46 protein-coding genes, 1 pseudogene and 1 riboswitch are annotated in these 54,043 nt (G+C 62.4%); of the genes and pseudogenes, 23 read left to right on the forward strand and 24 right to left on the reverse strand.

Annotated features, from left to right (window positions below):
- The first annotated feature begins 496 nt into the window (after positions 1-496).
- Positions 497-1,033: a hypothetical protein gene (locus CQ017_RS03295; RefSeq protein ID WP_105552519.1), complete on the forward strand. Its 537-nt coding sequence runs from the start codon at positions 497-499 to the stop codon at positions 1,031-1,033.
- Positions 1,034-1,040: 7 nt separating this feature from the next.
- Here the strand turns inward: CQ017_RS03295 and map are convergent, their stop codons facing one another.
- Positions 1,041-1,817: a type I methionyl aminopeptidase gene (gene map / locus CQ017_RS03300; RefSeq protein ID WP_105552520.1), complete on the reverse strand. Its 777-nt coding sequence runs from the start codon at positions 1,815-1,817 to the stop codon at positions 1,041-1,043.
- A 64-nt stretch (positions 1,818-1,881) separates the two neighbouring features.
- On the opposite strand from map, the gene CQ017_RS03305 reads away from it, so the two are divergent.
- From CQ017_RS03305 to CQ017_RS03335, 7 genes and pseudogenes are all read left to right on the forward strand, one after another.
- Complete coding sequence (locus CQ017_RS03305; protein WP_096257488.1) at positions 1,882-2,184, forward strand: helix-turn-helix domain-containing protein; 303 nt, start codon at positions 1,882-1,884, stop codon at positions 2,182-2,184.
- A gap of 509 nt (positions 2,185-2,693) precedes the next feature.
- Positions 2,694-2,996 (forward strand): annotated as a pseudogene (locus CQ017_RS03310) (aldehyde dehydrogenase family protein); the annotation flags it as partial.
- A complete protein-coding gene (locus tag CQ017_RS03315; RefSeq protein WP_105552522.1) occupies positions 2,993-4,054 on the forward strand; it encodes a sugar diacid recognition domain-containing protein in 1,062 nt (353 codons plus the stop codon). The pseudogene CQ017_RS03310 and the gene CQ017_RS03315, both read left to right, overlap by 4 nt.
- 262 nt (positions 4,055-4,316) lie before the next feature.
- The gene (locus CQ017_RS03320) at positions 4,317-5,678 is read left to right on the forward strand and encodes a GntP family permease (RefSeq protein WP_105552523.1); all 1,362 of its coding nucleotides are present in this window, start codon (positions 4,317-4,319) and stop codon (positions 5,676-5,678) included.
- A gap of 485 nt (positions 5,679-6,163) precedes the next feature.
- Positions 6,164-6,254: riboswitch (SAM riboswitch) on the forward strand.
- A gap of 54 nt (positions 6,255-6,308) precedes the next feature.
- Positions 6,309-7,535 (forward strand): acyl-CoA dehydrogenase family protein, encoded by a 1,227-nt coding sequence (locus tag CQ017_RS03325; protein WP_096257495.1) that lies wholly within the window; start codon positions 6,309-6,311, stop codon positions 7,533-7,535.
- A 33-nt stretch (positions 7,536-7,568) separates the two neighbouring features.
- Positions 7,569-8,798 (forward strand): acyl-CoA dehydrogenase family protein, encoded by a 1,230-nt coding sequence (locus tag CQ017_RS03330; RefSeq protein ID WP_105552524.1) that lies wholly within the window; start codon positions 7,569-7,571, stop codon positions 8,796-8,798.
- Between the two features lie 653 nt (positions 8,799-9,451).
- Entirely contained in the window at positions 9,452-10,369 is a 918-nt protein-coding gene (locus tag CQ017_RS03335) for a LysR substrate-binding domain-containing protein (protein WP_105552525.1), read from the forward strand.
- Positions 10,370-10,411: 42 nt separating this feature from the next.
- Here CQ017_RS03335 and CQ017_RS03340 read toward each other — a convergent pair whose 3' ends face one another.
- Positions 10,412-11,761 (reverse strand): MFS transporter, encoded by a 1,350-nt coding sequence (locus CQ017_RS03340; RefSeq protein ID WP_105552526.1) that lies wholly within the window; start codon positions 11,759-11,761, stop codon positions 10,412-10,414.
- Positions 11,758-12,804, reverse strand: coding sequence for an MBL fold metallo-hydrolase (locus tag CQ017_RS03345; protein WP_105552527.1), 1,047 nt, complete (start codon positions 12,802-12,804; stop codon positions 11,758-11,760). The genes CQ017_RS03340 and CQ017_RS03345 overlap by 4 nt, the downstream gene beginning before the upstream one ends.
- A 208-nt stretch (positions 12,805-13,012) precedes the next feature.
- Here CQ017_RS03345 and CQ017_RS03350 point away from each other — a divergent pair, with 208 nt between their 5' ends.
- From CQ017_RS03350 to CQ017_RS03360, 3 genes are all read left to right on the forward strand, one after another.
- Positions 13,013-13,393, forward strand: a complete 381-nt coding sequence (locus tag CQ017_RS03350) for a YidH family protein (protein WP_105552528.1) — start codon at positions 13,013-13,015, stop codon at positions 13,391-13,393.
- Entirely contained in the window at positions 13,393-13,722 is a 330-nt protein-coding gene (locus tag CQ017_RS03355; protein ID WP_105552529.1) for a DUF202 domain-containing protein, read from the forward strand. Before CQ017_RS03350 ends, CQ017_RS03355 begins: the two co-directional genes overlap by 1 nt.
- 147 nt (positions 13,723-13,869) lie before the next feature.
- The gene (locus CQ017_RS03360; protein ID WP_105552530.1) at positions 13,870-14,286 is read left to right on the forward strand and encodes a DUF6069 family protein; all 417 of its coding nucleotides are present in this window, start codon (positions 13,870-13,872) and stop codon (positions 14,284-14,286) included.
- A gap of 178 nt (positions 14,287-14,464) precedes the next feature.
- Here the strand turns inward: CQ017_RS03360 and CQ017_RS03365 are convergent, their stop codons facing one another.
- From CQ017_RS03365 to CQ017_RS03375, 3 genes are read right to left on the reverse strand one after another with little or no spacing between them, the layout of a single operon-like run.
- On the reverse strand, positions 14,465-15,997 hold the full coding sequence (locus CQ017_RS03365; RefSeq protein WP_105552531.1) for a tripartite tricarboxylate transporter permease: 1,533 nt from the start codon (positions 15,995-15,997) through the stop codon (positions 14,465-14,467).
- Positions 15,998-16,624 carry a tripartite tricarboxylate transporter TctB family protein gene (locus CQ017_RS03370; RefSeq protein ID WP_105552532.1) on the reverse strand — a complete coding sequence of 209 codons (627 nt, stop codon included), beginning with the start codon at positions 16,622-16,624 and terminating at the stop codon, positions 15,998-16,000.
- Entirely contained in the window at positions 16,621-17,604 is a 984-nt protein-coding gene (locus CQ017_RS03375) for a tripartite tricarboxylate transporter substrate binding protein (protein ID WP_105552533.1), read from the reverse strand. The genes CQ017_RS03370 and CQ017_RS03375 overlap by 4 nt, the downstream gene beginning before the upstream one ends.
- A 152-nt stretch (positions 17,605-17,756) precedes the next feature.
- Here CQ017_RS03375 and CQ017_RS03380 point away from each other — a divergent pair, with 152 nt between their 5' ends.
- Both CQ017_RS03380 and CQ017_RS03385 read left to right on the forward strand, forming a co-directional pair.
- Positions 17,757-19,334, forward strand: a complete 1,578-nt coding sequence (locus tag CQ017_RS03380) for an ATP-binding protein (protein ID WP_105552534.1) — start codon at positions 17,757-17,759, stop codon at positions 19,332-19,334.
- A 3-nt stretch (positions 19,335-19,337) separates the two neighbouring features.
- Positions 19,338-20,039: a response regulator gene (locus tag CQ017_RS03385; RefSeq protein ID WP_105552535.1), complete on the forward strand. Its 702-nt coding sequence runs from the start codon at positions 19,338-19,340 to the stop codon at positions 20,037-20,039.
- Between the two features lie 22 nt (positions 20,040-20,061).
- On the opposite strand, the gene CQ017_RS03390 is transcribed toward CQ017_RS03385, so the two are convergent.
- From CQ017_RS03390 to CQ017_RS03435, 10 genes are all read right to left on the reverse strand, one after another.
- Positions 20,062-20,640 (reverse strand): hypothetical protein, encoded by a 579-nt coding sequence (locus CQ017_RS03390; protein ID WP_096255398.1) that lies wholly within the window; start codon positions 20,638-20,640, stop codon positions 20,062-20,064.
- A 765-nt stretch (positions 20,641-21,405) separates the two neighbouring features.
- Positions 21,406-22,227 (reverse strand): CoA ester lyase, encoded by an 822-nt coding sequence (locus CQ017_RS03395; RefSeq protein WP_096255400.1) that lies wholly within the window; start codon positions 22,225-22,227, stop codon positions 21,406-21,408.
- Positions 22,220-22,744, reverse strand: coding sequence for a MaoC family dehydratase (locus CQ017_RS03400; RefSeq protein ID WP_105552536.1), 525 nt, complete (start codon positions 22,742-22,744; stop codon positions 22,220-22,222). Before CQ017_RS03400 ends, CQ017_RS03395 begins: the two co-directional genes overlap by 8 nt.
- On the reverse strand, positions 22,741-24,777 hold the full coding sequence (locus CQ017_RS03405) for a biotin carboxylase N-terminal domain-containing protein (protein ID WP_105552537.1): 2,037 nt from the start codon (positions 24,775-24,777) through the stop codon (positions 22,741-22,743). The genes CQ017_RS03400 and CQ017_RS03405 overlap by 4 nt, the downstream gene beginning before the upstream one ends.
- A 15-nt stretch (positions 24,778-24,792) precedes the next feature.
- On the reverse strand, positions 24,793-26,403 hold the full coding sequence (locus CQ017_RS03410; protein WP_105552538.1) for a carboxyl transferase domain-containing protein: 1,611 nt from the start codon (positions 26,401-26,403) through the stop codon (positions 24,793-24,795).
- A gap of 8 nt (positions 26,404-26,411) precedes the next feature.
- Positions 26,412-27,065, reverse strand: a complete 654-nt coding sequence (locus CQ017_RS03415; protein ID WP_096288754.1) for a TetR/AcrR family transcriptional regulator — start codon at positions 27,063-27,065, stop codon at positions 26,412-26,414.
- Positions 27,066-27,246: 181 nt separating this feature from the next.
- Positions 27,247-28,908 (reverse strand): glycoside hydrolase family 13 protein, encoded by a 1,662-nt coding sequence (locus tag CQ017_RS03420; RefSeq protein ID WP_105552539.1) that lies wholly within the window; start codon positions 28,906-28,908, stop codon positions 27,247-27,249.
- 61 nt (positions 28,909-28,969) lie between these two features.
- Positions 28,970-29,845, reverse strand: coding sequence for a carbohydrate ABC transporter permease (locus CQ017_RS03425; protein ID WP_105552540.1), 876 nt, complete (start codon positions 29,843-29,845; stop codon positions 28,970-28,972).
- Positions 29,842-30,768 (reverse strand): carbohydrate ABC transporter permease, encoded by a 927-nt coding sequence (locus tag CQ017_RS03430; RefSeq protein ID WP_096288758.1) that lies wholly within the window; start codon positions 30,766-30,768, stop codon positions 29,842-29,844. Before CQ017_RS03430 ends, CQ017_RS03425 begins: the two co-directional genes overlap by 4 nt.
- Positions 30,769-30,785: 17 nt before the next feature.
- Complete coding sequence (locus CQ017_RS03435) at positions 30,786-32,060, reverse strand: ABC transporter substrate-binding protein (protein ID WP_105552541.1); 1,275 nt, start codon at positions 32,058-32,060, stop codon at positions 30,786-30,788.
- Positions 32,061-32,156: 96 nt separating this feature from the next.
- Between CQ017_RS03435 and CQ017_RS03440 the strand changes: the two genes are divergently transcribed.
- The 3 genes from CQ017_RS03440 (at position 32,157) to CQ017_RS03450 (ending at position 35,604) form a co-directional block, all read left to right on the forward strand.
- Positions 32,157-33,356 carry an ROK family protein gene (locus tag CQ017_RS03440; RefSeq protein ID WP_176484294.1) on the forward strand — a complete coding sequence of 400 codons (1,200 nt, stop codon included), beginning with the start codon at positions 32,157-32,159 and terminating at the stop codon, positions 33,354-33,356.
- 6 nt (positions 33,357-33,362) lie between these two features.
- Positions 33,363-34,580, forward strand: coding sequence for an MFS transporter (locus tag CQ017_RS03445; protein WP_308729551.1), 1,218 nt, complete (start codon positions 33,363-33,365; stop codon positions 34,578-34,580).
- Between the two features lie 208 nt (positions 34,581-34,788).
- The gene (locus tag CQ017_RS03450; RefSeq protein ID WP_105552543.1) at positions 34,789-35,604 is read left to right on the forward strand and encodes a carbonic anhydrase; all 816 of its coding nucleotides are present in this window, start codon (positions 34,789-34,791) and stop codon (positions 35,602-35,604) included.
- Positions 35,605-35,772: 168 nt separating this feature from the next.
- Here CQ017_RS03450 and CQ017_RS03455 read toward each other — a convergent pair whose 3' ends face one another.
- The 4 genes from CQ017_RS03455 to CQ017_RS03470 all read right to left on the reverse strand — a co-directional run bounded on the left by CQ017_RS03455 (position 35,773) and on the right by CQ017_RS03470 (position 39,634).
- A complete protein-coding gene (locus CQ017_RS03455; protein ID WP_096287987.1) occupies positions 35,773-36,528 on the reverse strand; it encodes an ABC transporter ATP-binding protein in 756 nt (251 codons plus the stop codon).
- Positions 36,525-37,574, reverse strand: coding sequence for an iron chelate uptake ABC transporter family permease subunit (locus CQ017_RS03460; RefSeq protein WP_105552544.1), 1,050 nt, complete (start codon positions 37,572-37,574; stop codon positions 36,525-36,527). Before CQ017_RS03460 ends, CQ017_RS03455 begins: the two co-directional genes overlap by 4 nt.
- Positions 37,575-37,578: 4 nt before the next feature.
- Positions 37,579-38,559 carry an ABC transporter permease gene (locus CQ017_RS03465; RefSeq protein ID WP_105552545.1) on the reverse strand — a complete coding sequence of 327 codons (981 nt, stop codon included), beginning with the start codon at positions 38,557-38,559 and terminating at the stop codon, positions 37,579-37,581.
- Positions 38,560-38,650: 91 nt separating this feature from the next.
- The gene (locus tag CQ017_RS03470; protein ID WP_105552546.1) at positions 38,651-39,634 is read right to left on the reverse strand and encodes a siderophore ABC transporter substrate-binding protein; all 984 of its coding nucleotides are present in this window, start codon (positions 39,632-39,634) and stop codon (positions 38,651-38,653) included.
- A gap of 330 nt (positions 39,635-39,964) precedes the next feature.
- Between CQ017_RS03470 and CQ017_RS03475 the strand changes: the two genes are divergently transcribed.
- Positions 39,965-40,561 (forward strand): GNAT family N-acetyltransferase, encoded by a 597-nt coding sequence (locus CQ017_RS03475; RefSeq protein ID WP_105552547.1) that lies wholly within the window; start codon positions 39,965-39,967, stop codon positions 40,559-40,561.
- A 157-nt stretch (positions 40,562-40,718) separates the two neighbouring features.
- Here the strand turns inward: CQ017_RS03475 and CQ017_RS03480 are convergent, their stop codons facing one another.
- From CQ017_RS03480 to CQ017_RS03490, 4 genes are all read right to left on the reverse strand, one after another.
- Positions 40,719-41,462 (reverse strand): aspartate/glutamate racemase family protein, encoded by a 744-nt coding sequence (locus CQ017_RS03480; RefSeq protein WP_105552548.1) that lies wholly within the window; start codon positions 41,460-41,462, stop codon positions 40,719-40,721.
- 17 nt (positions 41,463-41,479) lie between these two features.
- Positions 41,480-43,009: an NCS1 family nucleobase:cation symporter-1 gene (locus tag CQ017_RS03485; protein WP_105552549.1), complete on the reverse strand. Its 1,530-nt coding sequence runs from the start codon at positions 43,007-43,009 to the stop codon at positions 41,480-41,482.
- 164 nt (positions 43,010-43,173) lie between these two features.
- On the reverse strand, positions 43,174-43,299 hold the full coding sequence (locus CQ017_RS18310; protein ID WP_258133479.1) for a hypothetical protein: 126 nt from the start codon (positions 43,297-43,299) through the stop codon (positions 43,174-43,176).
- Between the two features lie 316 nt (positions 43,300-43,615).
- Positions 43,616-45,067, reverse strand: a complete 1,452-nt coding sequence (locus tag CQ017_RS03490; protein ID WP_105552550.1) for a cation:dicarboxylate symporter family transporter — start codon at positions 45,065-45,067, stop codon at positions 43,616-43,618.
- A gap of 354 nt (positions 45,068-45,421) precedes the next feature.
- Here CQ017_RS03490 and CQ017_RS03495 point away from each other — a divergent pair, with 354 nt between their 5' ends.
- The 6 genes from CQ017_RS03495 to CQ017_RS03525 all read left to right on the forward strand — a co-directional run.
- Positions 45,422-46,222 (forward strand): hydroxypyruvate isomerase family protein, encoded by an 801-nt coding sequence (locus CQ017_RS03495; RefSeq protein ID WP_105552551.1) that lies wholly within the window; start codon positions 45,422-45,424, stop codon positions 46,220-46,222.
- 49 nt (positions 46,223-46,271) lie between these two features.
- The gene (locus CQ017_RS03500; RefSeq protein ID WP_105552552.1) at positions 46,272-47,156 is read left to right on the forward strand and encodes a 2-hydroxy-3-oxopropionate reductase; all 885 of its coding nucleotides are present in this window, start codon (positions 46,272-46,274) and stop codon (positions 47,154-47,156) included.
- A 261-nt stretch (positions 47,157-47,417) separates the two neighbouring features.
- The gene (gene gcl, locus CQ017_RS03505) at positions 47,418-49,211 is read left to right on the forward strand and encodes a glyoxylate carboligase (protein WP_105552553.1); all 1,794 of its coding nucleotides are present in this window, start codon (positions 47,418-47,420) and stop codon (positions 49,209-49,211) included.
- Between the two features lie 139 nt (positions 49,212-49,350).
- The gene (gene allB / locus CQ017_RS03510; RefSeq protein WP_105552554.1) at positions 49,351-50,730 is read left to right on the forward strand and encodes an allantoinase AllB; all 1,380 of its coding nucleotides are present in this window, start codon (positions 49,351-49,353) and stop codon (positions 50,728-50,730) included.
- Between the two features lie 281 nt (positions 50,731-51,011).
- Entirely contained in the window at positions 51,012-51,329 is a 318-nt protein-coding gene (locus CQ017_RS03515) for a hypothetical protein (RefSeq protein ID WP_146112418.1), read from the forward strand.
- A 1,196-nt stretch (positions 51,330-52,525) separates the two neighbouring features.
- The coding region (locus tag CQ017_RS03525; RefSeq protein ID WP_181150485.1) for a sigma-70 family RNA polymerase sigma factor at positions 52,526-54,043 on the forward strand (1,518 nt) is incomplete at its 3' end.

Consider the following 54,043-nt stretch of genomic DNA (forward strand, 5'->3'; position numbering starts at 1 on the left):
CTTTATTTTCGCAGTTCAGGATCACTTTTTCTTTGTTAATGACGCTTAATTACTGGCCTCTCGATGAAATACCTGGGCTAGCTTGCCCGAGGGGGAATGGCTGTAGGATCCAGGGCATCCTTGATCTTTGGCCGTAGTCGGTGCGCAGTGTTGCGTTGAAAACAAATCCACCGAAACTGCGATCCACGTGCCTGCAGCATCCAGCAGCTCTGCATGCAGGGGATGGGTGTGGCGCACGCCGCCGATCGTCAATGCGCTGGGAACTCAGGATGCGGCTCTACTTGCGGGGGCCGTGCAGTGAGCGAACCGGCGACTACTCGGTTCCTCGGCCTGGGGCAGGCCTCCATGGTCCTCCGCTACTGGGGGCGTGGTTCGGTCCGAGGCTTATCCACCGCCGAGTCCAGAGATCTCATGCCAGGGGTGGACTTGGAGTACGCACAGTTACACCCGTCCGCTGAGGACGTGGCGCCACAGGCTTTCATAGGCTTGTGTTGTGATGAAGAAAAACCTTGTTCCCTTGATAGCACTAGCCATTCCGACCACTTTGCTGCTGACCGGATGTGACGTCAGTCAGCTAACCGAAGACAAATATGAGCAGTCGGCCTCCAAAACCGCAAAGACTTCCGCAGAAGGCGTAGCTTCCGGGTTGCTTCCCAGCTGGGCTCCCAATGGTGGAACCGACGTCCGCCTGGAGCAACGCAGCACCGGGCACGAACGAATTTTCACCATGGACTACTCAGGTGAACTTCCAAGCGGCAAATGCGAGCCGCTGGCTAACACCGGCGTTCCCAGCGCCAAGGAACTGGAAAATGGCTACGCCGCCGATTCGCGGACCAAGGACATGGCACCAGAGGATTTCGTGACCTACCGAACCCTCGAAGCCGACTGGTGGCCGGCGGACGCTGAATTGCAGAGCACCGCGCTCTGTGGACGTTGGTGGGTGCACCAGGATGCAGGCAAGCTGTACGCTTTCGCGCCAGATGTTGCCAGCGTGGCCGAGGCAATCGTCAAGGAGCGCGCCGAGGCCGAGTAAGCCCGGCCTAGGAGGAGGGCGGCAGGGTCAATACTTGAGGCGCCCCCTCGGTGATCAGTACCGTGTGTTCGGTATGCGCGGTACGGCAACCCGTTGCGCTTCGCAAGGTCCAGCCATCGGGATCGGTGATGAGCTTCGCGGTGTTTGTCATAACCCATGGTTCCAGCGCGAGCATTAATCCGGGAACCAACTTATAGCCTCGGTTGGGCCGTCCGTTGTTCGAAATGTGAGGTTCCTGATGCATTGTCGAGCCGATCCCGTGGCCGCCGTATTCGGTATTGATCGAGTACCCGGCCTCGCGCAAGACTGTGCCGATGGCATAGGAAATATCGCCAATTTTGGCCCCTGGCCGGGCCGCATCAATTCCGGCAGCTAACGCGTGTTCCGTGGCTTGGATCAGCTGGGTGCTTACGGTGTCCTGGGTCGGCCCCACGATAAAGCTGATGGCAGCATCAGCGGCGATGCCTTCCTTGGAAATCGCAAGATCCAGGGTCAGTAAATCACCGTCGGCCAGTGCGTAGTCGTGGGGTAATCCGTGCAGCACCGCATCGTTGACCGCGGTGCAGATGTAGTGGCCGAATGGTCCGCGCCCAAAAGCTGGTGCGTAATCGACATAGCAGGATTCTGCGCCTGCTCCGAGGATCATCTCGCGGGCCCAAGCGTTGATGTCCAAAAGGTTGGTGCCCACCACGCTGCGGTCCCGCAGGGTTTGCAGGATCTGCCCCACGAGAGCTCCGGTGACCTTAGCCCGGGCAGCTTCGTGGGAATTCAGGATCTCGATCATGCGAAGCCTTTCATAAAACCAATAACAATACCGTCCATACTATACCGGTACTATAATTGGTTTTATGGTTAGATTGCCCCTCACTTTTGAAGAACTCGAACGCGGCGAGCGCCTCGGCGCCCTCTTGCGCCGGGCAAGAGCCGAGCGGACCATGGTTGACATTGCCTTTGACGCGGGAATTTCCCCGGAGACGCTACGCAAGATCGAGTCCGGGCGAGTGGCCACCCCCGCATTCTCAACTATTGCCGCCATCGCGGGGGTCCTTGGACTCTCGCTGGATGAACTATGGAATTCCGTGCTTGCCCAAGAGCCGGACGCCAGCGGTGCCCGATCCAGCCGAATGGCGCGCGAGCGGCTTGCGAGCTAGTTCGCTGAAATGCTGCGCTTTCGAAGCGGATCACGCCCCTGGCGATCGCTCCGCTCTCCTGTGCCCAGTAGTCCTCATTGATCTTTTCCAGCGGAATCTCCTGCGCGGTCAAATCATCTAAGTTCAGCCGACCTTGTTGATGAAGTTCCGCTTAGTACGGAGCGCCCTGGCGGGCGTTCGAGGGGCCCTTTCAAATCCCGTGCAGGCTGCGTTGGTGCATGGGCATGCCTAGCATGGCGTTGAGTCCTAGTGGCCTGCCCTGTGGCAACCCGATGAGGTGCACGTGCCCGCGGGTTCGATCTAAGCGAGGGCTTCCTTGCCCAGCGGCGGTCTTCATCTACTACCTGGATGCTGAAGCTGCCACCGGTGATAATGAGACGTGCTGAATGTATGCGTGCTCGGGTACATGGCCGCGGGCCTCGCAGAAGGTGCCGAACTGGTTACCTGCGGAGAACCGGTGAGCGCGGAGGGCCCTTCGTTCCGCCAACCGTCCTGAACAATGTGAAGCCGAAATGTCGGTGTCAAAAGAAGAGATCATTGGGCCGGAGCTCTCGGACACAAAATTCAGTGATGAAGATTCCCGCGCGGTCGTACTGCGCCAAGCCTTCGGCAATGGCTGCGGGCTGAATTCGATCATTTTCACCCGAGACATCTCCGAGGCGTTGCTGATTGCGAAGAAAATCCAGGCTGGCAATCTCCGCGTGAATACCGGAGCCGGCATGGACGCGAACATGCCATCTGGCGGTTTCAAGCAGTCCGGCTGGGGTATGGAAAGGGTCCCAGCTACTCGGACGGCTAGGATAAAACCATGAGCGAACAGGAGCAGCCCCGGCTAGGCAGCGCACTGGCGCAAAAGGTCGTCGACACCATCGCGCCGACGATTAACCGCCATGTCAATATCATGAATTCCCACGGGGTGATCATTGCTTCCACCGATGCGGCCCGCATCGGAACGCATCACGAGGGCAGCGCCGAGGCGATCCGCCGCAACCAGATCATCCGCGTCAGCCAGGCCGATGGCAGCGCCGGAACCCAGCCCGGGGTCAACGTTCCGCTCACACTGGATAATCAGCTGTGCGGGGTCGTCGGCGTCACCGGAGCCCCGCATGAGGTCGAGCCGCTAGCCGATCTGATTGCACTGACCGTGCAGTTGCTCTTCACCCAGGAACGCGAGCACTCGCGCAGTACCCGCCGTGAAACAGAAGCCCGGGACATTATCTCCGCGTTGCTGGCCGGATGGGCCGAGCCAGAAGCCATTGACCGGAGCCTGGCAGCGCACGGCCTGCGCGGACCAACGCAACTGGAGGCATGGATCCCGCGCAGCGCGCAGGATCCATTGCTGGATGTGCCGGCCGTTGAGGGCCGGCGCACTTCCTGGATCAACCTCTCCGGTGCGTTCTGGCGGATCCGGCTGGCGAACGAACCGGCCTTCGAGGAAGACCAAGGCGCAACGGAGCGCTATCTTGCCTCCGCCCCGGCAGAAGGCGCCGGACACCTGCTGGCCGAAGCCGAAGCCCTCCGTGCCCTCGTGGCGCTCCCGGCGCTGATACCCCAGCGACGAAACCGGGAGATCTGGAGCCCGGAAATCGCCACCGCTATCGCGCGCACACCGGCGCAGAGCTTGAGCCATATTGCCAGGCCCGCCCGGGACCTGAGCGAAGAGCAAGCGAAGACGTTGCTGGTCGTCACAGCCGCAGCATCGATGACTCAGGCCGCAACCGAACTGCACATACACCGCAATACCCTGGTGCAGCGTCTGGAGCGCATAGCCCTGATCGCCGGGGTGGACATCCGCCACACCGGTCAGGCGGTGCGGCTGCAGCATGCCATCTACGCAGCGGTAGCCCTAGACCAGAAACACATATTCTAGGAATTTCCGGCATAAGAATATGGGCGTGCGCCCATAGGCGATTGAGTCCGCAGTCCCTAGTATTGGCAAGATGCTCGAAGTTGAGCGCCCGCTGAACCGGTCCTCCCGGCCGAAACAGCCTTCGCAGGAAAAGCCTGAGCAGCTTGACCTGGCGGAATAGCGGGCGGCAGCAACGGGCCGGAACTCGCACCCAGAACGACCGCCTGCGCCATTGCAGGTTCGGGCTGGGGGCCACAGATATTGGCAAAGGAGCCAACTCGCCGTGTATGAACTCCTCGTTCTGCTGATCCTCGTGGTGGCCATTGTGCTGGTCACCGCACGCTGGAAAATCAGCCCCTTCCTCGCCCTCATCGGCGCGGCCATCCTCGCGGCCTTCGCCTACAAGATCCCCATCGCCGAGGTCGCCTCCACGGTGACCACCGCCTTTGGCAGCACCATGGGCAATATTGGCCTCGTAATCCTCTTCGGCACGATGATCGGCATCATCCTGGAGCGTTCCGGGGCCGCGATCTCCATGGCCGATGCGCTGATCAAGCTGCTGGGCACCAGATTCCCCAACCTGACGCTGTCGCTCATCGGCTACATCGTTTCCATACCGGTCTTCTGCGACTCGGGCTACGTGGTGCTCAACTCCCTGCGCAAGGCCATCACCCTGCGCACCGGTGTTTCCACGCTGGCCACCTCCATTGCCTTGATGACCGGCCTGTATGCCACCCACACCATGGTCCCGCCGACCCCAGGACCGCTGGCAGCCGCCGAGTCCATCGGCATCGCCGACAACCTCGGATTGATCATCGCCATCGGCCTGCCGGTGGCAGTGGTCTCGGCCATGGCCGGGCTGTTCTATGCCAGCCGCTTCAACAAGTCCACGTGGACTCCGCTGCCATCCGAGGATGAGAACGACATCTCCGAACTAGATTACGAGCAGCTGCGTGCAAGCTTCGGCAAGCTGCCAAGCCCTGGCTTGGCCTTCCTGCCGATCCTCGTTCCGCTGGTCTTGATCTGCGCGGCATCGATCGCCAAGCTTCCATCGCATCCCTTCGGCGAAGGCGCCGCACTGGAAGCACTGTCCTTCATCGGCACCCCGGTGATCGCGCTGATCTTCGGTTTGCTCGCCGCGACCTTGCTGCTGAACGGCAATAAGAAGCTTGCCGACTTCAACGAGCAGATGCACGAAGCCGTGCGCACCGCGGCGCCCATCCTGCTCATTACCGGTGCCGGCGCAGCCTTTGGTGCTGTGCTGGCAGCCTCGGAGCTGACCACGATCCTCTCCGATTCGCTCAGCGGCTTGGGTCTCGGACTGGCTGTGCCATTCCTGATCGCCGCGGCATTGAAGTCGGCGCAGGGCTCATCCACCGTATCGATGGTGACCACCTCGGCGCTGGTCGCCCCGATGCTCGGATCCCTCGGTCTGGACTCCGAACTGGGCATGGTGCTCAGTGTCCTGGCAGTTGGCGCCGGCGCGATGGTCGTCTCGCATGCCAACGATTCCTACTTCTGGGTGGTCTCCCAGCTCAGCCGCATCCCGGTGATCACGGCCTACAAGACCTTGAGCGTGGCCACCGCCATCCAGGGCACCGCCGCATTTGCTACCGTCTGGATCCTCGGGGCATTCCTGCTCTAGTAAATCCAAGAAGCCTGCATCAACCAATAACCGCGCCATCAGAGGATGGCGCGGTTATTGGTTTAACTGGCGGGATGGCCGCAATAGGCAAGGCAAGGCTGCAACTTCGAGCACAGCCCAGCTTTCCCCATTGGCTTGCTGGGCAAGGATTACGGGCATGGGAACAACGACCGGCAATCCGGCCATCCGGGATGCCTGATCGCTGGATCCATGATCCACCCCCGCATTCGCTGACGCTTATCGCTGTCGGCTAATTGAGAAACCGAGATCCCCCTGACAGGTGCCCGGTCGATTGATGCTGGATCCGGATATCAAGCTCTCCGATCGCCGATGACGTAACCTCCAGAAGTATGACGGCGTCCCAGCGCCTTCGGGGCGGTCCAAGTCCGCCGGAAATCTCGCTTTGTGACGACTTCTGACCGACTATTCCGTCGGATGACGTGCTCCTTCCATCCGCTCATGCCGCGGTGTTTCACTCGAAGTACCAACCATCCAGAGCGGCTGAGAGACCTGGCTCGACGACGCCGCAGCAAGCCTGCATTCGGCAGCTAGTGCTAACGCCAGGTTCGATGGATCAGCAGAAAGCAACTTTCTGCTTCCTTCGGAGCAAGACTCTAAGGGAGAACGAAAATGACCGTACTGAGCACGCAACTGCCCCGCGTTCCCTACACCGGGAGCGCAGACGAGGCCGAGCTCGCCCACTGGCGCGAGATCGCCGAGCAGGTCGCGGCCACCCTGGCCGCGGACGCGCTGGAGCGCGACCGCAAAAACGAGCAGCCCTTCGCCGAGGTGCAGCTGCTGCGCGAGGCCGGGCTGCTGAACCTGCTGGTTCCGGCCGAATTCGGGGGAGCCGGAGCGCACTGGGCCACCGCTTTTGAAACCATCCGCATCCTGGCCGCGGCCGACGGGTCCATCTCCCAGCTGCTGGCCTACCACTACATCAACCAGTCCGGCATCGCCTTCTACGCTCCGGCCGAAGCCCAGGCCGAGTGGTGGCAGCGGACCGTGGCCGGAGGCTGGCTCTGGGGCGATTCGGTGAATCCGGTGGACCCGCAGCTGACGCTCACCGCGGAGGACGATGGCTTCCGGCTGAACGGTTTCAAGCGTTTCTCCACCGGCTCCGGAGTCGGCGAGGTGATCGTCGTCAACGCCGAGGTCTCCGGAGGCCCGCGACACGGCGAAGTGTTGGCCTTCGTCCTCCCGCGCAACCGGGAAGGGCTGGAAATCGTCGATGACTGGGACTACCTGGGCCAGCGCTTGAGCGCCTCGAACTCGCTGAAGTACCACAACGTGCGCATCGAGGCCGCCGATCTGCTCGGGGCGGTGACCGACGAGCCGGTCTCCACCCTGCTCACCCCCGGGATCCAGCTGGCCTTCGCGAACTTCTACCTGGGCATCGCCGAGGGCGCGTTGGCCCGCGGCAAGCAAATCCTGCTGGGCCGCAAGAACGCCTGGTTCCTCTCGGCGGCGGAGACCTACTCCCAGGACGTCGTCTTCCAGCGCACCGTGGGCGAGCTGAAGGCGCGCACCGCCGCGGTGGCCGCCCTGGCCGAGAAGCTCGGCCGCAAATTCGATGCGCTGCTGGCCAAGGCGGGGAATGTCACCCAGCCTGAACGCGCGGCGCTGGCGGTGGAAATCGCCGAGGCCAAGGTGGTCTCCACCGAGATCGGCGTGGAGGTCGCCAACCGCATCTTCGAGGTCACCGGTTCCTCCTCTACGCAGAATGATGTGGGCCTGGATCTGTTCTGGCGCAATGTGCGCACCCACTCGCTGCACGACCCGGTGGACTACAAGAAAATCGAGGTCGGCGCGTACTTCCTGCGCGGGGAAACCCAGCCGCTCTCGCTCTACACCTAAACCTCAACCGCACCCACGGATTGGACCGAACTGATGACCGTACTTGCCACCGCCAACCGCCTGGCTGAATTGAAAACCCGCTTCGCCCCGCACTTTGAAAAGATCGCCGCCGGCGCCGCCGAACGCGACCGCAGCGGAGAACTGCCGCACCAGCAGGTGGCCGAGCTGGCCGCCGCCGGCTTCGGCGCATTGCGTGTCCCGGTCTCCCACGGCGGGGCAGGGGCCACCTTGGCCGAGCTCTTCGAATTGCTCGTGGAGCTGGCCGCCGCGGACTCCAGCATCGCCCAGGCCTTGCGCGCCCACTTCGCCTTCGTCGAAGACCGCCTGGTAGCCGCCCCGGGGCCGGGGCGCGACAAGTGGCTGGCCCGCTTTGCCGCCGGGGAGCTGGTGGGGAATTCCTGGACCGAGATCGGCACCGTGAAGGTGGGCGAGGTGATCACCAAGGTCACCCCGGATGGCGAGGGAGGGTTCCTGGTCAACGGCACCAAGTACTATTCCACCGGCTCGATCTTCGCCGACTGGCTGGATACCTACGCCGAGCGCACCGATACCGGCAAGCGCGTGATCGCCGCGGTCAACCGGCACCAGCCCGGCGTGGTGCTGGCCGATGACTGGGACGGCTTCGGACAGCGCACCACCGGCACCGGAACCTCCACCTTCACCGACGCGGTCGTCGCCGAGGAGGACCTGATCGACTTCGACACCCGCTTCAAGTACCAGACCGCCTTCTACCAGCAGGTGCTGCTGGTGGTGCTGGCCGGGTCCGCCAAGGCCGCCGAACGCGACTTCGCCGCCGAGCAGAAGGCCCGCAAGCGCACCTTCAGCCACGGCGCCGCCAACGTGGCCGCCGAAGATCCGCAGCTGCTGCAGGTCATCGGCGAGGTGTCGGCGGCTGCGTTCGCGGCGGCCGGAACCGTGGAACGCGTGTCGCAGTCCCTGCAGGGAGCCTATGAAACCGCGCTGGCGCTGCACGAGGGCGAGGCGACGGCGGAGGAAGACGAGGCGGCCAATGATGCGGCCGAGCTGGCCAGTGCGCAGGCCCAGGTGGTGCTCACCCCGCTGGTGCTCAACGCGATCACCCACGCCTTCGACGCGCTGGCCGCTTCGGCCACCAGCGTTTCGAAGAACCTGGATCGGCACTGGCGCAATGCCCGCACCGCCGGCAACCACAACCCGTGGGTGTTCAAGGCCCGGCTGATCGGCGACCTGGCGGTCAACGGCACCGAGCTGCCGCGGGTTTGGGCCATCGGCGCCTCGAAGTAGCATCCACAGAGCGGGCAGGCCCAGCCCTCATCTTGAGCGCCGGGCCTGCAGCGTGTAGCGCAACAATCACCGAGCAGCTCGCCGGTACCCCCTGGATGCACCTCGCCCACAACAACTCGCTGCAGATAAAGCACTGGTAACTCGCGGTCCGCGGTGTCCTTCCGATAGTAGGCGGCGCTCGGACTCGGCGATTGCATGATTCCGTAGCGCATGTTCCCTGCAGAATCCGTGGCATATGGTGCCAGAAATGAATGCGCGAGGTAGAGGACATCTCCAGCGGCAATCCGATGCTCGCCGCAGTCGAAAACTCCGCGGGTCTCCCAGCTGACCTCGATGCTTGAAAGCTCTTGTTCGAGCTTGTAGCGCTGGCGCTCGTCTGCCACGACCGCGATGATCGGTTCGATGAAGTCCAGCTCGGGATAGGGGCTGGGCTGCTCCCCTCCCGAAGAGGATCCTCAGCGTATTTCTGAAAGTTCTGCATCGCGGCAACTTATATCCTCTTCAATAAGCGGGCATGCCTGAAGATAACGGGCATCTCGATTGTAGGTGTCCGCTCCAAGGCGCCTCCGACCAGGTTGTTCCGAACGGCTGTGCGCAGCATGCTTCATGGAATCCGCTTCGGTGGGTTTTAGGCCGCTGGCTAGACTGAGTGGGTGATCAACTACACCCTGCGTCAAATACAGTATTTTGTCGCCGTCGCCGAAACCGGGTCCATCTCCGCGGCCGCCGGCGCCTGCCATATTTCGCAGGCCGCCATGTCGCAGGCGATGGACGAACTTGAACGGGTGGTGGGATCGCAGCTGCTGGTGCGGCGCCGGGCGCGCGGCGTGGTCCTCACCGCGGTAGGTACGGACTTCCTCCACGATGCCAAGCAGCTGGTGCGCCATGCCGAAGAGGTGCAGGATCAAATCGTGGAACGCCAAACCAAGCTCTCCGGACCGCTGGTCATCGGCTGCTACTCCTCGCTGGCGGCCTTCTGGATTCCGGTGATCTGCGAACGCTTCACCAACGTGCACCCGGACCTGCAGGTGACCCTCCTCGAGGGAGATGGCGCCGAGCTGCAGGAGCGGATGCTGCAGGGGCATCTGGATGCGGTGCTCACGCACACTCGGCATCTCCTGCCGCACGTGGGGTGGCGCCGCGTCATGTCGGGGCGGCCATATGTCCTGGTCGGAGGCAACCACCGTCTGGCCAAGCGAGGCAGTGTGGCGCTGTCGGAATTGGCGGGAGACGATTTCGTGTCCCTGGACATTCCGACGGTGCGCGATAACCAGCTGGTGAATCTGCGGATGTCGGGCCTGGATCCCAAGGTGCGTTGGAGTTCGCAGAGCTTCGAGGCCGTGCGCGGTTTGGTTGCCCGGGGTTTGGGCTACACGGTGCTGGTGCAGCGGCCCCCGGTCAATCTCAGCTATGACGGACTGCCGCTGGCGATCCTGGAAATTGAGGGTCCGGTCGGCGAGAGCGATATTTGTGTCGCCTATACTGCATCAAACCGTCCGAGCCTGCGGCTGCGCGCATTCCTCGACTTCTGTGAAGAGGTTGGAGCCGAAAAAGAAAACAGGGCTGGCTAGAGTCTTTGCGACTCCAGCCAACCCTGGATCTGTTCAGCGAGGCTACAGGTTCTCCGCTTCGAGATCCGCCTCGCGGCCCTCTTTCACCCCACGTATGGCAAGCCCGGCGACAATGAATGCGCCCGCCCAGACGGCGCCGGCGATCCACAGCGTTCCGCCACCGAGTAGCACCAAGCCGGTAACGATCATCGGGGTGAAGCCTGCCCCCACGGTGGAGGAGAGCTGGTACACCAGCGAAGCGCCGGTATAGCGGATCCGGGTGGGGAACAGCTCGGCGGTGAAAGCGCCGAAGGGTCCGAAGATCGTGGCCTGGATGATGCCGTTGGCGATGAACAGGGCGATGGCGAAGAGCCACAGCTCGCCCATTTCCAGCATCCACATGATCGGCAGGGCCATTACCGCGCCGGCGGCGATGCCAACCATCATGACCGGGCGGCGACCGAGCTTGTCGGAGTAGCGGGCGGCGAACCAGATGCCGATAACGGTCAGCGTAGCGCCGATGGCCTTCACATTCAGCACGGCCGTGCGGTCCATGCCGACCTCTTCAACCACATAGGCGACGGCCCAGACGGTCATCAGGCCCTGCACCGTGTAGGAGCTCATGCCGACCAGCGTTCCGCGGATCACCGAACCGGGGTACTTGGTGATGACCTCCAGGAAAGGGGTTTTGCGTTCTTCGGCTTTGCCTTCCAAGGCGAGGAAGAGCGGGGACTCGGCAACCTTGAGCCGGATGATCAGGCCGATGCCTACCAGCGCGATGCTGATCAGGAACGGGATTCGCCAGCCCCAAGCCAGGAACTGGTCATCGGGCAGGATGGAGACCGCGGAAACTGCGAGGGTCGCCAGCACCGCACCGGCCGGTCCACCCATATTCGCGAAGCTCGCGGCGAAGCCGCGGCGTTCCTTCGGGGCGTGCTCCAGCGCCATCAGCATGGCGCCTCCCCATTCGCCGCCCACGGCCAGGCCCTGGACGATGCGCAGCGTGATCAACGCGATCGGCGCGATCATGCCGATTTGAGCGGCCGGAGGCAGCAGGCCGATCAGCGTCGATGCGCCGCCCATCATTGCCATCGAGGTGATCAGCACGCCCTTGCGGCCCACCTTGTCGCCGAAGTGGCCGAAGACGATTCCGCCCAGCGGGCGGGCCAGGTAGCCAACGGCAAGAGTGGAGAAGGAGGCGAAGAGCGCCACGCCGGGGGTGAGCCCGATGAAGAACACCTTGTTGAAGACCAGCGAGGCGGCCGTGGCGTAGAGGATGAAGTCGTAGAACTCGATCGCGCTTCCAATGAAGCTCGAGGCGAGGATGCGACGCATCTGCGGGGAATTGAGCGAGGGAACTTTGAGCTCACCATCGCCCGTCGGCTGGTTTTGTGGCTTCACTGCATTGCTCATCGGGATGCCGCCATTTCACTGTGGATGCGGGAGAAGGATATTTTATCCAGGTCGTCGGGGACCAAGTAGGTACCGGAGAACTTATCGGCGTGCGAATGCCAGACGGATAGCGGGGTCGTGCCCGGCACCAGGTGGTGCAGGGCCAGGGTGCGTGCCCCGGCTTGGGCCGCGATCTCGATGGCCTGTTCGGCCGAGGTGTGGGCCCGTCGGTGATGGTCCATGGAGGCTTGGGATTCCAGCGTTCCAATCGAACCGTAGGTGCGCTGGACCCATTCGAAATCGATGGCTTCATGCAGCAGCAGGTCCGTGTCCCGGGCCAGCGTGACAAGGTTCTGGCAAGGCGAGGTGTCTCCGGAAATGGTGACCGAGCCTTCGCTGGTGTCGAAGCGGAACGCGAAGGCCGGCGCTATCGGCGGATGCTTCACCAGCGTGGCGCTCACCGTCACCAATTCATCTTGGTAGATCACGAATGGCTTGAATGCCTCCGGCGTCGGGTTCTCATTCGGGTGATAACCGGTGCCCGCAGGAATCTGGATGTCTTGGGCCGAGAAGTGATCCAGCGGGGAGGGCCGCAAGGCGTTGATCACCCGGTCGTTGAGGTCCGTTGCGTAGGCCTGCATCAGATGATCGAACATCGAGGCGGTGCCCGGCGTCGGATTCTGCGGGTAGAGCGCCTGCGGCGGAACGCTCGCCCTCGGGGAGGCCGGTGGCAAGGCGCCGCGCTCGCCGGGGCCGACAATGGCGATGGGTTCCTTATCGGCGGGCAGCGTGAACAGCCCGAAGATGGCTAGCGAGGCCAGGTCGATGCTGTGGTCGGAGTGCAGGTGGGTGAGGAAGATGCCGCGCAGGTTCGCCGGGCTGTAGCCCGCCTTCATCAGCTGGTTTCCCACGCCGGTGCCGGCATCTACGAGGTAGACGCTGTCACCGACGACTACCGCGGTGGAGATTCCTGCCCGCTCGCCGGCGTGCTCGCCGGTCCACCAGCGTGGACCGCCTGCGGTGCCGAGGGTGACGACGTGGGGATTCAAATTGGTGGAGGCCATGTCTCTGCGACCTTTCGTTGTTCTAGTATCTACCAACCATTCTTATGCGCTGGCTCACATTCGTAAAACTGTTTTTATCTACCATTAACAATGGTTTTACTTATGAATGGGTCTGTAGACTTCAACGCGACGCGAAGCATCCTCAGGCGATGAGGGAGCATTGCGCATGATGTACTGAGTGGAAGCAACACGTACCTGTAGGAGTGGCATGTCTGATCACGAACGAAGCCGCCTCTCGCGCTGGGTCCTGCCTCATGGCGCGGAGCCGGATCCCCGGTTTACGCTAGCCAACGAACGCACCTTCCTGGCGTGGATCCGCACCTCACTGGCATTCCTTGCCGGTGGTACCGCGCTTGAGGCCTTCGCCGCCGAGGCTTTCCCCTCGCCGCTGCGCACTTGGCTCGCGGTGCTGATCATCGGCGTGGGAATTCTGATTGCCGCAGGTGCCGCGGTCCGCTGGGTCCGCGTGGAGCGCAGCATGCGCACCGGACGCCCGCTGCCGATACCTGCCATCGTTCCGCTCCTGGGCTTCGGCGCAGTGGCCGCTTCCATCGCGGCCGTGGCGATGATTGTCGGTTCGCGAGCCTGATGCGCGAGCCCATCCAGATCGCCGACCCGGGGCTGCAGCCAGAGCGCACGGTATTTGCGTGGAGCCGTACCCTGGTGTCATTCCTTGTGGTCAGTGCCGTCTTCTTGCGCTGGCTGCCGCACTATGGCGTGGGTATCGTGTTGATGATCGCAATTTCCGCGACCATGGCGCTGGGAATCTTTGCCTCGCAGCGCGCTCGCTACCGGCGCATGGCCCTCGGCGTGAAATCCGAGCGGGTCAGGCCGGATATCGTCGCGGTGCTCATGACCACCCTGGTGCTGATCGCCATCGGCGTGTTCGGAATGATCTTGGTGCTCGGCCCGAGCTGAGGGCTGCGCGTAAGGCTGTAGCCCCCTTTGGCTTTTCGCCGGCGCATGGGTGTTGCGGATTTCACTGGCAAGTGAGACGCGCGGAACGCGGGTCAGGTTCTAGACTTAGTTGGATAAAATCAACTATTTAGAGGAGCGCTCCGGCTCATGAACGCTGAGACTCAACCCAAAAGCCCGTTTAACTTCGTTCAGGTCCTGATTGCCGCCGCTGGTACTGGCTTCCTCAACGTCATCACCTACTTCATTGGCAGTTCCGCAGGAGCCACCATGGTGCTCGGTGAGAACACCGGTGAGCACATTGGCTTCGCTCAGGTCTACGGTTTCACCTTGCTGCCGATCCTCGTCCTCGGTGCGGTGGTCTTTGTTATCGGCCGCGCCAAGCCAGCATTCTGCAAGGTCGCCCAGTGGTTGGGTCTGGTCGTTGCGGTTGTTTCGATCATCTTGCCAATCATGGCCGCCGGCGACATCGCTACCGCGCTCACCTTAAGCATCATTCACCTCTTCGTGGGCCTTGGCTTGTTCTTCGCGGTGCACTACGGCAACAAGAGCCTGCACACGAACTAGCAACCGAGCTCCTGCAACTCGACGCAAAATGCCTGCTGCCCACGGATAGAAATCCGTGGGCAGCAGGCATTTGTGAGCTCGTAGTTATTGAGTTGTGCTCTAGAACTGCAAGGCCTCGGGCCGGGACAATCCCAAGATTGTCCCGGCCCGCGGCCCTTAGCTGATGGAGTCAGTCGGTCTACGAATCCTGCAGGACCATCGCCTCGGAGCGCAGCTTGCGACGGCTCGCCGCATGCTTGACCATGGTCAGCGCCACCGCGGCGATCAGCAGAAGATACATGATGATCGTGGTCGGCGAGGAGACCAGGTAGCCCAGGTCGCCCTCGGACACGGTCAGCGCCCGGCGCAGGGAGGTTTCGGCCAGCGGCCCGAGGATCACGGCGATCAGCACCGGGGCTACCGGGAACTGGTAGCGGCGCATGATGAAGCCGAGGATGCCGATGGCCAGCAGGAACCAAAGGTCGATCACCGAGGAGCTCACCGCATAGACGCCCAGCATGGAGAGCACGGTAATTCCTGCATACAGGTAGTGCCGTGGCACCAGCAGCAGCTTGGCCCAAAGCCCGGCAAATTGCATGTTGATGATCAGCAGCATCACCAAGCCCACGAAGAGCGAGGCGAGCAGGGTCCAGACCATGTCGCCCGAGCGTTCGAAGAGCAGCGGGCCTGGCTGCATGCCGTACTGCTGGAACGCGGCGATCATCAGCGCCGCGGTCGCCGAGACCGGAAGCCCCAGGGCCAGCAGGGCGCCCATGGCCATGCCGGCGGTCGCGTTTCCGGCGGCCTCCGGGGCGGCCACGCCGTTGATGGAACCGGTGGTTCCGAACTCCGGATCCTTCCGCTTGGCGGCCAAGCGCTTCTCGGTGCCGTAGGCAAGGAAGGTCGGGATCTCCGCGCCGCCGGCCGGGATGACGCCGAAGGGAACGCCGAAGGCGGTGCCGCGCAGCCAGGCCGGCAGGGCCTTGCGGAAGTCCGCGCCGCTGAGCCTGATCCGGCCGCTGGCCGGGATCCGCAGGGCGCTGGGGTCGCGGTGGATCCGCGAGGCCACATGGATGACTTCACCCAGGGCCAGCAGGCCCACGGTGATGACCACGATGGACAGCCCGTCAAAGAGCTGCGGCAGGCCGCCGGTGAAGCGCACGGAGCCGGAGATTCCATCCACCCCGATCAGCGCCAGGACCAGGCCGATGGACAGCGCGCCCAGGCCCTTGATGATCGATTCGGAGACCACCGAGGAGATGGCGACGAAGGCGAAGACGGCCAAGGCGAAGTATTCGGCCGGGCCGAAGGCGGTCGCCAGTTTCACCAGCGAGGGGGCGAAGAACACCACCAGCGTGGTGGCGATCAGCCCGCCGATGAAGGCGCCCATCGCGGCGGTGGCCAAGGCCCGGGCCGCCTGCCCGCTCTTGGCCATCTTGTGGCCCTCGAAGGTGGTGGCGATGGCCGAGGAGGCCCCGGGCGTATTGAGCAGAATTCCGGCCGTGGAATCGCCGAACATCCCGCCGAAGTAGACTCCGGCGAACATGATGAACGCGGCCGTGGGGTCCAGGCTGAAGGTGACCGGCAGCAGCAGGGCGACGGCCATCGAGGAGCCGAGGCCCGGCAGCACGCCGACCGCGGTGCCCAGCAAGGCGCCGATGAGCACCCACATGAGGTTCACGAGCGTCAACGCGCCGGCGAAACCCGCCATTAAGTGACTGAGCTGATCCATTTAGAGCAAACCTCCCAGGAGCCCGGCGGGCAGGCTGAGGCCCAACCCGAGGCCGAACGCCAAATAGCTGATCGAGGAAACCATGGCGGCGACCCCGATGTCGAAAATCGGGCGGGTGCTGCCCAGCGCCTTGCAGATGGCCCAGAACAATCCGGCCGCGGAAATAATCCAGCCCAGCACCGGAAGCACGAGGATGAAGCAGGCGATGCCGCCGACGATCCAGGCGACCGTGGCCCAATCCGAGTACAGGCGCACCCGGCCGGTGCGGCGCGGACGCTGTGCGCTGGCCCCGAGCACCTCGGTGCGCTGGGTGTCGCCCAATTCGGCCAGCATTTCGGCGGAGAAATCGGGGTTGCCGCTGTCGGTGCCCTGCGGGAAACGCCGGGTGCGCAGCACGGAAAGGCCATGCAGCACCGTCAGCGCATAGAGCACGATGCAGATGATCCAGGGGAAGAACTGCGGACCGGGCACGGTATCGCCCATGACGTTCATGGAGGCCGTGCCGATGGTCAGTGCGACGGCCAGGGCCAGCAGCAGCGCGGTAACCACCAGCTCGCTGCGGCCCGAGAAGAAACCGGTAATGCGTACGGTGTCTTCGGTGGTTTCTCTGCTCTGGGTGGTGCTCATAGTCCGAGTCCTTCCACGAGATCCGTGGTCGTGGCGATCTCCGCGTCGATGAATGCGTCGAGCTCATCGCCGACCATGTAGCTGTCGGTCCAGTTATTCCGGGCCACGGCGTCCTTCCACTGCTCCGTGGCATGGAATTCGGCCACGATCTGCTGCAGTTCGGCCTTCTGCTCGGCGGTTATGCCCGGGGCGGCGACGTAGCCGCGCCAATTGGCCATGGCCGCGTCGACCCCGGCCTCCTTGAAGGTCGGCACATCCACGCCGGGCAGGCGCTCTTCGGAGGAGATCGCCAGGGCGCGCAGGCTTCCGGTCTCGATCTGGTCGGAGAGCTCGTTGTAGCCGGAAACGGCCGCGCTGGTGGTGCCCGAAAGCACCGAGGTGATCGCCTCGCCGCCGCCGGAGTAGGGAATGTAATTGACCAGCTGCGGGTCGATGCCCACCTCGCGGGCGGCCATGCCCATCAGCAGGTGGTCGATGCCGCCGAGCGAACCACCGGCAATGGAGGTTCCGCCCGGGTCTTTCTTCCAGGCTTCAACGAAGTCCGCCAGGGTCTCCAGCTCGGAGTCGCCGGGGACCACGATCACCGCATAGTCATCGGCCAGCCGGGCAATCGGGGTGACGTCTTCCAGCGAGGTGCCCGAATCGGCGAGTTCGATCGCGCCGATCATCACCCCGCCGGTGACCATCAGCATGTCCGAGCGGCCGGTCATCTGCGCGAACTGGCTCAGCCCGATGGTGCCGCCGGCACCGGGGACGTTGACCACCTGCACGTTGTTGCTGATGCCATCGGATTTGATGGCCTGCTGTGCTTCGCGGGCAAAGCCGTCCCAGCCGCCGCCGGGAGAGGCCGGGGCCATGATCACGAGTTTCGCGCGCACCGTGTTCTCGCCGCCCGAGGCGGCCGAGGTCACCAGCGCGAGCGTGGCGATCAGAACGCTGGCGACCAGGAAGGCCACGTTCTTAAAATTGAGTTTGCTCATAGCTATCCGTAGGGTTCGAGTGATGAGGGGGATTCCGGCAGGCCGGAAGCGTCTTAGCTACGATCCCATGCAGTGATCCAAACCACTATCGAAAACGTGGTTTGGGTCATAGGTGCCATAAGAAAAATAAAGTTAACGCCGGAAGGCAGGTAATGAGACCCACCGCGACCCCGCTACCGCGCCGCCGTCGATTGCGCCTGCAGCTGGCCGGGCTGCAGGTGGTCATCGTCCTGGCCGTCGTGCTCGCGGTGGCGGTCGCGGTGATGGTGGTCGAGGACCAGCGGGTGCAGGACCAGGCCTATGCGCGGGTCGGCACGGTGGCCAGCCATGTGGGCAACGAGCCGGCGGTGATCGCCGCGCTGAACACCGAGGACGCCGCACGGGTTATCGCGCCGATCGCCCAGCTGGCCCGCGAGGTGTCCGGGGTGGACTACGTCGTGGTGGTGGGGCTGGATAACATCCGCCTTTCGCACCCGGACCCGGAGCAGATCGGCCGGCCGGTGTCCACCGATCATTCGCTGATGCGCCAGGGGGAGAGCTTTTCCGGGATCGAATCCGGAACGCTGGGCCCCACCCTGCGGGTGAAGGCGCCGATCCGCGCCGACGGCCAGATCATCGGCACGATCTCCGTGGGGATCCTGCAAAGCGAGGTGCGTGCCCAGCTGAACTCCATCGTGGTGGGCTTCGCCCCGTGGATTCTGGGCGCCGCCGGCCTGGGCACGCTGCTCAGCCTGTCCGCGGCGCGAGCCATTCGCCGCCGCATCTTCGGGGTGGAGCCAGATGAGGTCCCGGGCCTGCTCCAGTCGCAGAATGCGCTGCTCTACGCGGTGAGCGACGGGGTGCTCGGCGTGGGACCCGCGGGGCGGATCACCCTGTGCAACGGGGAGGCCGAGACGCTGCTCGGATTGCGCGAATCGGTGGTGGGCCGCATCGCCGAGGAGGTGCTGGACCCGCTGCTCGGCACGATGCCCGAGGAAGGGGCCCGGCAGGTGCTGGTGGGCGAACGGGTGCTGGTGGTCTCGCGGCGCAATGCCGTGGCCGGGGCTGCCCGGGCCGATGCAGGTTATACGCTGACCCTGCGCGACCGCACCGCGCTGGAGGCTTCGCTGCGCGAGCTGGCCGGCCAGCGCGGACTGGCCGATGCCCTGCGCGCGCAGACCCACGAGTTCGCCAACCGGCTGCATGTGCTCTCCGGCTACCTGTCCGTCGGCGCGCACCAGAAAGCGCAGGAATACATAACCCGGATCGCCGGTCCGCAGGAGCGCACCGCGGTGGAACTTCCGGACCCCGGGTTGGCCGGGGTGCTTTCGGCAAATGCCGCGGTGGCCCGGGAACATGGGGTGTCCTTCGAGGTGTCGGCGCAGTCGCTGGTCGCGGCGGGCGCCGGGGCCGACGGCGACCTGCTGACCGTGCTGGGCAATCTGCTCAGCAACGCGATCGAGGCGGCCGGCGACGGGGGCCGGGTCGAGGTCTTTGTCCGGCTGGCCGGGCAGCAGGCCGAACTACGGGTGGAGGACAGCGGCCCCGGGGTGCCCCCGGAGCAAGCCGAACGCATCTTCACTCGCGGAGTCAGCGCCAAGGATCAAAGCACGCAGCCCCATGGGATCGGGCTGGCCCTGGTCCAGCGGATTATCCAGCGCAGAGGTGGGACAATCGAGGTTGGAGACTCCGCGCTGGGTGGCGCGCAATTCGCCGCCCGGTGGCCGGCGGCAACAGGGCAGGGGAACTAAGCTATGCGCCAGATCGAAACGCTGATCGTCGACGACGACCCGGATGTGCTGGCCATGCACGAACTTTTTGTTGCATCCACCGACGGATTCCGTGTCGCGGCCACCGCCACCCGCGCCGCGGAGGCGCTGGCCTGCCTGGAGGCGAATGCGGGAATCGAGCTGATCCTGCTCGACGTGCACCTGCCGGACGGAAATGGCGTCGAGGTCCTCGCCGAGGTGCGCGCCCGGTTCAGCCAGGTGGGGGTCATCATGATCACCGCAGCCGCCGATGCGCCCACGGTGCGCGGAGCCATCGGCCAGGGGATCGACGGGTACCTGGTCAAGCCCTTCGCCGTCGGGGAATTCCGCAGGCGGCTGGACCTGTTCCGCCAGGCGCGGATCGCCGCGCCGGAACGCTTGGCCCAGTCGGATATCGACGTGCTGCTGCGCGAAGAGGCCGAATCGACGGGATCCGTGCCGGCGCCGGCCCCGACCGGCAGCCTGCCCAAGGGCTACGCGCAGGCCACCCTGGATCTCATCGCCGACGCGGTGCGCGGGGTGGACGCGGATATTTCGGCGGCCGAGGTCGCCGAGGCCTGCGGGGTCTCCCGGGTCAGCGCCCGGCGGTATCTGGACCTGCTGGAGCGGCGCGGACAGGTGGAACTGCGCCCGCGCTATGGTTCGGCGGGGCGCCCGGAACACCGCTATCGCTGGGTTCGCCGCTGAGCCGCCGGCGGCTCAGCGGCTGTCAGCTGCCCTCGTTCCCATGTTTCTTTGACTCCCCGCGGGCTTTCTTCTTGTAGTACCGCTCCCGTGCCTTGTGGCCAGCTTGGCGTTTGATCTCCGCGGCATCTTCCGCGAAATATTCACTAGTCATCGCCTTGAAATCCTGGAACTTGGCTCGCTCCTCGTCCGGGGTTGGCCCGGGCTCCCAACTTCGCAGCCAGAGCACTTCGCTGGTGTTGATCACCGCAACGATGACAGTTATCAACACGGCTGCATCCATGGCTCCGGTGACTGCGAACGCAGAAGCGAACGCGATCAACACCGACGCCGACAACGGGAGCAGCACGTAGCCGAGCCCGCCGGGAGCGGCCCGATACTCCCGCACAACTATTGGGCGCTCGATGACGGCGCCGAGCACCTCCGAAACCACGAACGACACGATCAAGGCAATAACGAGTTTGCCGAAGGTCGCGTCCACGCTGATGAACCATGTGCACAGCCAGGCAACGGCCAGGGCCAGTAGTCCTTTCACCGCACCCGTCGTCAGTCGTCCCGCGATGGCGTTCCCGAGCGTCGGAAACCTGATTTCATCTGCACTCATTTTAATCCTGCCTACTACTTTTCTTACGCGGAACAGGCGGTGGCAGCGCCATCTGGGCCAAGAACTGCTTGCTGGCATCTGCAGGTCCTTGGCCCATCTGCGCGGTGAATGAACCACCGCGAATCGCGTCCCAGATTCCTTTGGCCCGCGCGATGGCTCGTGGGGCCGGCTGTTTCTGGATCTTCTGGCAGGGATTCCAATGTCCGGATAAGTGCGCCTAACCCGGCAGCTGGCATTGCAGCAGCTCCTGCTTGCGCATGCCGAAGCAGGGCTGGCAACCGTATCGGCAATCGACGCCTTGGCTTCCTGCAAAAGGTAGATTCCCCGTCAGCGAGTTTTTGCGCTTCAACAAAATGGCAGCGTCCAACTACCGGTGTTCGTGACATGTTGGAGCATTGCGCATTCGAAAGTTTCCTTGTCGATTAGTCTCCTTTAAGACCCTAGCCCTGAGTAATTACCCTAGTCAACGATCCGACCCTCATCCTTTAGTGGGGAGGGAGGCTGAAACTCGCACCGCTGATTCATGGATCCTGCGGAAAAGATGACGCATCCACCGGAGAGGAGGGATTGCAGCAAAAGCGAAAGGACCACCACAATGCGGGCGTATTGCCGGTGCAGTGGGTGGTCCTCATCGGTGACTTGATCCATCCGAGGCGAGGCTTGCCTGGAACCCGCTGGGCTGGAGTGCGTGGATTCGTCCCCTGCGCTGATCGTGATATCGCACTTCTGCGCCTGCTCTGGTGGTTTGCGAGACGCTGAGTTTGCCTAGCCGTCTTCGAGATGCTTGGCAGCGGCCAGCGTTACCCGTGCCTGGCGCAATAGCGGTTCATCGACCATCTGGCCTTCAAAGGCGAAGACCCCCGGATTGGTTTCGGCCGCGGCGAGGATCCGTTTGGCCCGCTCGAGCTCGGCCTCGCCGGGCCGGAAGGCTGCACGGATCACCGGCATCTGATTCGGATGGATGGAGGCCTTGGCGGCGAAGCCCGAGGCCTTGGCATCTCGCGCTTCGGCCAAGAGTCCGGCGGTATCCGGAATATCCAGGTAGACCGAGTCGATCGCTGCCTTGCCCTGGGCTACCGAGTGCAGCAGCACCTGGGAACGGGCGAAGCGTGCCACCTCGCGGTAGTTCCCCTCTTCCGTGCGCGAAGAGGTTCCGCCCAGCGAAGCCATGAGATCTTCGGCCCCCCACATCACCGCGACCACATTGGGAGCCGCCGCGATCTCGGAGACGCTGGTGATGCCCTTCGCTGTTTCGCACAGCGCAACCACCTCGTAGCTTTGCAAGCGCGCCGGATCGGCGGCCGATTCGCTCTTGGGCAGCATCACCGTGCGGTAGGCGGTCTGCCTCAGCGCCGCCAGATCCGCAGCAAAGAACTCGGAGTCCGCCGGATTGACCCGCACGATGGTCCGTGCCGGATCCAGGGCGCTGTCCAGCAGCGCCCGGCGGGCGGATTCCTTGCTTTCCGGCGCCACCGCATCTTCCAAGTCGATGATGACCGCGTCGGCGCGTGCGGCGGCCTTGGCATAGCGCTCGGGGCGGTCCGCCGGGCAGAAGAGAATCGCGGGGCCCATGGCGAAGCTAGTCATTTGCGGCGGCTTTAGTGGAATCCAGGGAGTCCAAGTGCGCTTGCCGGGTCCACATCAGGCAGGTGCGGGTCGCGGTGGCGACGATGTCCCCGTGCTGGTTCCGTCCGGTGTGCGTCATCGAGGCCAGGCCTTGTCCGGGGCGGGATTTCGACTCGCGCAGGGCGGTGACCTCGGTTTCGGTGTAGAGGGTGTCCCCGTGGAACATGGGGTGCGGGAATTTCACATCATTGATTCCCAGTTGCCCCACGATGGTGCCCTCGGTGAGCTGCCCCACCGATTGGCCGATCATGGTGCTCAAGGTCAGCAAGGAATTCACCAGCGGCTTGCCGAACGGCTGGGTTGCGGCCCACGCCGCATCGAGGTGCAAACCTTGATTGTTCATGGTCATGGTGGTGAATTGCACGTTGTCGGCCTCGGTGAGCGTGCGCCCGGGCTTATGCACATATGCGGCCCCGAGCTTCAGCTCATCGAAGTACAGTCCGCGCTGTTCGAAACGTTGTTGCGTAGGCTCGCTCATGCGTTTTGCTCCTGAATTTGTGGTTCCACCGTGGCCACCAGCTGCTTGGCCTTCACCAGATCGCCGACGCTCAGTCCGGTCATGCGCACCGTGCCGGTCGCCGGGGAAAGCAGCTGGTGCTCCATTTTCATTGCCTCTATGCTGACCAGCAGCTGCCCCTCGGACACCTGTTCGCCGTCGGCTACCTGGACCGAGATCACGGTGCCGGGCATCGGGGTCTCGACATGCGGGGAGAACGTGCCCGACGCTTTGGCCAGCGTGGCCAGGTGCCGTTCGAGCACCTCTTCGCGGGGGAGCTTGCGCACCGCTCCGGTCCACCCGTCTTCGCTGAGCCACAAGGTGCCGTCCGCGGCGAACGCGTGGTGAATCCCGGTGCGCTGCCCGTTGATGGAGTAGTTCCCGGAGCCCAGATCCCGCACCGCGTACTCGTCCCCGGCAAGCAGAATGCGGCTTGAGCTCTCCCCGCCGTGCACGGCGAGCGCAACTTGCCGCTCTTGCACTTCATAGTGCTGCGGTGTCCCGTGGTTGTGCTGCGCCCGCCAGCCGTCGCGGCGGGTCCACGGGGTATCCGCGGTGTGCAGCCGGACGTGCTCCAAATGGGCCGCCAGCGCCAGTTCGCGCGCCCCGGGGGACCGGAAGGAGAACTCGTGCATCTTCCGTTCGATCAGGTTCGTGTCCAGCCGCCCGGCCGCCACGTCCGCGTCGGCCAGCAGCAGGCGCAGGTATTCGCTGTTGGTCAGCACGCCGAGCACCACGCATCGGGACAGGGCGCGGTCAAGCCGGGATAAGGCCTCCGTGCGGTTTTCGCCCCAGGCGATGAGCTTGGCCAGCATCGGGTCGTAGTGCGCGCTGATTTCGAGTCCATCGCGCAGCGAGCTGTCCACGCGCAAATGTTCGCCGGCCGGTTCGCTGACCCGCAGGATGGTTCCGACCGAAGGAAGGAACCCTTCCGCGGGGTCCTCGGCGTAGAGCCGTGCCTCGATGGCATGACCGGTGAGCGTGACATCGCGCTGGGCGAAGTCCAGCCGCTGCCCGGCGGCGATGCGCACCTGCCAGTCCACCAGGTCCAGCCGGGTGCCGTTGACCCTGGCTACCTCTTCGGTGACCGGATGCTCCACCTGCAGCCGGGTGTTCATTTCCATGAAGAAGAACTCGTCCGGGTTCTCGTCGCTGACCAGGAATTCGACGGTTCCCGCGCCCACGTAACCCACCGACTCTGCGGCGGCCACGGCCGCCGCCCCGATGCGTGCGCGGATTTGCGCGCCCTGTTCGAGGTTCTCGAACAGCGGCGCCGGAGCTTCTTCGATCACCTTCTGATGCCGGCGCTGCAGCGAGCATTCACGTTCGCCCAGGTGCACGGTATTGCCGTGCGCATCGGCCAGGATCTGCACCTCGATATGGCGCGGGTTGCGCACCAGGCGTTCGAGGAACAAGGTTTCGTCTCCGAAGGCGTTGCGCGCGGTTCGCCGCGCGCTGGCCAGTGCTTCGGGAAGCTGGTCCGGGGATTCGACGGCGAACATTCCCTTGCCGCCGCCGCCCGCGGAGGGTTTGATCAGCAGCGGGAAGCCTACCTGTTCGGCGGCCTCGCGCAGCTGGGCATCGCTCAGCCCGGGCTCGGCGATGCCCGGCACGACGGGCACCTGGTGGGAGAGCACGTGATTCTTCGAGCGGATCTTGTCGCCCATGAGGTTGATCGAGTTCACCGGAGGCCCGATAAAGGTGATTCCGACGTCCTGAAGGGCGCGGGCGAACTCCACGTTTTCGGAGAGGAAACCGTATCCGGGGTGGACCGCCTGAGCGCCGGTGTTCTTGCAGGCTTGGAGCACCGCGGGGATGCTGAGGTAGCTCTCATTGGCAGGGGATGCCCCGATGCGCACGGCGGTATCGGCCTCGCGCACGTGCAGCGCCCCGGCATCCGCGTCCGAGTACACCGCCACCGAACGGATCCCCAAGGTGCGCAGGGTGCGGATGATGCGTACGGCGATTTCGCCGCGGTTGGCGATGAGGACCGTGTCAAATAGTTTTGTATCCATGATTGTCTCCTCGCGCTACATCCGGAATAGGCCGAAGGAGGTCTCCGGCAATGGTTGACGGGCGCAGACGTCCAGGGCCAGGCCCAGGACCCGGCGGGTATCGGCCGGATCGATGACTCCGTCGTCCCACAGGCGTGCGGTGGAGTAGTAGGGGTTTCCCTGGCTCTCGTACTGCTCACGGATGGGCGCCTTGAAGGCCTCTTCGTCCTCGGCGCTCCAGCTTCCGCCCGAGGCTTCGATGCCGTCGCGCTTGACCGTGGAGAGCACGGAAGAGGCCTGGTTTCCGCCCATCACCGAGATGCGCGCCGCCGGCCACATCCACAGGAAGCGCGGTGAGTAGGCGCGGCCGCACATCGAGTAGTTTCCGGCGCCGAAGGATCCGCCGATCACCACGGTCAGCTTGGGCACGCGTGCGGTGGCTACGGCGGTGACCATCTTGGCTCCGTGCTTGGCGATGCCATCTGCCTCGTAGTCGCGGCCCACCATGAACCCGGCGAGGTTCTGCAGGAAGAGCAGTGGAATGCCGCGCTGGTCGCAGAGCTCGATGAAGTGCGCGCCCTTCAGCGCGGACTCGGAGAACAGCACGCCGTTGTTCGCGATGATGCCGACCTGGTGGCCGTGGATACGGGCGAAACCGGTGACCAGGGTGGTGCCGTATTCTGCTTTGAATTCATGGAATTCACTGCCGTCTACCAACCGCGTGATGACTTCGCGGACGTCGTAGGGGGCATTGACGTCTACCGGCACGCAGCCGGCCAATTCGCTGGCCGGGTAGCGCGGTTCGGCGACCTGCTCGGCGATTCTCCAGGCCGGGGCGGGATTCTCCGGGAGCGTGGAGAGGATGTCGCGGACGATCATGAGCGCATGTTCGTCGGTTTCGGCCAGGTGGTCCACCACTCCGGAGGTTTTGGCGTGAAGATCTCCGCCGCCCAGTTCTTCGGCGGTGACGATTTCGCCGATGGCGGCCTTCACCAGGGGAGGGCCGCCGAGGAAGATGGTTCCCTGGTTGCGCACGATCACCGTTTCATCGCTCATCGCCGGGACGTAGGCGCCGCCGGCGGTGCAGGATCCGAGCACCGCGGCGATCTGCGGGATCTTCTTGGCCGAAAGGTTCGCCTGGTTGAAGAAGATCCGGCCAAAATGCTCGCGGTCCGGGAAGACCTCGTCCTGCATGGGCAGGAACGCGCCGCCGGAGTCGACCAGATAGACGCAGGGCAGGACGTTTTCCAGCGCGATCTCCTGGGCGCGCAAATGCTTCTTGACGGTGATCGGGAAGTAGGTGCCGCCCTTGACCGTGGCGTCATTGGCGATGACCAGCACATGCCGGCCGTGCACCAGCCCAACGCCGGCGATCATGCCGGCGCCCGGGCTCGCCCCGTCGTACATGTCCTCGGCGGCCAGCGGGGCGATTTCCAAGAAGGGGGAGCCGTCGTCCAGGAGCTGGTTGACGCGGTCCCGGGGCAGCAGCTTGCCGCGGTCCACATGGCGCTGGCGGGATTTCTCGGATCCGCCGCGGGCGGCGCGCTCCAGGCGGCGGTGGAGCTCATCGGTGAGCGCCGTGTATTCGGCCGCGTTGCGCTGGTAGGCAGCGGAGCTGGTGTCGAGCTGTGAGTGCAGGGTCTTCACTGGGTTCCTTAGCTGACGGTCTGCTGGGCTTGGATGGTGGCCGGTTCGCTCGCGAGCCGGCGTGGAATGGCCAATAGGTCGCCGAGTTGCTGCGGCGCTTCGGTGACCGCAAGAATTCTGTAGGCCATGGCAACGAAGTTTTGCTGGACCTGGCTGAGGCTGAGCCTGCCGTCCGGGCGGTACCAGTGGGCCACGCCGGTGCCCATTTCCATCACCGCAAGTCGTGCCATGGTCAGGTCATCGGTGGCGAATTCGCCGGCCGCCTGGCCGGCAGCCAGCACCTTGGAGAAGAGCGATTCGTAGTGGTCCCGGAGTGCTTGCATTTGTTCCTGCGCCGGACCGGTCAGGGCGCGCATCTCGTATTCGGCGACACGCGCGGTGAGCGGATTGGTGGCGGTGAATGCCACATGGAAAGCGATCAGCCTCGCGAGCTGCCGGGTGGGTTGTTGCTCGCCGGCGATTGCTGCGCGGCCGCCGGCGATCATGGCGTTCAGGCAGTCGGAGATGATCCGCATGAGCAGGTCCTGCTTGCTGCCGACATAGTGATAGAGGGTGGCCGAGTTGATGCCGGCCGCGGTGCCCAGTTCCCTGATTCCCGTGGCGGCGAAGCCCTGCTGGGCGAAGCGTGCGACGGCCGCTCGCTGCACCTGGTCGATGTCCATGCTCTTGAATCGCTTTCGCCCAAAGACTGAGAGTCAATCAATCGATTGATTGACTCTCAGTCAAGTCGGAAATGCGAGCTGTGTCAAGGGTCACTTTAGTCAGTGCGGGGAGAAGGCTGCGGGCCGGGCCAAATGCTTGCGCATTCGGCCCGGCCCGCGGATTTGCCGGAAAGCTCCTCGTTTAGCGCTGGCGCAACCACACGGTGGTTGCCGCGGGAAGCTGGCCTGCTGCATCCAGCGGACCGCTCGCCAGCAGGACTTCACCGGCCGGCAGCTGCTGAGCCTGCGCGGTGAAGTTGGTGAAGCTCACCCAACCATTCGGCCGGGAAAAGCCGAGCGTGCCGGACTCGGTAGCCAGCCAGGAGAGCGATTCGTCGCTTTGCAGCTCGCGGCGCAGCTTCAGTGCCTCGCGGTAGAGTTCCAGCGTCGAGCCCTCGACCCCGGACTGTGCCGCTACCGCGTACCGGCCAAAATCCTTTGGCTGCGGCAGATGCGCTTCGCCGGAGCCGAACCCGAAGGAGGAACCGCTCGTTTCCCAGGGCAGCGGGACGCGGCACCCGTCACGGCCGACTTCCACTGCCTTATTCCTGAAGAATGCGGGATCCTGGCGCTGTTCATCCGGAATGCCTGTCACCTCCGGAAGTCCCAATTCCTCGCCCTGGTACAGGTAAGCGCTGCCAGGCAGCGCCAGCTCCAGCAGGGTCGCCGCGCGAGCGCGGCGCAGCCCCAGCTCCACATCCACCCGGGCCGGATCCGCACCCTGCAGCAGCCAAGTCTTCGCTGCGTCCGGATCGCCGGTTGCTTCCAGCCCATAGCGGGTGGCGTGGCGAACCACATCGTGGTTCGAGTACACCCACGTGGTCGACGATCCGGCGGCGGAAGCCTGAGCGAGGTTGAAGGAGATGATCTTCTTGAACGCCTCGGCTTCGAAGTCCGCCTGCAGCAGATCGAAGTTGAACGCTTGGCCCAACCCGGTGGCCCGGGCGTAGGCAGGGCGGCGGTCGGCATTGGTCCACGCTTCGGCGACCGCAATGCGCGGTGGCTCGTATTCGTTGAAGACCTCACGCCATTCGGCATAGACCTCATGCACCTCGTCGCGATCCCAGATCGGATGGGTGCCGTCCCATGGGTGGGCGTCGAGTTGTGCCTTATCCGGCAGCTCGGTCAACGGGATGTCCTTGGTCAGCGCGTGGGCCACATCCACGCGGAAGCCATCCACCCCGCGGTCGGACCAGAATCTCAAGGTCTTGCGGAAGTCTGCGCGGACTTCTTCATTGGACCAATTGAAGTCCGGCTGTTCCTTGGCGAAAAGATGCAGGTACCACTGGCCGTCGCCCACGGCGGTCCAACCCGGTCCGCCGAACAAGGATTCCCAATCGGCCGGCGGCAGCTCGCCATCCTGGCCCAGGCCGTCACGGAAAATATAGCGCTCGCGCTCGGCCGATCCCTTCGGTGCGGCGAGCGCCGCCTTGAACCACTCGTGGCGGTCCGAGGAATGGTTCGGCACGATATCCACGATGACCCGGATGCCTGCAGCGTGCAGCGCTGCGGCCATCCGGTCAAAATCCTCCAGCGTGCCCAGGCGGGGATCAACATCGCGGTAGTTGTCCACGTCGTAGCCGCCGTCGGCGAGGGCCGAGGGGTAGAACGGGGAGAGCCAGACGGCATCGATTCCGAGCTCCTTCAGGTAGGGGACCTTGGAGGTGATGCCGGGCAGGTCGCCCAGGCCGTCGCCGTTTGCGTCGGCGAAGCTGCGCGGGTAAATCTGATAGACGGCGGCCTGGCGCCACCAGTTGGCATCCGGCGAAAGGCCGGCGGAGTTCTGAGTATCTTGCAAGGTCATCTTGCTTCCTTCCGGAAAAGTTGTCTGCTTCTAAATGTAGATGGTTCAGGGGAGGGGCGGCTTAGGATTTCACCGCCCCTTGGGTGAGCCCGGACATGACCCAGCGTTGGGTGAACAGGTAGGCCACGATGCTTGGCGCCATCGCCATCAGGTAGGAGGCGAAGGAGACGTTGTAGTTATTTGAGAACTGGGTCTGGAAAAGCTGCTGGACTACCGGCAGGGTCTGGTCGGCCTGTTCGGCAATGATCAGCGAAGGCATCATGAAGTCATTCCATGAGGCCAGAAACGCGAAGATCGCCACGGTGGCACTCATCGGCGCCATCAGTGGGAAAATGATCCGCCAGTAGGTGGTCCAGGTGCCTGCACCATCGATGCGGGCGCTTTCCTCCAGCTCTCCGGGCAGGCCGCGCAGGAAGGCGGTGAAGAGCAGGACGTTGAAAGACAGCCCGAACATCACGTGCAGAATGGCTACGCCTACCGGGTTATCCAGCCCGAAGAGTCCGGTGAGCTTCACCTGGGAGAGCGCGAGCACCGGAAACGGGAGGAACATCGCGGCCAGCAGGTAGTAGAAACTGAGCCGGTAGAGGCGCTTATGCCAGTTGCGGTGAATCGCATAGGAAGCCATGGAAGCGAGCATCACTCCGCCGAGCACCGTGGCCAGGGTGATCAGCAGCGAGATGGTGAAGGCGCGGGGGAAATTGACCAGCTCCCAGGCCGCGGTGAAACCCTCGATGGAGAATGGGCGCGGGAGCGAGAAGGCTTTCCCGTCAACCGCTTGAGCGGCCGACTTGAACGCCATGGAAACGGTCACGAACAAGGGGGTGAGCACCGTGAGGGCGCAGGCCATCAGCGCTCCGGTGGCCCACCAATTGATGCGTTCGCGTCCAATCCGTGCGCGGGAACGCTTGTTCAGCCGTTGCTGGAGGGTAACGCTCATTTGGCCACTCCCTTACTTGTCAGGCGCAGCTGGAGCAGCGCGATCATCAGCGAAATGAGGAAAAAGACGGTGGCGTTGGCCATCTGGTAGGCGTAATCGCCGCGTTCAAATCCGGTGAAGATGGTCATGGCGATGGAGCGTGTGGCTACTCCCGGTCCGCCATTGGTCAGGCCGACGATGATGTCATAGGCACCGAGGAAGTTCTTGAAGCCAATGATCATGTTGATTCCGATGTACCCCACCATGAGCGGCAAGGTCACCGCCTTGAGCTGCCCGAAGGCGCTGGCTCCATCGAGCGAGGAAGCCTCGTAGAGGTCATAGGGAATCGCCATCAGCCCGGCTATGTAGATCAGCATGGCCGACGGGATCGCCTGCCAGGCGGTGACGATCACGATGGAGATCCAGGCGTAGTCGGGGTTGGCCAGAATTGAGGACTTCAAGAAGTCCAGTCCGATGGTTTCTCCGAAGGCCGGCAAGGTGTTGGAGAAGACGAAATTGAAAACGTAGGCGATCACGATGCCCGAAATGACCATGGGCATCACGAAGATGGCCCGTAGCGCGACCCGCGCACGGATCTGCGCGGTCAGCCCGATGGCGAGCAGAAAGGCGATGAGGTTGGTGATGATCACGGTGATGAATGCGAAACCAAGGGTGAAGCCGTAGGCGCCGATGATGGCCGGGTCGGTGAACAGGGCCAGGTAGTTGGTCAGGCCGATGATCTGGTAGTCGCCGAAGCCGACCGAGTCGGTGAAGCTGAAGAATATGCCCATCAATGCGGGAACCGTAATGGCGATGGTGAAGCAGATCAGCGCGGGGAGCAGGAATGCCAGATAGGTCCATTCGATGCGCCGGCGCCGTGGCGGGCGCGCAGGCGCGGCGGGTTGAGCTTCGGGCGTGGGTTTGATTGAGGTCGTCAGAGCCATGATTCGTCCTTAGCTGACTAGCCGCGCTGGGCTAGTCGAGCCCAGTCCGCGTCGAGGGTGGCCAACGTCTGTTCTACGCTGCTTCCGGTCACGAGGCCCTGCATGTAGTTCTCGAAGGGGATGGTGCGCGGGATGGCGGTGGAAACTCCCTGGAAGACCTTGCCGCGATCGATATAGGGCTGCATTTGCACCAGGCGTTTGTCCTTGGCCGGAGGGGAGTCCGAGCGCACTCCGAAACCGAGGGCCATCTCGTTATAGGGGTTCTGGACTTCTGGCCGGCAGAGGAATTCGAGCAGTTCGCGCGCTTCATCCTGGTGCTCGGACTGTTCCGGGATCCAGAGTGCCAGGTCGATATTGACGCGGACCTTCAGATCGTCCGGATCCTCGGTCATGGGCAGCGGGAAGGTGCCGATATTGGCGTTGGGGTTGGTCTTGGAGATTTCGGGCAGTGCCCAGGGGCCTTGGAGGTACATGGCCGCTTGGTCGTTGGCGAAGGCGAGATTGCCGTCGCCGTAGCCGCGGTTCGCCGCATCCTTATTGGAGAACTTGGCCAGTTCCTGCATCCGCAGCAGCGGGTCGGTGAAGGCCTGGGAGAAGGACAGTTCGGAGCCGGGAGCGAAATCCGCGCCGACGCTTCGCAGCGCGGCGAAGAATTTGTTGATGTCCACGGCTCCGCCCAGGGTGTAGTCCGCCAGTCCCTGGGATGCGGTCCACGCGTCCTTGAAAGTGGAGTAGATCGGGGTGACCTTCAGGTCTACGAGCTCTTCGCATAATGCCACGAATTCCGAGTAGCGCTGCGGGATGGCCAGCTTGTGCTTGGCGAAAATATCCTTGTTGTACAGGACGGCGGCACCCATCATCGAGTAGGGCAGCACCGAGGTGCGCCCCGGGTAATCCGGATAGAGTGCGAGCAGTTCGTCGACGAAGGGAGCGTTCATCTGGACCTGGGGCAGATCCGAGAGGTCCGATAGCGCGCCGCGTTCCTGGAAGCGTGCCATCTCGTAGTTGTAGTTCAAGCAGCCAAGATCCGGCGGGTCGTTGCGGGCAAAGGCCGCCGAGAGTCCGGCCGTCACTTCGTGGACCGCGGATATGGAAGATTGTGCGCCGTTGAACTCGCTGAGCAGGTCGCGGAAGTAGGGGACGACCTCCGGCTTTGACTGGTTGAATCGAATCGAGGTGCGAGTGCTGGTAGCGCCGCAGCCCGCGAGCATCAGGGTCCCTGCGGCTGCCAAAGACGAGATGAATGTTCTGCGGGACAGGGCTCTGGACAGCGTGGTAGATCCTATGTTCATGGGTATCTCCGACGGTCGAATGAAGTGGGTCACTTTATTTTCTCAGTAAATTTAGCATCTAAATAAATATCCGTCTATACTCAAATGGTGAAATCAATGACCGATTCCAGCAACCAGCATTCCGCGACGGAGCCCGGCGCCACCTCCATGCGACGCCTGAATACCCAAAAGGTCCTCAAGGCGACCTGGGATCGCGGGCTGGTGACCGCCAGCGAGCTCATCGAGCTCACCTCGCTCACCCGGGCAACCGTGCTGAACCAGGCAAAAGAGCTCGTGGCCACCGGCTGGCTGCGTGAAGCGGAGGACACCCGTGCCGCCGGAGCATACTCGAAAGGCCGTCCGGCCCTGCGTTATGAACTCGACGCCGCCAAATCGGTAGTCGCCGGAATCGATGCCGGCCAACACCGGATCTCGCTGGCGCTCGCCGACCTGCGCGGCAAGGAGATTGAACGCCGGTCCCTGAGCGTGGAGCCGGGCGCATGCGGGGAAGAGCGGCTTCGCATCACCGAGGAACTTCTTCGCGGAACCCTGGAGAAGCACGGAGTTCAAAAGCTCGGCGCCCTGGTTATCGGGGTCCCCGCTCCGGTGGATTCCGGTGGTTTTTCGCCAAAGGTGGCCGATGGCTTCTGGGCCGCGATGAACCCGGACTGGCGTGCGCAGCTGGCGGAATATACCCACCTGTTCTCGGTTGAAAACGACGCGAACCTGGCGGCGGTGGCGGAACTTGGACTCGAAGAATCCGATTCCTTCGCCGCGCTGATGGTCGGCGAACGATTCGGTGCCGGAGTGGTCATCGACGGGCACCTGTTGCGCGGAACCCACGGGCTAGCCGGAGAGATGCGCTTCCTTTCGCATGTCACCGGGGTGGGCGATGCGCTGGGGCTTGGCTACCTCGCGCGGGAACAAGCGAGGCATGCATTGGCAGGCGGGGCCGAAAGCTCGCTTCGGCGGATTCCCGCCGAACTGGTGCGCGCCGAGGATGTTTTCCAAGCGGCCGCGCAGCAAGATCCGTTGGCACTGGAAATCCTGGAATCGCTCGGGCGGCGGCTGGCAAAGGTCGTGGCCGTGATTTCCGGTTTCGCCGGGCTGCAGAAGGTCATTCTCTCGGGTGCCATGGCGGGAATCCTGCAGCCGGTGATCGATATCGCCGACCGTGAATTAGCCAGGGAACCAGAGCTCACCTGTGTGCAGTTGGCCGTTTCCGAGCTGGGCGCGGAGGTGGCATTGCAAGGGGCCATCTCGCGCGGCATCGAATTGGTCCGGGCAACCGCGCCCTTCGAAACGCAGAAGCGATAAATTTCGGTGGCCCCGACCTCCATCGATAGCGCCGACCGCCGGGCGCGCGGCGCGGTATCGGCCTTGTTTCTGACCAATGGTGCGCTGTTCGCAAATATGGCGCCGCGCCTTCCCGAGCTGAAGGACACTTTCGGGCTGGGCGAAGCGGCCTACGGTTTTCTGGTGATCGCCTGGCCGGTAGGCGCAATCATTGCCGGCCTGGCGGCCGGCTGGCTCATTCGCCGCTTTGGCTCGGCGCTCGTGGCCGTGGCCGGAACCATGCTCACCGGAGCTGCGCTGCTCGGCGCCGGCTCGGCCCCGAGCCTCGCGCTGCTCGCCGCGGGCTTCCTGCTCGGCGGCGCAATGGATGCCATCACCGATGTGGCGCAGAATTCCCACGGGCTCCTTGTGCAGCGACGCTATGGACGCTCGATCCTCAATTCTTTCCATGCACTGTGGTCGGTGGGCGCCGTCCTTGGCGGTTCCATGGCCGCCGGAGCCATGGCGTTGAACCTGTCGCTGAGCGTGCACTTGGGCATCTCGCTGCTGATATTCGCGGTCGTCGCCTTGACCGCCCTCAAATTCTGCCTTCCCATGGGAAAACCGCAAGCCGGACTCGAAGAGGTATCCGAGGACCGCCCTGCCGATCCCTCCCCGGGCACCGCGCGCACGGCGCGCAACCACACCCTGTGGATCATGGTCGCGTTGGTGCTGATTTCCACCGCGGGGGTCATGACGGAGGACGCGGGCAACTCCTGGGCCGCGCTGTATCTTGCCGATTCGCTGGGGACTTCGGCCTCTTTCGCGGCGCTTGGCTATATTTCGCTCGTCGGCGCCCAGTTTGTGGGTCGAATTCTTGGCGACGGCATGGTTGACCGCTTCGGACAGCGTTTGGTCGCCCAAATGGGTGCCGTCTGCCTCATCCTCGGTATGGGGTTGGCGCTCGCCTTCCCGTCGGTGCCGGGAAGCGTGCTGGGTTTCGCGGCTGCCGGATTTGGCGTGGCGACCCTGGTTCCGGCCGCGATGGAACACGCAGACCGGCTGCCGGGCCTTGCCCCAGGCACCGGGTTGAGCGTGGTCTCGTGGCTGATGCGTCTGGGATTCCTGATCTCGCCGCCGCTGGTTGGATTTGTTGCCGAGGGCTGGGGGCTTCGAGCCGGGCTGTTGCTCGTCCCGCTGGTGGGCGTCATCGTGCTGTTGTGCTCGCCGGTGCTGCGGGCAAAAGCACCGCGCCAGCAACGCTAATTCACGGCCCGCACACCCCTCGGACGTCATCTTGGTTCGATGCCGGCGAAATATGACACCTCATTTTTAATGAATCAATTAGGCCGCCGTAGAATACAAGTCACTATTTAGAACGTAAACCGATCTAACTCACCACATCGAGAGCATGGTCGGTGCTGGCTCGACTTATCCGGGTGGGGTTGGCCAGAGCGTGCCGAGGGGATAACACATGTCTGAATCCGCCAACTCCATTGCCGGCGCAGCGTCTTCCAAACAGGAAGATCCGGTTCAGCTGAACAGGCGCCGGTTCTTTTCGGCGGCGGGTGGAGTGCTTGCCCTGGCCGGCCTTGCAGCCTGCACATCGCCGCAGAATTCCACAACGGCTCCGAGCCCGGTAGGCGATCACGCCCCGGCCGCCGCCAAGGCACCTAGTACCCCCGGCCAAGCCCTTAAAATGCTCAAGACCGGCAACAGCAGATTCGCCGAAGGCCGGCCAAAGCACCCGAACCAAACAAGCCAGCTGCGAAGCGACCTTGCAGAGCACCAAGAACCATGGGCCTTGGTCCACGGATGCGTTGATTCTCGGGTTGCCCCCGAGCTCGTCTTCGACCAAGGGATTGGCGACCTCTTTGTCACGCGAACGGCAGGGGCGGTACTCGACGACACCCTCGTGGGGAGCATGGAGTTTGCGGTCAGCAGCCCCTATGAGGTCCCGGTCATCGTGATCCTCGGGCACACCGCCTGCGGAGCGGTGACTGGCACGGTCGAAGCCCTCGAGAAGAACGCGAAATCACCGAAGGCCCCGGGAGAAATGATCGATTTCATCAGCGAGATCGCGCCGGCGGCGCGTGAGGCGGAACCGGTGCCGGACAAGTCAGAACACATCAACAACGTGGTCCGGATGAATACCGTCGCGGTCGCCGCCGCGCTTGTTGAACGCTCGGAGATCATCCGTGCGGCGGTTAACGCCGGGCGCACCGAAGTCATTGCGGCCGTCTATGATCTGCAGACCGGGTTGGTTGACTGGAGTCCAGTCGTCGCCTAGGGGCACCAATATCGCAGCTGCAAGCGCGGCAAATGCACGTGCGGATCGGACCTCAGGAAACACGTTGGTCCACCTTTCCGATGCGGCCAGCGCAATAGTTGGCAGCAATGACCTCAAGCGGATCATCATCTCGGCTATCCGGCGTTGAACCGAATCGCCAGATCTCGTTTAGTAGTACACCGCCAGCGGGCCGTTGGGTCCGGCGATCACCTGTACCGGAGTTTCGAAAACCTCGGACAGGATTTCGTCATTCATGATCCGTTCCGGGGAACCGAACTGGACGACCTTGCCGTGCTTCATCGCGCAGATGTAGTCCGCGTAATGGCCGGCGAAGTTGATATCGTGCAGCACAATCACGATGGTGCGGTTCAGCTCTTGGGCCGCCCGCTTCAGGTGCTGCATCATCAGCACGGAGTGCTTCATGTCCAGGTTGTTCAGCGGCTCGTCCAGCAGCACCGTTTCGGTGTCCTGCGCCAGCACCATGGCAACGTAGGCGCGCTGGCGCTGGCCGCCGGAAAGCTGGTCCAGGTAGCGGCCCTCCAGCTCGGAGAGGTCCAAGAAATCGATGGACCGCGAGATGATCTCTTCATCCGCCGGCGTCAGCCGCCCCTTGGAGTGCGGGAAGCGTCCGAAACCGACCAGCTGGCGCACGGTCAACCGGGTGACGAAATGGTTCTCCTGGCGCAGGATCGACACGATCTTCGCCAGATCCTTGGAAGCGGTGGAGGCCACGTCGTAGCCGGCGACCTCGATGCTGCCCGAATCGATGCCCAGCAGGCGTCCGACCATGGTGAGCATGGTGGACTTTCCGGCCCCGTTGGGGCCCACCAGGGCGGTGATGCCGCCGGTTGGGATCTCGAGCGTGACCGGTCCGATGGCCACCTCGGAGCTGTACTTCTTATGCACTTCTTTGAGGGTAATCACAGCCGGCCCTTTCGCAGGATGAAGATCAAGAATGTCACGCCGCCCACGGCCTCGATGATGATGCCCACCACGCCCTGGGCGTAGAAGATATTTTTCATCACGAAGTACGCCCCGGCGAGCACCACGAAGCCGGTCAGGAAAGCGATAGGGAAAATGAAGCGGTGGTCGTAGGTGTCCGCCAGCTGGTAGGCCAGGGTTGCCACGAGGAAGCCGAGGAAGGTCATCGGGCCGACCAGCGCGGTGGATACGGCCATCAGGATCGAGACGAAGAATAGCGTGCGCATCACCTCCGAGCGGTGATTGATGCCAAGGTTCATGGTGGTATCGCGGCCGAGGGACACGATATTCATTTTCCGGGAATTTGAGATCAGGAAGAACCCGGCAATGAGGATCAGCGGGATGGCCACCGGCAAGTAGCTCATATCCGCATTGTTCATCGAGCCGAACAGCTTCGCGGTCAGGATGTCGAACTCGCTGGGGGAGAGCATGCGCTGCATGAAGGTGGAGATCGATCCGAGGCCAGCGCCCAGGATGATGCCGATCAGCAGCATGATCTGGATATTGCCCAGCTTGCCGGACAGCAGCCAGCCATAGAGCAGGCAGGCGAGGACCACCATGATCGCTACCTGCAAGCTGAACTGCCACAGCCCCTGCAGGGCGACCACGCCGGCGGCTCCCATGAAGAACACCGAGGCGGTCTGCACCGCCACGTAGAGGGACTCGAAGCCCATAATCGATGGGGTGATGATGCGGTTGTTCGTGACCGTCTGGAATGACACCGTCGCCACTGCCTGGCAGAAGGCGACGATGGCCATGGTCAGGATATTGCTGGCGCGCATCTTCGCGATCAGCCAGAACCCGTCGGAGCCCACCGGCATCGGGTTGTCCCAGGCGAGCAGCCCGAAGCTGAAGCTCAGCGCCAGGGCCAACATGATGGAGAAGATGATCCAGTAGCGACTGCGGATCTTCTTCGTTGGCAGTGCGCCGGAGGCACGGCCAAAGACCGGCGGCGAGGGCAGCTTGGGAGTGGTGCGCGGGGGAGTCATGAGCTTAGCCAAGTTTGCGCTGCCTTAGAAGCAGGGAAATGAAGACTACCGCGCCGAGCACGCCGAGGATCAGGGAAACCGGAATCTCGAAGGGCATGATGATGGTGCGGCCAATGAGGTCGCAGACGGTGGTGATGGCAATGCCCAGCAGGCACACCCACGGCAGGTTGCTGCGCAGGTCATCTCCGCGGAACATGGACACGATATTCGGCACGATCAGCCCCAGGAAGGGAAGGTTGCCGATGACCACGGTGACTACACCGGTGGCAATCGCGATCAGGCCGGTGCCCAGAAGCATCACCTGGCGGTAGTTCAGCCCAACGTTCGTGGCGATCTCTTCGCCGAGCCCGGCCACGGTGAATCGGTCGGCGACGATGAAGATCGCGATGGCCACCAACGCCACGATCCACAGCACCTCGTACTGCCCGCGGATCACGGAGGTGAAGGAACCGGCAAACCAGATGCCCAGGGATTGGAGCATGTCGGTCTGCAGGGCAATGAAGGAGGAGAAGGCACCCACCACGGCGCCGAGCATGATCCCCACGATGGGCACAGTCAACGAGGCCTTCAGCGAAACTCGCTGCAGGAACAGGAAGAAGACCATGGTGCCGATGAAGGCGAAGACGATCGCCACGGTCATCTTGGCCAGCAGCGAGGCTTCGGGGTTGATGATCAGCACCGTCAGCAGTCCCAGCCCGGCCCATTCGGTGGTGCCGGTGGTGGTCGGCTCCACGAAACGGTTCTGCGTGAGCAGCTGCATGACCAGCCCGCTCATGGCCATTGCGGCTCCGGCGAGGACCAGGGCGATGGTGCGCGGGATGCGGGTCACGGCGAACATCGCGGACCCGTCCTCGGCGCCGAAGATGTCATAGACACCGGTGAACAGGGAGAAGCCCAAGAGGACGAGAACGCCGAGGATGCCAAGCAGCAGCTTGGGTTCAAGGAGCCTGCCCTTGGGCTTGACCGCGGGGGTCGTAGTAGTCATGGTGCCGCCGTGTATTCGATATGTGGTGGATACGACTACGTGGCGGGGCCGGTTATCGGCTCCGCCACGTAGTCGCTATTCAGCGTTCTGGTTACTTGGCTTCCAGCGCTTCTGCAAAATCATTGAAGAACTCGGTGTAGGTCTGGATGCCTTCGTTGGTGTAGGTATCTGCGGGCATGACCACGACGTTTCCTTCCTTGGCAGCGGTGACGTTAGCCAGTGCTTCGGACTTCTTCAGCAGGTCGGCCGCCGGGGTGTAGCCGGCTTCATCGCTGGCAACTGCGCCGTCGCGGTCAAGGACGAGAATCCAATCGGGGTTCGACTTGGCGATTGCCTCTACCGAGATATCGTCGCCCTCGTGATCGGTGGAGGCGTCCTCGACGACCAGTGCCGGGGTGAGGCCCAGAATGTCGAAGGCCGGGCCGACGCTGCGTCCGCTACCCGGAGCGGAGTAGTTGATCTCGCCGCCGGAGGTGATCAGGCCCATGACGGTCGCGTCCTTGTTGTACGCGGCCTTGGCGCGTGCAACGGCCTTGTCGAAGTCATCGGTCAGCGCCTTGGCTTCTGCCTGCTTGCCGAAGATTTCACCCAGCACGGTGGTCTGGCGCTTGAGCTCCGCGTCGAAGGCCTCGCCTTCGCGCGGGTCGAGGTTCACAATGGTGGCTTCGGGAGCCAGCTTCGAAAGCTTTTCTGCGTGCTGGGTGAATCGCTGGCCGTTGATGATCAGGTCCGGGGCCACTTCGACAATTGCTTCGAGGTTCGGCTCGCGGTGGCTGCCGAGGTCGATGACCTTTTCGTCCTTGGCGTAGTCGATGGTGTCCGGCATCAGCGCCACGGCGCCGGCGGTGAGCTCGATGCCCCAGGCCTCAAGAGTTTCGAAGGTGCGGTTGTCGGTTGCGACCACTGACTTCGCCGGAGTGTTGATGGTGTGTTCGCCATTGTTATCGGTGAAAGTCACCGTGGATGTAGCCGCTGGTGCGGACTCTGCCGGGGCTTCGGCGTTGGAGCCGCAAGCTGTCAGGGAGAGTGCTGCAACGCCCAGCAAAGCTGCGGCGCGAAGTTTCATGGAAGCCATGTCATCCTTCGGAACAGGCGACCGACATTGGCCGCGCAAATGAGTGATCTGATAATTAGCCTAGCCTAAGCTGACCTAAATCGAATAAGCCAGACCGTTGTTACTTAGCTCACTCAACTCCGGCAAGTTCGTCGAAAAAAAGGATTTCATGAGGGATTTTCCGCGTTTAGTTAGGTGAGGCAAGCTATTTGCGCAAGGAATATAGTGCAGCGAAGCGTTGCTAAATTATTCATTTTTAGGCGATGCCGGTCGTCTCTGGATGTTCATTTACCGTCATGAACTGCGCGCTCCACGGCAAAAAGGCGCGAAGCACCGCACTAGGATACGAAGATGAGTGACTCTCTCGACCGAATTAACTGGCCCGTGGCTACTCGGCGGCTCTCGCTGCGACGACTCGAAGTTGCCGATGCCCAAGCGACGTGGGACTACCGGAAACTACCCGAGGTGCAACGCTGGATCACCTCGCGCGCGGATGATTTCCCGCAGTATCTGGAGCAATTCATGAAGGGCAAGCGGTATTCCCGTGATGTCGCGGTTCAGCTGCTGGATGCGCAAGGGCAGCCGCAGTTGATCGGGACGGTCATGGTGAAGGTGAAAGATGGTTGGGGCCAGAGCGAGATTGAAGACGCGGCTCGCGGGGTCGAAGCCGAAATCGGCTGGAGCTTCAACCCCGAATACGGTGGTCTCGGCTATGCCACCGAAGCGGTCCGTGGGGTTATCGACCTGTGCTTCGGGCCGTTGGGACTACGACGGGTTGTTGCCGAATGCTTCGCCGCGAACGAGCCATCGTGGAGGCTTATGGAACGAATCGGCATGAGGCGTGAGGGGTACAGCAAACGCGATGCGCTGCACCGCGGCGGTCAATGGCTGGACGGCATGAGCTACGCGCTCCTAGCCGAGGAGTGGCCAATCCGGTCCGAAGCCTGAAAGACCCTGAACATGAGTGAACCCTCCAACGCTTGCCGCGTTGGAGGGTTCTTGTCATCACTCGCACCTTCAAGAGGTACTTACGACTCTAGGCGGGCACTCTGGGAATAGACTGAGTTGCGCCTTGGGCTTTACCGTGCAAATTGGGCGCCCGGCCTCAGACGGGCAAACCACTTTTTACTCGGCTGATCGGCCATCCGGTAATGCTCTTCGGGCGCGGGGTTGCATAGGTGCGCACCTTTGAAGTGCTCAAGCACATGCGCACCAAAGACTCGGCAATGGTCACCGCGGCACGCACCCCATCAACAATTGGCACGCCGGTGGCCTCGCTGACCTTCGCCTCCAATTCGGCCATGCCGCCGCAACCTAGGCAGATCACTTCCGCCTTATCGACCTGCACCGCCTGTCTTGATTGCTCCACGATGGCCGCGACGGCTCGTTCGGGATCGGATTCCAGCTCCAGGACTCCCAGGCCGCTGGCACGCACCGAGGCCAGCCGGTCGGTGAGTCCTGCGAGTTTCAGGCGGTCCTCAATCAGCGGAACGGTCCGGTCCAAGGTGGTCACGACCGAATACTTGTGCCCTAAGAATTGTGCGGTGGAGGCGGCGGCCTCGGTGATGTCAACGACCGGGACTTCCAGCAGTTCCTGCAGTCCTTCCCGTCCGTGCTCTCCGTAGCCGGCCTGGATGACCGCGTCGAAGTCTCCGGGGTAGTTGACGACCTTGTCCATCACGGCGATGGCGGCGAGGTAGCTTTCGAAGTTCCCCTCGCAGGAGTCCGCGCCGAAATCGGGAGTCAGCTCGATGATTTCGGTGCCCGGCGAGGCGACTTTGCGAGCCGATTCGCCGATTGCGTGAGTCATCGAGGCGGTCGTGTTCACATTAACAATGAGAATGCGCATGATCAGTTCCTTAGAAATCAGTGCTTTGGGGTTACCGCGATGGCTTCGCCGTCAATATCCGTCAGGTCGAGGCGGCGCTTGGCGAGTATCAGGTAGGCAACTGCGCCGGCTCCGGAACCGAGGAACCACGCGAACGGTCCGACAACGTGCAGTGCGGGCAGGAATGCCAGGAGCAAGGCGACGACCGAGCTGACCGCCAGGGCAGCCACTGCGCGGTAATTGACGCCGCGAGTGAAGTAGTAGGTGCCTTCCGGATTGGTGCGGTAAAGGTCCAAGACATTGATTCGGGCCCGGCGCACGAGCCAGTAGTCGGCCATGATGATGCCGAATAGCGGGCCGAGCAGCGCACCTAGCCCACCGAGGAAGTAGTTGATGATCTCCGGGGAGTTGTACAAGTTCCAAGGCAGAATCACCAAGCCGATGAAGCCGGAAATCAAGGCGGCGGCGCGGAAGTTCAACCGCTTGGGGAAGAGGTTGGTCAGCGCGTAGGTCGGGGCCACGAAGTTTGCCATCAGGTTCACCGCGATGGTCAGGATCAGCAGCGCACCGGAGGCCAGGACGAGCAGCAGCGTGTTGGGGATGGCCTCGACGACATCTGAAGGCGAGGTGATGACCGCGCCGTTGATGGAGAATTGGGTTCCGGTGAGAACCACCACGATGGCCCCGAAGAACAGCATGTTCAGTGGAATGCCGAAGAAGTTTCCGCGCACGATGGCGTTCTTCGAGGTGGCGCCGCGGGTGAAGTCGCAGAAGTTCAAAACGAAAGTTCCGTAAATCGAAACCCACAAGGCGGCGGCTCCGAAGATGCCGACCCACATGTCCAGACCTGACCTTGATTCGCCGGTGCTCATGGAGACGTTGAATCCCGATTCAAAGAGCATCCAGATGGCCAGCGCCAAGAAGGTGACGAGAATGACCGGGCCGGCAAAGGCCTCGTACTTGCGAATCATTTCCATTCCGTAGCTGACAATCACCAGCTGGATGGCCCAGAGGGCTACGAAGCAGATCCAGCCAAGGGTGTCGAGTCCCAGGAAGCTCGTCTGCTGCAAGCCGGCTGCGCTGGGCGCCAATGCGATGACCATGACGCTCAGCACCTGGGAGGCCAAGAACGTTTGAATCCCGAACCAGGCGATGGCCACGGCGCCACGCAACAGCGCCGGGATCTGCGCACCGTTGACGCCGAAGGCGATGCGGCTCATGACGGGGAAGGGCACGCCGGTCTTCTCGCCCATGAACCCCGAGAGGGTCAGCAGGGCGAAGAGCAGGATTGCCCCGATGCCTAGGGCGCCGAGAATTTGCCAACCGCTCATCCCCAGGGCGAACAGGCCGATGGCGAAAGCGTAGTTGCCCAGCGAGTGCACGTCGTTGGCCCAGAGGGTGAAGATGCTGTACGAGTTCCAGGTGCGTCCGGCACGGGTAGTCGGCGCGAGGTCCTCGTTGTACAGTGTGGCGCTGAGCTCATGCGGGTTGGAACGGTCAATGCGTTCGTTGTGCGATTGGGTAATGATCGTCGGCGCGGAGGTGGTCTCCGGAGTTTTTTGCCCCATGGTGAGGTCCTATTCTCAGGTGCGTGCTGAGGATCGAAGTCTGTTCTCGACAGTGAGAAGCTTTAGGGACAACGAATTATCGACAGCGCGCATGTATGAATCATGCTGGTCTATGCGTATGGAAGAAGCTGCGTGTATGTCCGCTGAGGGGACGAGATGACGCGTTACGGATAGATCGGCTGGCCGAAGTTCAGATAGAACTCGGTTGGTGTGCCCACCACGGGCTGGGCTTCGTGCTGCAGTCGCCAGGCTGGCTTTACTGCGCGAGTCCCTATGAGTTGTGTGCTCATGGCTGCTCCTGAGTTAGAGAAATTCACTCCGAGATGTGTGCCACATCGATTGTCCACCAACTGTATGCCGTGGATCACATTACCGCAATAGAAAATCTAGATTTCACGTTGTGGAAGTTATGGCCTTGCGCGCTGACTAGTGCCTAGGGTCGAAAGAAATTTCCGGGCGACATTCTGAGAGCCGCACCGGTGCCCGCGGAACCAGCTTGCCTGCCCGGGCGGAAGACGGCTGCAGCGTTTGGTCAACAATTCCGCCGACCTGGTTCCGGCCCGGTGCGTACACGCGCCGGGCCGGATCTTGGGGACGGGGGTGCAGCTACTGGCGCTTATGCAGGGTGATCTCGGGAATGTCATCTGCGGTCGGACCGCCGCCGAACTTCGGCGAGGGCTTTTCGCCAGAGGCCAAGCGGGCAAGTTCGGCCGCTTCGTATTCCTCTTCCTTGCCCAGCATGCGGGCCGTGTCCTCATTGGTGATTTCTCCCGCGAAGGCTCTCTTCATATTTTCACGGTCGAACTGGCCCTCCCACTTGGCGACCACGAACGTCGCCACGCAATTGCCCAGCAGGTTGACTACCACGCGCATGGAATCCATGATGCGATCGGCGCCCAGCAACAGGGCCACCCCAGCCACCGGGAAGATGCCTAATGCCGCGGCGGTGGCTGACAGCGCCAGGAACGAGGAACCCGGGACGCCGGCCATGCCCTTGGAAGTCAGCAGCAGGACGCCCAGTGCGGCCAGCTGCTGCCCGAAGCTCAAGTCATGCCCGAAAGCCTGGGCCAGGAAGAGCAGGGAGATGGAAAGATAAATAGCTGCGCCGTCCAGATTGAACGAGTAGCCGGTGGGTACCACCAGCCCGGTGGTGGCGCGCGAGCAGCCGGCATTGGTCAGCTTGGTCATAATGCGCGGCATTACCGATTCGGTGGATGCCGTGCCCAGCGCCAGGAGAAATTCTTCGCGGGTGTAGCGAATGAACTGCCATAGCGGTACTCGGGCGAAGGTCCAGGCGATGATGAACAGCACGCCGATGAACAGCAGTGCTGCAACATAGCAGGCGATGATCAATTTGGCGTAGGTGCCCAAGGTCGCGATGCCGTACTGGCCGATGATGAAGCCCATGGCGCCGAAGGCGCCAAGTGGGGCGACCTTCATAACCCAGCTCATGACCTTGAAGATCAATTCGAGGATGTTCTCGAAAACCGCCAGGAGCGGCATGCATCGTTCTTTGCCGACAACGACGATCGCCGCTCCAAAGAATACCGAGAAGAAGAGGACCTGCAGCAGATTGTTCTCGGCGAAGGCGCCGATTACGCTGACCGGGATGATGCCGAGAATAAAGTCGGCAGCACCCTTGGCTTCGCCTGTTTTCTCCTGAAGTGATGAGTCGTCCAACGTGGACGGGTCGATATTCAATCCTGCCCCGGGCTGGAAGACGTTGGCGATGATCAATCCGAAGACCAGGGCGAACAGCGTTGCGCTGGTGAAATACACCAGCGCCTTGACTCCCACGCGGCCCACCGCCTGCACGTCGCCAACGGCGGCGATGCCGGTGACGATGACCAAGAAGATGAGTGGCGCGATGATCATCTTGATCAGCATGATGAAGCCATCACCCAGTGGCCTGAGCTCCGAGCCGACCGCGGGCCAGAAGTGGCCGATGAGGACTCCGGCGAGGACCGCGACTCCGAGTTGGACGAACAATGATTTGTAGAGGCGCTTCTTGGGTTTTTGCTTTGCCTTGGCAAAGTCTTTGGATGATGATTTTTTCACGACTGCTCCAGAGGTTAATTACTCGCGAGATATATGCCATGTCGAAGGACTGACCCAACTGTAATGTGCGTCACAGGATTTCCGCAAGGAAAAATAGAAATTCCGATATGCGAAATGATTTATTTCCATAATGCGAAATAGGTGTCCTGCCTACCCGCTTTCGAGCCCTTCCCTCCGGTGGCCCTCGTGCATTTCGCAAGGGCTGGCTTCCGTAGTACGCACCTGTTTGCGATGCGCGAAACGAAGGGCCCTAGAGGGTTGACAGTGATCTGTGTCTCGACTTAGAGTTTTCATAAAGCAAAACAAACATTCCATGAAGTGGAATATTTGAAATAGGTTTTGAAGGGAAATCCAGTGTCTTACACTCTGAACTGCTCGATTCTGCTCACCGAACTACCCATCAACCAGCGTGCCGAAGCAGCCAAGCAGGCGGGATTCGACAGCGTCGAATTCTGGTGGCCATTTGCCACCGCCGTGCCAAGCGACAAGCAGGTAGATGAGTTCGTTAGCTCGATCAAGAACGCGGGCGTGCAGCTGGACGGATTGAACTTCTTCGCCGGTGACATGCCTGCGGGGGACCGCGGACTAGTTTCCTGGGTCGGGCGCAGTGCAGAGTTCCGTGAGAACGTGGACGTGGTCGCCGCGATCGGCGAGGCCACCGGATGCAAATCCTTCAACGCCCTCTATGGAAATCGTCTTGCGGAATCCACTGCGCAGGCTCAAGACGCGCTGGCCCTTGAAAACCTGTTGGTTGCCGCCGGGGGCATCGAACGCATCGAAGGCACCGTGCTGATCGAACCGGTCTCCGGCACCGAGGCCTACCCGCTGAAGACCGCCGCCGAGGCACTGGACGTGGTCACTAAGGTCAAGGAAGCGGGCAAGAACAATATTGCCCTGCTGGCCGACTTCTACCACCTAGCGGTCAACGGCGATGATGTCCCGCAGGTTATCGAAAGCCACGCGAAAGAATTCGGCCACATCCAGATCGCCGACGCGCCGGGCCGTGGGGCGCCAGGAACTGGTGATCTGCCCTTGCTTGCCTGGATTGAACGCTCCCGTCAGCTTGGATACACCGGCAAGGTAGCCCTGGAATACAAGCAGGACGCGCAGACCGCCTTTCAATGGCTTGCCACCGCCGGCGCCAACGCCTCCTAAACTTCCACTCGCCCCTCGTGCGGGCCGCCAAAACACTTTGGAGAATCACATGTCACAGAATGTAGCTTTTATCGGTTTGGGAATCATGGGACTGCCCATGGCCAAGAACCTCGTCACCGCAGGCTTCAACGTCACCGGTTTCAACCGCAGTGAAAAAGCCACCACCGAGCTTGCGGCAGCCGGTGGCCACGCGGCAGAGTCGATCGCCGAAGCGGTCAAGGGCGCCGACGTCATCATCACCATGGTTCCGGACTCTCCCGATGTCGAAGCGGTCACCACCGGCGCAGAGGGCCTGTTCGCGCACGCAAAATCCGGGGCCATCTGGATCGATAATTCCTCTATCCGTCCCGACGTTGCGGTGAACCTTTCGAATGCGGCGCGTGAGGCCGGATTGCGTCCACTGGACGCGCCGGTATCCGGTGGCGAGCAGGGCGCCATCGACGCGGTGCTCTCCATTATGGTCGGCGGCGAACCGGCGGACTTCGCAGATTCCAAGCCGGTCCTCGAAGCGGTGGGCAAGACCATCGTCCTGGTCGGTCCCTCCGGATCCGGGCAAACCGTCAAGGCCGCAAACCAGCTGATCGTCGCGGCAAATATCCAGGCGCTGAGCGAAGCGGTGGTCTTCCTCGAAGCCTATGGCGTAGACACCGATTCGGCACTGAAAGTGCTCGGCGGGGGACTCGCCGGCTCCAAGGTGCTTGACCAGAAGGGCCAGAAGATCCTGGACCGTGAATTCGGACCGGGCTTCCGCCTGGCCCTGCACCACAAGGACATGGGCATCGTCACCTCGGCCGCCCGCGAAGCCGGCGTGGTGCTTCCGATGGGTTCGCTCGTCGCCCAGCTGGTGGGTTCCACCGTCGCCAGCGGCGACGGCTCGCTGGATCACTCGGGTCTCTTCCGCGGAGTGCAGCGCCTTTCGGGTCAAAGCGAGTAAGTTTCTCTCCTGCTCTTCCCCTCAAACTTCCTGTGGCGGGTCCTGCGCCTGCCTTCGGTAGCCGGCCCATCGGCTGGCGAACAACTGTATTCGCCAGCCGATGGAGTCCTTCGTTCCAGTTCGAGTCCGGCTTCCGGTGCTCGGGGTGGGCGTGAGGTCGATTCACTTCGTCGGCCCGCCACAGGTCATCCCCTCATAATCTTGTTTCTTCTTTCACCGCTCCATTCGGGGCCGAACCATCGATAAGGATGTGTGATTTCAATGCCTAAGATGCGCGCAGTAGATGCCATCGTGCTGATCCTGGAAAAGGAAGGCGCCACCGAAGCGTTCGGCTTGCCCGGCGCGGCAATCAACCCGCTGTACTCGGCGATGAAACAGCATGGCGGAATCCGCCATACGCTGCACCGCCACGTCGAGGGAGCCTCGCATGCAGCTGACGGCTACTCGCGGGCCAGCGGCAAGATCGGCCTGTGCCTGGGTACCTCCGGGCCGGCCGGCACCGACATGATCACCGGCCTGTATGCGGCCATCGCCGACTCGATCCCGATGCTGTGCATCACCGGCCAGGCACCAACCCACGTATTGCACAAGGAAGACTTCCAGGCGGTGGATATTGAATCCATCGCGAAGCCGGTGACCAAATACGCGAGCACCGTGCTGGAGCCGGGGCTCGTTCCGGGAACCTTCGCCAAGGCTTTCCAGATCATGCGTTCGGGCCGCCCCGGTCCTGCGCTGATCGACTTGCCTATCAACGTGCAGTTGGCCGAGATTGATTTTGACATCGATGCCTACGAGCCGTTGGCGCCCACCAAGCCGGAGGCAACTCGCAGCCAGGCCGAGAAGATCGTTGACCTGCTGCTGAGCGGCAAGCGTCCAATCATCGTTGCCGGCGGTGGCGTGATCAACGCCAACGCCAGCGACAAGCTCGTGCAGCTGGCCGAAGAGCTCAACATCCCGGTTTCGCCCACCCTGATGGGCTGGGGCGTCATTCCGGATGACCACCGTTTGCAGTCGGGCATGGTGGGCATCCAGACCCACACCAAATACGGCAACGAATCCTTCTTGGCCTCGGATGTGGTGCTCGGCATCGGAAACCGGTGGGCGAACCGGCACACCGGTGGCCTCGAAACCTACCGTGTAGGGCGCAAGTTCATCCACGTGGATATCGAGCCCACGCAGATCGGTCGCGTTTTTGCACCGGATCTGGGAATTACCTCGGATGCCGCGGCGGCGCTGGTATCAATCCTGGAGATCGTGCGCGAACGCAAGAGCGCTGGGCTGATCCCCGATTACTCGCAGTGGGCCGACCAGTGCACGGCCCGCAAGGGAACGAACCACCGCAAGACCAACTTCGACAATATTCCGATCAAGCCGCAGCGCGTCTACCAGGAGATGAACGCGGTCTTCGGCCAGGACACCACCTACGTATCCACCATCGGGCTCAGCCAGATCGCCGGCGCGCAGATGCTGCACGTCTATGGACCACGCAAGTGGATCAACGCCGGCCAGGCCGGACCCTTGGGCTGGACCGGTCCGGCAGCCCTGGGCGTCGTGCGCGGCAAGCCAGGGGAAAAAGTTGTGGCGCTATCCGGGGATTACGACTTCCAATTCATGATTGAAGAGCTGGCAGTAGGCGCCCAGTTCAAGCTGCCTTACGTGCACGTGGTGGTCAACAACTCCTACCTCGGCCTGATCCGCCAATCGCAGCGTCCCTTCGAAATGGATTATCACGTCTCCCTGGGCTTCGATAACATCAACTCCCCGGAAACCGACGGCTACGGCGTGGACCACGTCAAGGTCGCCGAAGGGCTCGGATGCAAGGCCGTTCGGGTGAATGATCCGGCGAAGCTGGCCGAGGGATTCGCCGAAGCGAACAGGCTGGCCGACGAGCACCAGGTCCCCGTGGTGGTTGAAGTGATCCTGGAGAAGGTCACCAACATTTCCATGGGTGCGCAGCTGGATGCGGTTAATGAATTTGAAGATCTTGCACTGGAGATCGGGGACGCGCCTACCGCGCTAGTACCCATGAAATCCAGTGCCGGTGTGAGTGCCTGAGGTCGGTCGTCGCTGCCACTGGCAACTCCCATAAATTGCGGGTGCGGTTATTTTCAAGATAGGAGATCATGGAAATAACCGCACCACGCACTACTGAATTTAGTCTCAAGCTTTAAACGTAACGAGTAGGGAACGACTCATGAGCATCAACGAAGCTGTTGAACGCGAAACCAACGACAACGCAGATCTGGACTTCGATCTGGTTATCCGGGGCGAACGCATCTTGACTACCGCCGGCATGGCCGCCCGCGAAATCGGCGTCCGCGACGGAAAGATCGTAGCCATCGAGCCGCTGGGAAATAATCTGCAGGGCGCACGCACCTTAGAGGTCGGCGACGACGAGGTTTTGCTCCCGGGCCTGGTGGATACCCACGTCCACGTCAACGAGCCGGGGCGTACCGAGTGGGAAGGCTTCGAGTCTGCCACCAAGGCCGCAGCGGCAGGCGGTGTCACCACGATCGTGGACATGCCGCTGAACTCCATCCCGCCCACGGTGAACCTCGAAGCACTGGAAATCAAGCGCGAAGCTGCCAGCAAGAACGCGTATGTCAATGTCGGCTTCTGGGGCGGCGCCATTCCGGGCAACAAGAAGGACTTGCGTCAGCTGCACGAAGCCGGCGTCTTCGGCTTCAAGTGCTTCCTGCTTCACTCCGGAGTCGACGAGTTCCCCTCGCTGACCGTCGACGAGATGGAAGAGGACATGGCAGAGCTTGCCTACTTCGATTCGCTGATGATCGTGCACGCCGAGGACTCGGACATCATCGATAATTCGCCGAATCCTGTCGGCGGACAGTACGCCGGATTCCTGAACTCGCGTCCGCGTGATGCGGAGAATACCGCCATTGCGCAGGTCATCGAGCGCGCCCGCAAGACCGGGGTACGCGCCCACGTGCTGCACCTGTCCAGCTCGGATGCCCTGGAGATGATCCGCGAGGCCCGCGCCGAAGGCGTGAAGCTCACCGTGGAAACCTGCCCGCACTATCTGACGCTGCTCGCCGAGGACATCCCGGACGGCGCCACGGCCTTCAAATGCTGCCCGCCGATCCGCGAGAACGACAACCGCGAACTGCTGTGGAAGGGCCTGGAAGAAGGCATTATCGACTGCATCGTTTCGGACCACTCCCCGTCCACTGTCGATTTGAAGGACGTGGAGAATGGCGACTTCGGCGTCGCCTGGGGCGGCGTCGCCTCGCTGCAGCTGGGCCTGCCGCTGATCTGGTCCGAAGCCAAGGGGCGCGGGCTGAAGCTGGAGCAGGTGGTGCAATGGATGGGCGTGAATCCTTCCAAGCTTGCCGGGCTGAGCGCCAAGGGCGGCATCGAGACCGGCAAGGACGCGGATTTCGCGATCTTCGCTCCGGAGGACACCTTCGAGGTGGATGTGGCCAAGCTGCATCACAAGAACCCGATTTCCCCGTACCAGGGCAAGACCCTGAGTGGCGTGGTCCGCCGGTCGATCATCGCGGGGGCCGACGTGGACTTCCAGACTCCTGGCGGAAAGCTGATCCGCCGCGAGCACTAGGAACTGGCTTTTGCCGGACCCCTCTTCTGCCTTACTGGCGGGAGAGGGGTTTTCGCGTGCCGGACCGCGCGCTGGCCTCCAGGCAAGGCTGCATCGTAGCCTCAACTCCTCCAGATTCCAATGCTTCCAGGTGCATTCACTGTTATAACTGCCTGGTGTTCGGCTCACCTATAACAAAGAGGTATCGATTGGACGAGGCACGCGCGAATTGAGCCTCCCAGCTCATAGACTGTGAGCCATATGGGGATAGAGCAGTCGTAACTTCGAGTACAGGAATGGTTATGAACGCGAATACTGCTGCCTCGATAATGACCAAGAACGTCGATGACCTGGCTTTGGCCGAGGTGGTGCATGCTTCACTGGTCTTAGGCTCAATTGTCGTGGCTGTGCTCCTTGCTTTCGGGATCAAGACCTATGTCCATTGGCGGCGGCATCCCAAGACCTCCCAATCTTTCGAGCCATCGGCCGAAGAAGATGGCGCCAAGCAACCAGCACAGAGCTCGCGGCAACGTCCTGCACCGCGGATCGAAATACTGCCGACTCTCGGAGACCTGCGCGGAAGCGGACGGATGAAGCGCGGCCTCGAAGACTCAGGCTGAAGTCCCGGCGCAACGGCGTGGAGGGCCACGAACCACACGTGTGGAGGCGTGGCCAATTAAGCGGCATCTTGGCTGGAGGCAATTCGTAGATACAATGACCAGTCTGGGCGCTATCCAGCAGCGCCGCCGGATAGCCCGAATTCTGCGGACGGGATCACCCGCATTTCTCCGAGACATCCCGACACCGCACCGGAAGGTGAACGAGTGACTGCCCAGTTCCAGCCGCACCCGGCGTTTCAGCGATTCGTAGGCTGGGCCAACCCCAGCGCAAGGTTGCTGCTTGTTCGTGCGGCTCAGGGCACGGGAAGATTCTGGTTCGCCAACTCCTGAATCGGCGACGGGACAGGAGAGGTCCATGATTTCTCCGCCAAGTCGCACAGCGACTGCTCCGAGTTGGCGATGCTTGATCAGCAGCTGGCAGAAGATCCGAACCTCCGTGCCGCAGTCATTCTTTCTCCCGGGCACACCGTATGGCACTTGGCTCTGCATGCACCAGTTCAATTTGCAGAACAGCGAGATCTGTCGCTTAGCCTCGCTTGTGGGAACCGCACAGGAATTGGAGAGCAACAGCAATCGGAAAATGCGCCACCGGCGCAAGGTCCTCAACGAATGAGTAGTAGCCATTGATCGTGAAATGGGCTTTCTGTCATGAACAGATGGCATGAATTCCCTGGTGCATGACTAAGTCAGGCTGAGTGGCTAGGGGAGATTCAGCATAGCTTCGACTGGATTATTTTTCAGATCTTCCAGTTTGACAACCTGCCTAGACTCTAGAACTTGGGAGGCTGCCTGTTTCGACAAGCGGGGGTAAAAGTGGTGGGAAGCGCTACCGATGTGTTGATACAGAACAGTTACCGATGTCCCGATACAAAACAAAATTAAAAGAACTTGCCTAAACTCGCGTCATGATTCGGTGGTTGGGGACTCTTAACGTGTAGAGGCGATGAACCGGGTGCTTGGGGGACTCGAATTCACGCCGTTCGCGTCGGCGACTGAATGGCTTGCTGCTTGGGGCGCAAGCCGTTCAGTCACTGGAGCAATAAAGAGCAACCACTGGTTGGGATCTGTTGAGATCCTGTGAATATCGGAACGGATGGTCTGTTTGGAGCCCCTTGGTCCTTCTTGGTGATAGGGTCTACAAATATTAACTGGATAAGTGCGAGGTTTTGAAAAATCCGCCGGGGTGAATTCGGTTAGTGGACGCATCGTTTTCGAAGTATGGGGACTTTATGGCAATTGATTCGGGAGCCGAAATTGCGGGGGCTAGCGATTCGGAACTGATTCAGGGCGCACGCGTTGGAAGCCGGGTGTGCCAAGAGCGGCTGTACCAGCGCCACAAGCAAGTTGCGCTGGCAGTTGCCTATCGGCATACCGATAATCCGTCTGAAGCAGAGGATATTGTGTCCGAAGCTTTTTTGAGAGTTTTCGCAAGCCTCAAGCATGGGTCCGGGCCGACCGAATTCTTCCGCGCGTATCTGTTGACCTCGGTTTCCAGGGAGGCCTTCTCTAGAAACAGAGCTGCGCGGCGTGAAGCCGACATCGATGAGATCGCAGAGTTCGCGAGTGAAACCCCGGATGCTGACGAAGTCATGCGGCGCGCCGAATCAAAGATCGTTATCCGCGCTTTCAAATCGCTGCCGGAGCGATGGCGTGCAGTTTTGTGGCATAACGAAGTCGATGGGCTTCCTCCCCGCGAGATCGCGACGATTCTTGGTATCACTCCCAACGCAGCGTCTGCGTTGGCCGTTAGAGCCCGTGAGGGGCTACGTGAGTCTTACCTTGCTGCCCACCTCAAAGAACATGCAGGCCTCGTTGCCGACTGCGCGTCTGCGCGCAAGCAGCTTCCCGCGTTTATTCGAAATAACTTGAGTCCCAAGGCCACTCGATCCCTGAAGTCGCACCTTAAGAATTGCCCAGACTGTTCGCTTGTTTACGGCGAGCTTAAAAACATCGGCGCGCCCATGCGCAGCGTGGTGCTGCCATTGTTCGTTGGGGGAACCACTGTCTTAGGTATTTCAGCGTCAGGGGGACTGGCGCAACTCGGCGGCGGAATTACCGCCGCTACTGGTGGTTCCTCGGTTGCAGTATCGACTGCCGGTTCCGGGGCTGCAGCTGTGGTGACGGGAACCGTGAGTGCTTCGGCAGTTGCAGCTGGAGTGGGAGCTGGCCTAGCTGCGCTGGCGGTGGCCGCTTCAGCGGTCGGTATTTTGACGCCACTATTTGACGACCGTTCAACAGCACCCGTTGCATTGCCTCAGGAGCGGTCCGTTGAACAAGAGCCGGATAATGTAGATCCGATCGATGCGCCCTCCGCATTGGAGGACATCCTCATGGATCTCGTGTCATTTGAGTCCGCCACACCTGAATCGGAGGGCCGGGAGGGGCTGGACGACAGCCAAATGCGCTTGCCTCTGCAGAGCCCCGAGGGCCAGCGATCGGATCTCCCCGATAACGCCATTGCTGACTATCCTTTGAATTTGGGTAGTCCGGGCACTCCTACAATGCCTCCTGTAGAAGAAGCGTCCGATCTTCCGGCTTCTGCGCCTACGGTTGAACCAACGCCGGAGCCTACGGTTGAGCCGACGGTGGAGCCTTCGCCGGAACCTACGGTCGAGCCTTCGCTGGAACCTACATCTGAACCTACGGTCGAGCCTTCGCTGGAACCTACATCGGAACCAACGCCGGAGCCTTCGCCGGAACCTACGGTCGAGCCT

This window comes from Arthrobacter sp. MYb224, from assembly GCF_002975455.1.
GTDB lineage: Bacteria > Actinomycetota > Actinomycetes > Actinomycetales > Micrococcaceae > Glutamicibacter.

Excerpts from the sequence above, each read along its gene's own strand:
- CQ017_RS03365 (WP_105552531.1), bottom strand. The coding sequence starts at position 15,997 with ATGGATCAGCTCAGTCACTTAATGGCGGGTTTCGCCGGCGCGTTGACG.
- CQ017_RS03420 (WP_105552539.1), bottom strand. The coding sequence starts at position 28,908 with ATGACCTTGCAAGATACTCAGAACTCCGCCGGCCTTTCGCCGGATGCC.
- CQ017_RS03395 (WP_096255400.1), bottom strand. The coding sequence starts at position 22,227 with ATGACTAGCTTCGCCATGGGCCCCGCGATTCTCTTCTGCCCGGCGGAC.
- CQ017_RS03470 (WP_105552546.1), bottom strand. The coding sequence starts at position 39,634 with ATGGCTTCCATGAAACTTCGCGCCGCAGCTTTGCTGGGCGTTGCAGCA.
- CQ017_RS03405 (WP_105552537.1), bottom strand. The coding sequence starts at position 24,777 with ATGGATACAAAACTATTTGACACGGTCCTCATCGCCAACCGCGGCGAA.
- CQ017_RS03325 (WP_096257495.1), top strand. The coding sequence starts at position 6,309 with ATGACCGTACTGAGCACGCAACTGCCCCGCGTTCCCTACACCGGGAGC.
- CQ017_RS03360 (WP_105552530.1), top strand. The coding sequence starts at position 13,870 with ATGAACGCTGAGACTCAACCCAAAAGCCCGTTTAACTTCGTTCAGGTC.
- CQ017_RS03475 (WP_105552547.1), top strand. The coding sequence starts at position 39,965 with ATGAGTGACTCTCTCGACCGAATTAACTGGCCCGTGGCTACTCGGCGG.
- CQ017_RS03340 (WP_105552526.1), bottom strand. The coding sequence starts at position 11,761 with ATGAGCAATGCAGTGAAGCCACAAAACCAGCCGACGGGCGATGGTGAG.
- CQ017_RS03315 (WP_105552522.1), top strand. The coding sequence starts at position 2,993 with ATGAGCGAACAGGAGCAGCCCCGGCTAGGCAGCGCACTGGCGCAAAAG.
- CQ017_RS03430 (WP_096288758.1), bottom strand. The coding sequence starts at position 30,768 with ATGGCTCTGACGACCTCAATCAAACCCACGCCCGAAGCTCAACCCGCC.
- CQ017_RS18310 (WP_258133479.1), bottom strand. The coding sequence starts at position 43,299 with ATGAGCACACAACTCATAGGGACTCGCGCAGTAAAGCCAGCCTGGCGA.
- CQ017_RS03385 (WP_105552535.1), top strand. The coding sequence starts at position 19,338 with ATGCGCCAGATCGAAACGCTGATCGTCGACGACGACCCGGATGTGCTG.
- CQ017_RS03400 (WP_105552536.1), bottom strand. The coding sequence starts at position 22,744 with ATGAGCGAGCCTACGCAACAACGTTTCGAACAGCGCGGACTGTACTTC.
- CQ017_RS03330 (WP_105552524.1), top strand. The coding sequence starts at position 7,569 with ATGACCGTACTTGCCACCGCCAACCGCCTGGCTGAATTGAAAACCCGC.
- allB (WP_105552554.1), top strand. The coding sequence starts at position 49,351 with ATGAGCATCAACGAAGCTGTTGAACGCGAAACCAACGACAACGCAGAT.
- map (WP_105552520.1), bottom strand. The coding sequence starts at position 1,817 with ATGATCGAGATCCTGAATTCCCACGAAGCTGCCCGGGCTAAGGTCACC.
- CQ017_RS03345 (WP_105552527.1), bottom strand. The coding sequence starts at position 12,804 with ATGGCCTCCACCAATTTGAATCCCCACGTCGTCACCCTCGGCACCGCA.
- CQ017_RS03440 (WP_176484294.1), top strand. The coding sequence starts at position 32,157 with ATGACCGATTCCAGCAACCAGCATTCCGCGACGGAGCCCGGCGCCACC.
- CQ017_RS03435 (WP_105552541.1), bottom strand. The coding sequence starts at position 32,060 with ATGAACATAGGATCTACCACGCTGTCCAGAGCCCTGTCCCGCAGAACA.
- CQ017_RS03370 (WP_105552532.1), bottom strand. The coding sequence starts at position 16,624 with ATGAGCACCACCCAGAGCAGAGAAACCACCGAAGACACCGTACGCATT.
- CQ017_RS03485 (WP_105552549.1), bottom strand. The coding sequence starts at position 43,009 with ATGGGGCAAAAAACTCCGGAGACCACCTCCGCGCCGACGATCATTACC.
- CQ017_RS03460 (WP_105552544.1), bottom strand. The coding sequence starts at position 37,574 with ATGACTCCCCCGCGCACCACTCCCAAGCTGCCCTCGCCGCCGGTCTTT.
- CQ017_RS03425 (WP_105552540.1), bottom strand. The coding sequence starts at position 29,845 with ATGAGCGTTACCCTCCAGCAACGGCTGAACAAGCGTTCCCGCGCACGG.
- CQ017_RS03465 (WP_105552545.1), bottom strand. The coding sequence starts at position 38,559 with ATGACTACTACGACCCCCGCGGTCAAGCCCAAGGGCAGGCTCCTTGAA.
- CQ017_RS03355 (WP_105552529.1), top strand. The coding sequence starts at position 13,393 with ATGCGCGAGCCCATCCAGATCGCCGACCCGGGGCTGCAGCCAGAGCGC.
- CQ017_RS03350 (WP_105552528.1), top strand. The coding sequence starts at position 13,013 with ATGTCTGATCACGAACGAAGCCGCCTCTCGCGCTGGGTCCTGCCTCAT.
- CQ017_RS03375 (WP_105552533.1), bottom strand. The coding sequence starts at position 17,604 with ATGAGCAAACTCAATTTTAAGAACGTGGCCTTCCTGGTCGCCAGCGTT.
- CQ017_RS03380 (WP_105552534.1), top strand. The coding sequence starts at position 17,757 with ATGAGACCCACCGCGACCCCGCTACCGCGCCGCCGTCGATTGCGCCTG.
- CQ017_RS03500 (WP_105552552.1), top strand. The coding sequence starts at position 46,272 with ATGTCACAGAATGTAGCTTTTATCGGTTTGGGAATCATGGGACTGCCC.
- CQ017_RS03305 (WP_096257488.1), top strand. The coding sequence starts at position 1,882 with ATGGTTAGATTGCCCCTCACTTTTGAAGAACTCGAACGCGGCGAGCGC.
- CQ017_RS03295 (WP_105552519.1), top strand. The coding sequence starts at position 497 with ATGAAGAAAAACCTTGTTCCCTTGATAGCACTAGCCATTCCGACCACT.
- gcl (WP_105552553.1), top strand. The coding sequence starts at position 47,418 with ATGCCTAAGATGCGCGCAGTAGATGCCATCGTGCTGATCCTGGAAAAG.
- CQ017_RS03450 (WP_105552543.1), top strand. The coding sequence starts at position 34,789 with ATGTCTGAATCCGCCAACTCCATTGCCGGCGCAGCGTCTTCCAAACAG.
- CQ017_RS03390 (WP_096255398.1), bottom strand. The coding sequence starts at position 20,640 with ATGAGTGCAGATGAAATCAGGTTTCCGACGCTCGGGAACGCCATCGCG.
- CQ017_RS03415 (WP_096288754.1), bottom strand. The coding sequence starts at position 27,065 with ATGGACATCGACCAGGTGCAGCGAGCGGCCGTCGCACGCTTCGCCCAG.
- CQ017_RS03480 (WP_105552548.1), bottom strand. The coding sequence starts at position 41,462 with ATGCGCATTCTCATTGTTAATGTGAACACGACCGCCTCGATGACTCAC.
- CQ017_RS03515 (WP_146112418.1), top strand. The coding sequence starts at position 51,012 with ATGAACGCGAATACTGCTGCCTCGATAATGACCAAGAACGTCGATGAC.